General features: G+C 60.6%; 50 protein-coding genes and 1 tRNA gene (2 of these 51 cut by a window edge). 22 read left to right on the forward strand and 29 right to left on the reverse strand.

The window, feature by feature from the left end:
- From HF257_RS28075 to HF257_RS28085, 3 genes are all read left to right on the forward strand, one after another.
- Positions 1-1,107, forward strand: partial view of a GGDEF domain-containing protein gene (locus HF257_RS28075; RefSeq protein ID WP_185709255.1) — the 3' portion only. It extends 183 nt beyond the left edge of the window; only the last 1,107 of its 1,290 coding nucleotides appear in the window; the start codon falls outside the window, past its left edge; its stop codon occupies positions 1,105-1,107.
- Between the two features lie 90 nt (positions 1,108-1,197).
- Entirely contained in the window at positions 1,198-2,967 is a 1,770-nt protein-coding gene (locus HF257_RS28080) for an acyl-CoA dehydrogenase C-terminal domain-containing protein (protein WP_185709256.1), read from the forward strand.
- A 123-nt stretch (positions 2,968-3,090) separates the two neighbouring features.
- Complete coding sequence (locus HF257_RS28085) at positions 3,091-4,869, forward strand: acyl-CoA dehydrogenase C-terminal domain-containing protein (RefSeq protein WP_185709257.1); 1,779 nt, start codon at positions 3,091-3,093, stop codon at positions 4,867-4,869.
- A gap of 226 nt (positions 4,870-5,095) precedes the next feature.
- On the opposite strand, the gene HF257_RS28090 is transcribed toward HF257_RS28085, so the two are convergent.
- The gene (locus HF257_RS28090; RefSeq protein ID WP_185709258.1) at positions 5,096-5,995 is read right to left on the reverse strand and encodes a LysR family transcriptional regulator; all 900 of its coding nucleotides are present in this window, start codon (positions 5,993-5,995) and stop codon (positions 5,096-5,098) included.
- A gap of 209 nt (positions 5,996-6,204) precedes the next feature.
- On the opposite strand from HF257_RS28090, the gene HF257_RS28095 reads away from it, so the two are divergent.
- Both HF257_RS28095 and HF257_RS28100 read left to right on the forward strand, forming a co-directional pair.
- On the forward strand, positions 6,205-7,473 hold the full coding sequence (locus HF257_RS28095) for an aspartate aminotransferase family protein (RefSeq protein WP_185709259.1): 1,269 nt from the start codon (positions 6,205-6,207) through the stop codon (positions 7,471-7,473).
- Positions 7,474-7,655: 182 nt separating this feature from the next.
- A complete protein-coding gene (locus HF257_RS28100) occupies positions 7,656-7,814 on the forward strand; it encodes a YqaE/Pmp3 family membrane protein (protein WP_007904205.1) in 159 nt (52 codons plus the stop codon).
- A 5-nt stretch (positions 7,815-7,819) separates the two neighbouring features.
- Here the strand turns inward: HF257_RS28100 and pqqE are convergent, their stop codons facing one another.
- From pqqE to HF257_RS28150, 10 genes are all read right to left on the reverse strand, one after another.
- A complete protein-coding gene (pqqE, locus tag HF257_RS28105) occupies positions 7,820-8,950 on the reverse strand; it encodes a pyrroloquinoline quinone biosynthesis protein PqqE (protein WP_185709260.1) in 1,131 nt (376 codons plus the stop codon).
- On the reverse strand, positions 8,943-9,218 hold the full coding sequence (gene pqqD, locus HF257_RS28110; protein ID WP_003194772.1) for a pyrroloquinoline quinone biosynthesis peptide chaperone PqqD: 276 nt from the start codon (positions 9,216-9,218) through the stop codon (positions 8,943-8,945). The genes pqqE and pqqD overlap by 8 nt, the downstream gene beginning before the upstream one ends.
- Positions 9,215-9,967 carry a pyrroloquinoline-quinone synthase PqqC gene (pqqC, locus tag HF257_RS28115; RefSeq protein ID WP_185709261.1) on the reverse strand — a complete coding sequence of 251 codons (753 nt, stop codon included), beginning with the start codon at positions 9,965-9,967 and terminating at the stop codon, positions 9,215-9,217. Before pqqC ends, pqqD begins: the two co-directional genes overlap by 4 nt.
- A gap of 11 nt (positions 9,968-9,978) precedes the next feature.
- Positions 9,979-10,890, reverse strand: a complete 912-nt coding sequence (gene pqqB, locus HF257_RS28120; protein WP_185709262.1) for a pyrroloquinoline quinone biosynthesis protein PqqB — start codon at positions 10,888-10,890, stop codon at positions 9,979-9,981.
- Between the two features lie 71 nt (positions 10,891-10,961).
- Positions 10,962-11,036 carry a pyrroloquinoline quinone precursor peptide PqqA gene (gene pqqA / locus HF257_RS28125; protein ID WP_003194766.1) on the reverse strand — a complete coding sequence of 25 codons (75 nt, stop codon included), beginning with the start codon at positions 11,034-11,036 and terminating at the stop codon, positions 10,962-10,964.
- A gap of 159 nt (positions 11,037-11,195) precedes the next feature.
- On the reverse strand, positions 11,196-13,550 hold the full coding sequence (gene pqqF, locus HF257_RS28130; protein ID WP_185709263.1) for a pyrroloquinoline quinone biosynthesis protein PqqF: 2,355 nt from the start codon (positions 13,548-13,550) through the stop codon (positions 11,196-11,198).
- Between the two features lie 48 nt (positions 13,551-13,598).
- Complete coding sequence (locus tag HF257_RS28135) at positions 13,599-14,393, reverse strand: carbon-nitrogen hydrolase family protein (RefSeq protein WP_185709264.1); 795 nt, start codon at positions 14,391-14,393, stop codon at positions 13,599-13,601.
- A 10-nt stretch (positions 14,394-14,403) separates the two neighbouring features.
- The gene (locus HF257_RS28140) at positions 14,404-16,095 is read right to left on the reverse strand and encodes a flavin monoamine oxidase family protein (RefSeq protein ID WP_185709265.1); all 1,692 of its coding nucleotides are present in this window, start codon (positions 16,093-16,095) and stop codon (positions 14,404-14,406) included.
- A 146-nt stretch (positions 16,096-16,241) separates the two neighbouring features.
- Complete coding sequence (locus HF257_RS28145) at positions 16,242-16,688, reverse strand: Lrp/AsnC family transcriptional regulator (protein WP_185709266.1); 447 nt, start codon at positions 16,686-16,688, stop codon at positions 16,242-16,244.
- Between the two features lie 35 nt (positions 16,689-16,723).
- The gene (locus HF257_RS28150; RefSeq protein ID WP_185709267.1) at positions 16,724-17,593 is read right to left on the reverse strand and encodes a LysR family transcriptional regulator; all 870 of its coding nucleotides are present in this window, start codon (positions 17,591-17,593) and stop codon (positions 16,724-16,726) included.
- A 112-nt stretch (positions 17,594-17,705) separates the two neighbouring features.
- Between HF257_RS28150 and HF257_RS28155 the strand changes: the two genes are divergently transcribed.
- Positions 17,706-18,131: a VOC family protein gene (locus HF257_RS28155; protein WP_185709268.1), complete on the forward strand. Its 426-nt coding sequence runs from the start codon at positions 17,706-17,708 to the stop codon at positions 18,129-18,131.
- Positions 18,132-18,176: 45 nt separating this feature from the next.
- Here the strand turns inward: HF257_RS28155 and HF257_RS28160 are convergent.
- The 5 genes from HF257_RS28160 to rpsU all read right to left on the reverse strand — a co-directional run bounded on the left by HF257_RS28160 (position 18,177) and on the right by rpsU (position 26,695).
- Positions 18,177-18,253, reverse strand: a tRNA-Ile gene (locus tag HF257_RS28160).
- Between the two features lie 15 nt (positions 18,254-18,268).
- A complete protein-coding gene (locus tag HF257_RS28165) occupies positions 18,269-22,012 on the reverse strand; it encodes an EAL domain-containing protein (protein WP_185709269.1) in 3,744 nt (1,247 codons plus the stop codon).
- Between the two features lie 135 nt (positions 22,013-22,147).
- Positions 22,148-23,998, reverse strand: a complete 1,851-nt coding sequence (gene rpoD / locus HF257_RS28170) for an RNA polymerase sigma factor RpoD (RefSeq protein ID WP_185709270.1) — start codon at positions 23,996-23,998, stop codon at positions 22,148-22,150.
- Between the two features lie 67 nt (positions 23,999-24,065).
- Positions 24,066-26,036: a DNA primase gene (dnaG, locus tag HF257_RS28175; RefSeq protein WP_185709271.1), complete on the reverse strand. Its 1,971-nt coding sequence runs from the start codon at positions 26,034-26,036 to the stop codon at positions 24,066-24,068.
- A gap of 443 nt (positions 26,037-26,479) precedes the next feature.
- Positions 26,480-26,695, reverse strand: a complete 216-nt coding sequence (gene rpsU, locus HF257_RS28180; protein ID WP_002551877.1) for a 30S ribosomal protein S21 — start codon at positions 26,693-26,695, stop codon at positions 26,480-26,482.
- Positions 26,696-26,897: 202 nt separating this feature from the next.
- On the opposite strand from rpsU, the gene tsaD reads away from it, so the two are divergent.
- The gene (gene tsaD / locus HF257_RS28185) at positions 26,898-27,923 is read left to right on the forward strand and encodes a tRNA (adenosine(37)-N6)-threonylcarbamoyltransferase complex transferase subunit TsaD (protein WP_185709272.1); all 1,026 of its coding nucleotides are present in this window, start codon (positions 26,898-26,900) and stop codon (positions 27,921-27,923) included.
- Positions 27,924-27,956: 33 nt separating this feature from the next.
- On the opposite strand, the gene plsY is transcribed toward tsaD, so the two are convergent.
- Complete coding sequence (gene plsY / locus HF257_RS28190) at positions 27,957-28,526, reverse strand: glycerol-3-phosphate 1-O-acyltransferase PlsY (protein ID WP_185709273.1); 570 nt, start codon at positions 28,524-28,526, stop codon at positions 27,957-27,959.
- 74 nt (positions 28,527-28,600) lie between these two features.
- Here plsY and folB point away from each other — a divergent pair, with 74 nt between their 5' ends.
- Both folB and folK read left to right on the forward strand, forming a co-directional pair.
- A complete protein-coding gene (gene folB, locus HF257_RS28195; protein WP_015886183.1) occupies positions 28,601-28,954 on the forward strand; it encodes a dihydroneopterin aldolase in 354 nt (117 codons plus the stop codon).
- Entirely contained in the window at positions 28,945-29,463 is a 519-nt protein-coding gene (folK, locus tag HF257_RS28200) for a 2-amino-4-hydroxy-6-hydroxymethyldihydropteridine diphosphokinase (protein ID WP_185709274.1), read from the forward strand. The genes folB and folK overlap by 10 nt, the downstream gene beginning before the upstream one ends.
- Here the strand turns inward: folK and HF257_RS28205 are convergent.
- From HF257_RS28205 to HF257_RS28255, 11 genes are all read right to left on the reverse strand, one after another.
- Entirely contained in the window at positions 29,458-30,687 is a 1,230-nt protein-coding gene (locus tag HF257_RS28205) for a multifunctional CCA addition/repair protein (RefSeq protein ID WP_185709275.1), read from the reverse strand. The two genes, folK and HF257_RS28205, sit on opposite strands and share 6 nt — an antisense overlap.
- A gap of 63 nt (positions 30,688-30,750) precedes the next feature.
- Complete coding sequence (locus HF257_RS28210) at positions 30,751-32,316, reverse strand: SpoVR family protein (RefSeq protein WP_185709276.1); 1,566 nt, start codon at positions 32,314-32,316, stop codon at positions 30,751-30,753.
- A complete protein-coding gene (locus HF257_RS28215; protein WP_185712130.1) occupies positions 32,313-33,584 on the reverse strand; it encodes a YeaH/YhbH family protein in 1,272 nt (423 codons plus the stop codon). Before HF257_RS28215 ends, HF257_RS28210 begins: the two co-directional genes overlap by 4 nt.
- Positions 33,585-33,698: 114 nt before the next feature.
- Complete coding sequence (locus HF257_RS28220) at positions 33,699-35,621, reverse strand: PrkA family serine protein kinase (RefSeq protein WP_105698153.1); 1,923 nt, start codon at positions 35,619-35,621, stop codon at positions 33,699-33,701.
- Positions 35,622-35,905: 284 nt separating this feature from the next.
- A complete protein-coding gene (gene glpE, locus HF257_RS28225) occupies positions 35,906-36,235 on the reverse strand; it encodes a thiosulfate sulfurtransferase GlpE (RefSeq protein ID WP_185709277.1) in 330 nt (109 codons plus the stop codon).
- 8 nt (positions 36,236-36,243) lie between these two features.
- Positions 36,244-37,092, reverse strand: coding sequence for a symmetrical bis(5'-nucleosyl)-tetraphosphatase (locus HF257_RS28230; RefSeq protein WP_185709278.1), 849 nt, complete (start codon positions 37,090-37,092; stop codon positions 36,244-36,246).
- On the reverse strand, positions 37,092-37,472 hold the full coding sequence (apaG, locus tag HF257_RS28235) for a Co2+/Mg2+ efflux protein ApaG (RefSeq protein ID WP_010206973.1): 381 nt from the start codon (positions 37,470-37,472) through the stop codon (positions 37,092-37,094). Before apaG ends, HF257_RS28230 begins: the two co-directional genes overlap by 1 nt.
- A gap of 95 nt (positions 37,473-37,567) precedes the next feature.
- A complete protein-coding gene (gene rsmA, locus HF257_RS28240; protein ID WP_185709279.1) occupies positions 37,568-38,380 on the reverse strand; it encodes a 16S rRNA (adenine(1518)-N(6)/adenine(1519)-N(6))-dimethyltransferase RsmA in 813 nt (270 codons plus the stop codon).
- Positions 38,377-39,366, reverse strand: a complete 990-nt coding sequence (gene pdxA, locus HF257_RS28245) for a 4-hydroxythreonine-4-phosphate dehydrogenase PdxA (protein WP_185709280.1) — start codon at positions 39,364-39,366, stop codon at positions 38,377-38,379. Before pdxA ends, rsmA begins: the two co-directional genes overlap by 4 nt.
- Complete coding sequence (locus HF257_RS28250) at positions 39,363-40,697, reverse strand: peptidylprolyl isomerase (RefSeq protein ID WP_185709308.1); 1,335 nt, start codon at positions 40,695-40,697, stop codon at positions 39,363-39,365. The genes pdxA and HF257_RS28250 overlap by 4 nt, the downstream gene beginning before the upstream one ends.
- On the reverse strand, positions 40,678-43,488 hold the full coding sequence (locus HF257_RS28255) for an LPS-assembly protein LptD (protein ID WP_185709281.1): 2,811 nt from the start codon (positions 43,486-43,488) through the stop codon (positions 40,678-40,680). Before HF257_RS28255 ends, HF257_RS28250 begins: the two co-directional genes overlap by 20 nt.
- A gap of 130 nt (positions 43,489-43,618) precedes the next feature.
- Between HF257_RS28255 and HF257_RS28260 the strand changes: the two genes are divergently transcribed.
- The 3 genes from HF257_RS28260 to HF257_RS28270 are packed head-to-tail and all read left to right on the forward strand — an operon-like array spanning position 43,619 to position 46,084.
- A complete protein-coding gene (locus HF257_RS28260) occupies positions 43,619-44,644 on the forward strand; it encodes an aminoglycoside phosphotransferase family protein (protein ID WP_185709282.1) in 1,026 nt (341 codons plus the stop codon).
- Positions 44,641-45,315, forward strand: a complete 675-nt coding sequence (murU, locus tag HF257_RS28265; protein ID WP_185709283.1) for an N-acetylmuramate alpha-1-phosphate uridylyltransferase MurU — start codon at positions 44,641-44,643, stop codon at positions 45,313-45,315. The genes HF257_RS28260 and murU overlap by 4 nt, the downstream gene beginning before the upstream one ends.
- A 1-nt stretch (position 45,316) precedes the next feature.
- Complete coding sequence (locus HF257_RS28270; protein ID WP_185709284.1) at positions 45,317-46,084, forward strand: TerB family tellurite resistance protein; 768 nt, start codon at positions 45,317-45,319, stop codon at positions 46,082-46,084.
- A 161-nt stretch (positions 46,085-46,245) separates the two neighbouring features.
- On the opposite strand, the gene HF257_RS28275 is transcribed toward HF257_RS28270, so the two are convergent.
- On the reverse strand, positions 46,246-47,223 hold the full coding sequence (locus HF257_RS28275) for an alpha/beta hydrolase family protein (RefSeq protein ID WP_185709285.1): 978 nt from the start codon (positions 47,221-47,223) through the stop codon (positions 46,246-46,248).
- A 77-nt stretch (positions 47,224-47,300) separates the two neighbouring features.
- Between HF257_RS28275 and HF257_RS28280 the strand changes: the two genes are divergently transcribed.
- The 10 genes from HF257_RS28280 to trpE form a co-directional block, all read left to right on the forward strand.
- Positions 47,301-49,295 carry a PAS domain-containing sensor histidine kinase gene (locus HF257_RS28280; RefSeq protein ID WP_185709286.1) on the forward strand — a complete coding sequence of 665 codons (1,995 nt, stop codon included), beginning with the start codon at positions 47,301-47,303 and terminating at the stop codon, positions 49,293-49,295.
- An 18-nt stretch (positions 49,296-49,313) separates the two neighbouring features.
- Complete coding sequence (locus tag HF257_RS28285; RefSeq protein WP_185709287.1) at positions 49,314-49,943, forward strand: response regulator; 630 nt, start codon at positions 49,314-49,316, stop codon at positions 49,941-49,943.
- 214 nt (positions 49,944-50,157) lie between these two features.
- The gene (locus HF257_RS28290; RefSeq protein WP_135289077.1) at positions 50,158-51,270 is read left to right on the forward strand and encodes an ABC transporter ATP-binding protein; all 1,113 of its coding nucleotides are present in this window, start codon (positions 50,158-50,160) and stop codon (positions 51,268-51,270) included.
- A 43-nt stretch (positions 51,271-51,313) separates the two neighbouring features.
- On the forward strand, positions 51,314-52,354 hold the full coding sequence (locus HF257_RS28295; protein ID WP_185709288.1) for an ABC transporter substrate-binding protein: 1,041 nt from the start codon (positions 51,314-51,316) through the stop codon (positions 52,352-52,354).
- A 209-nt stretch (positions 52,355-52,563) separates the two neighbouring features.
- On the forward strand, positions 52,564-53,796 hold the full coding sequence (locus tag HF257_RS28300; RefSeq protein ID WP_185709289.1) for an ABC transporter permease: 1,233 nt from the start codon (positions 52,564-52,566) through the stop codon (positions 53,794-53,796).
- Between the two features lie 13 nt (positions 53,797-53,809).
- Positions 53,810-54,634 carry an ABC transporter permease gene (locus HF257_RS28305; protein WP_071484832.1) on the forward strand — a complete coding sequence of 275 codons (825 nt, stop codon included), beginning with the start codon at positions 53,810-53,812 and terminating at the stop codon, positions 54,632-54,634.
- Positions 54,635-54,836: 202 nt separating this feature from the next.
- On the forward strand, positions 54,837-55,985 hold the full coding sequence (locus HF257_RS28310) for an iron-containing alcohol dehydrogenase (protein ID WP_185709290.1): 1,149 nt from the start codon (positions 54,837-54,839) through the stop codon (positions 55,983-55,985).
- A gap of 84 nt (positions 55,986-56,069) precedes the next feature.
- Positions 56,070-56,744, forward strand: coding sequence for a ribulose-phosphate 3-epimerase (gene rpe / locus HF257_RS28315; protein ID WP_122487302.1), 675 nt, complete (start codon positions 56,070-56,072; stop codon positions 56,742-56,744).
- Complete coding sequence (locus HF257_RS28320; protein ID WP_185709291.1) at positions 56,741-57,559, forward strand: phosphoglycolate phosphatase; 819 nt, start codon at positions 56,741-56,743, stop codon at positions 57,557-57,559. Before rpe ends, HF257_RS28320 begins: the two co-directional genes overlap by 4 nt.
- Before the next feature lie 67 nt (positions 57,560-57,626).
- Positions 57,627-57,671: the 5' end (the start) of an anthranilate synthase component I gene (gene trpE / locus HF257_RS28325; protein ID WP_185709292.1), read on the forward strand. Its footprint extends 1,437 nt past the window's final position; 45 of the gene's 1,482 nt are visible here — the first part of the coding sequence; the start codon lies at positions 57,627-57,629; its stop codon lies off the right edge, out of view.

A 57,671-nucleotide genomic window follows, 5' to 3' on the forward strand; every position in this document is an offset into this window, starting at 1 on the left:
GAACTGTTCCTGATGATCACTGTGTACATCGCCTATTTCCTGCTCGACACGCAAACCGACTATTACCGCGACAACGGCCGAGTGCGCGAAGACGCGGCGGTAGTGTTCCACCTGTGCTGCTTGCTGCTGCCGCTGCTATTTAGCATCTACGGGATGTGGCAGGAAAAGACCCATCTGTTCCGTGACTTCGTCGCACGTTGCGCGGTGTTGTTTGCGGTAGGAAGCGTGGCACTGGCCCTGGAGCAAAGTTATCCCCAGGCGTTGCTGAATTGGTTGGCAGAGATCCGCTGGCCGGCGCTGCATGGCAGTTGGATGAGCCTGATCCAGTTGTCGTACCCGATGTTCCTGATCGGCTTCCTGACCCTGGCGGCGCAGTATTGGTACCAGCCACGCCCACTGCACGCGGCACAGCTGGTGGGGTTGCTGGGAATGTTCTGGATGCTGCCGCAAACCTTCATCCTGCCGTTTACCCTCAACATCATGTGCAGCCAGGTGATGCTGATGATCGCGGCCGGCGTGGCCCACGAGGCGTATCAAATGGCCTTCCGTGACGAACTGACTGGCTTGCCCGGGCGACGTGCGCTGAACGAGCGCATGCAGCGGTTGGGGCGCAACTACGTGCTGGCCATGACCGACGTGGACCACTTCAAGCGTTTCAACGACACCCATGGCCACGACGTCGGCGACCAAGTGCTGCGCCTGGTGGCAAGCAAGCTGTCCAAGGTCAACGGCGGCGGGCGCGCCTACCGCTACGGCGGCGAAGAGTTTGCGGTGGTGTTTGCCGGCAAGAGCCTGGATGAATGCATGCCGCACCTGGAGGAAATCCGCGAGATCATCGCCAATTACGACATCAAGCTACGTAACCCGGACCGCCCCCAGGACGATCATCAGGGGCGTCAGCGCCGCGCGGGCAGCGGCGCGTCGAGTGTCTCGGTGACCGTCAGCATCGGCGCGGCCGAGCGCCAAGCTGAGCAGCGAACCCCCGAAGAAGTGCTCAAGTCCGCCGACCAGGCGCTGTACGCCGCCAAGGGCGCAGGACGTAACTGCGTGATTGCGGCGGGACAAACCCGGCGTGGTGCGGTGCGTACGGAGAGTGCTGCTGGCTGAGTAATGGCGCTGTATTCAGCAGCGCTACAGTGATTGTCCACCGGCGTGCCCGGCAGTAGGTTGAAACCATCTGCTGCCGGAGACATTGCCATGCCTGACTACAAAGCTCCCCTGCGCGACATGCGCTTTCTGATCGACAACGTGTTTGATTTTCACGGCCATTACGCTGCGCTGGGCGCGACCGACGCCAGCCCGGACATGGTCAGTGCGATCCTCGAAGAAGGCGCCAAATTCTGCGAAAACGTGCTCGCACCGCTCAACCGCAGCGGTGATGAAGAAGGCTGTCACTTCGACAATGGCGTGGTGACCACACCCAAGGGCTTCAAGGAAGCCTTCGCCCAGTACGTGGAAGGTGGCTGGCACGGCGTGGCGGCCGACCCGGCCTATGGTGGCCAGGGCTTGCCACAATCACTGGGCCTGGTACTCAGCGAGATGATCGGCTCCAGCAACACTTCTTGGGGCATGTATCCAGGGCTTACCCACGGCGCCATGTCGGCGATCCACGCCCACGGCACCGCTGAGCAAAAAGACACGTTCCTGAGCAAACTCACCGCTGGCGAGTGGACCGGCACCATGTGCCTCACCGAGGCCCATTGCGGCACCGACCTGGGCCTGATCAAGACCCGTGCCGTGCCCCAGGCGGACGGCAGTTATGCGATTACTGGCAGCAAGATCTTCATCTCGGCCGGCGAGCATGACATGAGCGCCAATATCGTCCACCTGGTGCTGGCAAAGCTGCCGGATGCGCCGGCGGGCACCAAGGGCATTTCGCTGTTTATCGTGCCCAAGTTCCACGCCGATTCAGGCGAGCGCAATGCGGTGCATTGCGGTTCCATCGAACACAAGATGGGCATCAAGGCCTCCGCGACCTGCGTGCTGAATTTTGACGGCGCCAAGGGCTTTCTCATTGGTGAGGCGAACAAAGGCCTCAACTGCATGTTCACCATGATGAACCACGCGCGCCTGGGCACGGGCATGCAGGGCCTATGCAATGGCGAGGCGAGCTTCCAGGGCGCGATCAAATACGCCAACGATCGCCTGCAGATGCGCTCGCTGACCGGCGCCAAAGCCCCGGACAAAGCGGCTGACCCGATCATCGTGCACCCCGACGTGCGGCGTATGCTGCTGACCATGAAGGCCTTCAACGAGGGCAACCGCGCACTGACTTACTTCACTGCGCAGTTGCTCGACACGGCGCATTTGAGCGGCGATGCCACCCAACGCCAGGACGCCGAAGACCTGCTGGCGTTCCTCACGCCCATCTGCAAAGCCTTCATGACCGACACGGGCCTTGAGGTGACCAACCACGGCATGCAGATCTTCGGCGGCCACGGTTACATTCGTGAATGGGGCATGGAGCAACTGGCGCGCGATGCCCGCATCGCGCCGATCTATGAAGGCACCAACGGCATCCAGGCCCTCGATCTGCTGGGGCGTAAGGTCCTGGGCAGCCAGGGCAAGTTGTTGCGGGGTTTTACCAAGATTGTGCATAAGTTCTGTGCCGCGAATGCCGAGCACGCACAGCTCAAGGCCTATGTGGCGCAGCTCAATCAACTGAACCAGGAGTGGGGCGAGTTGACCACCAAAGTCGGCATGGCAGCGATGAAGAACCCCGATGAAGTGGGCGCCGCGGCTGTGGATTACTTGATGTACAGCGGTTATGTGGTGCTCGCCTACCTGTGGCTGCGCATGGCAATCGCCGCCTTGGGGCATCAGGATGCTGATTTCGCCAAGGCCAAGCTGGCCACCTGCGACTTCTACTTCAAGCGCTTGCTGCCACGTACTGCTACGCACCGGGCTGCGGTGGAAGCGGGCAGCGAATGCCTGATGAGTCTGCCTGCGGAGGCATTTGCCCTGTAATGACCTAAAAATACCAATCAGTCACAAGTGGACCCTATGTGTCTGAAAAGTTGTTCGGGTACACTCGGAGCCTGTAAAACCGACCCTTATCGAATTACTTTTCACGTTCTCACGAGGTTTGCCATGGCTGATTACAAAGCGCCGCTGCGTGATATGCGCTTCGTCCTCAATGAAGTGTTTGAGGTCGCCACGACTTGGGCCCAATTGCCGGCATTGGCAGACACCGTTGACGCCGAAACCGTAGAGGCCATCCTCGAAGAAGCCGGCAAGGTCACCGCCAAGTCCATCGCCCCGATCAGTCGCGCTGGCGATGAACAGGGCTGCCGCTGGGAAGATACTGCCGTGTTTACCCCGGAGGGTTATCCACAGGCCTATAAAACCTACGCCGAGGGTGGCTGGGTGGGTGTAGGCGGTGATCCGGTATTTGGCGGCATGGGCATGCCCAAGGCGGTCTCGGCCCAGGTCGAGGAGATGATCAACTCCTCGAGTCTGGCCTTTGGGCTGTACCCGATGCTGACATCCGGCGCGTGCGTGTCGATCAACACGCACGCCAGTGAAGAACTCAAGGCCACGTACTTGCCGAAGATGTATTCCGGTGAGTGGGCCGGCTCCATGTGCCTGACCGAGGCGCATGCCGGGACTGACCTGGGGATTATTCGGACCAAAGCCGAGCCTCAGGCGGACGGCTCCTACACGATCAGCGGCACCAAGATCTTTATCACCGGCGGTGAACACGACCTTACCGAAAACATCATCCACCTGGTGCTGGCCAAGCTGCCGGATGCACCGGCGGGTCCCAAGGGTATTTCGCTGTTCCTGGTGCCCAAGTTCATGGTCAATGCCGACGGCAGCCTGGGCGCGCGCAACCTGGTGAGCTGTGGCTCCATCGAACACAAGATGGGTATCCAGGCGTCCGCGACCTGTGTGATGAACTTCGACGGGGCCGTGGGCTACCTGGTTGGCGAGCCCAACCGTGGCCTGGCGGCGATGTTCACCATGATGAACTACGAGCGTCTGGGCGTGGGTATCCAGGGTCTGGCATCGGGTGAGCGCTCTTACCAGAATGCTATTGAATATGCGCGTGACCGTCTGCAAAGCCGCTCCCCGTTGGGTGCCCAGGCGAAGGACAAAGTCGCCGACCCGATCATCGTGCACCCGGACGTGCGCCGTATGCTGCTGACCATGAAAGCGGCCAACGAAGGCGGTCGTGCGTTCTCCACTTACGTGGCCACTCAACTGGATATCGCCAAGTTCAGCGACGATGCCGCCGCCCGTGAGCGTGCGGATAACCTGGTGGCGCTGCTGACGCCGGTGGCCAAGGCGTTCTTGAGCGACTTGGGCCTGGAAACCACTGTGCTTGGCCAGCAAGTGTTCGGCGGCCACGGTTACATTCGCGAGTGGGGCCAGGAACAACTGGTGCGTGACGTGCGCATCACCCAGATCTACGAAGGCACCAACGGCATCCAGGCGCTGGACCTGATGGGGCGCAAGATTGTTGGCAGTGGCGGTGCGTTCTACACGCTGTTTGCCGATGAGATCCGTAGTTTCATTGCAGCGTCTGGTGCTGAACTGGCCGAGTTCACCAAACCGCTGGGTGCGGCGGTGGATAACCTGGATGAACTGACTGCCTGGGTGCTGGACCGCGCCAAGACCAACCCGAATGAAATCGGCGCGGCTTCGGTGGAGTATCTGCATGCATTCGGATACATGGCCTACGCCTACATGTGGGCACGTATGGCCAAGGCGGCGTTGGGCAAAGAGGCCGAAGAAGACTTCTACGCCAGCAAGTTGGGCACCGCACGCTTCTACTTTGCGCGCCTGTTGCCACGTATTCACTCGCTGAGTGCGTCGGTAAAAGCCGGCAGCGAATCGCTGTTCTTGCTGGATGAAGCACTGTTTTGAAGGTGGGGAGGGCGTGTAAGCATTCTCTTACATGACGTGCTGCTATTCGTCCTCTATCGCCAAATTGGATCCACGGATAATCTACTTCACATGGACGTCGCGCAGGAAGCGCAAAGCAACAACACGGACACGTAGGATTCTGCCAGGACGGCGGAGTGAAATGGATGTCAGGGAAACAGTCTGCAAAGCCCCGCTTCGGCGGGGTTTTCTTTTGCCCGCGAAAAAGTCAGGCGCTGGCCAGCGGGGCATTCATCACGTCTTCCAGCAAGGTGCGCAGCAACGCCACCGTCGCCTGCTGACGCTGTACGTCGCGACACACCAGGCCTACTTTCAGCGGCACCCTCGGTTCACTCAAAGGTTTCCACAGCAGAGCCTTGCTGTTGTGCTCATCCTGGGAACGCCCTGGTAGCACCGTCGCCAGCTTGGTGTGGGGCAGGCTGTCGAGAATCCCCACCATGGTATTGAGCTCCGCCTGTACTTGCGGGCGCCGCCCCAGGTTGGACAACTGTCCTTGCCAGATCTGCCTGACTTGGAACTCCTCGCCCAGTAGCAACATTGGCAACTCCGCCGCTTGTTTCAGCGAGACTTTCTTGAATTCCCGCAGGGGATGGTCTTCTGGGATTACCACCTTCAACTCGTCTTCGTACAGCAACACCCCATGCAGCCCTGGCTGACGTGGTGGCAGGTAGCTGATACCGATATCCAGCGAGCCGTTAAGCAAGCGCCGTTCAATCTCAAGCCCCGTCAATTCATAGATCTGCACCACTAAATGCGGCTGGGCCTTGCGCACGCGCTCCAGCATTTGCGGAACAAGACTGGTGTGTACGGTTTGCAGCACGCCGATGGCCAAGGTGCGCATGGCCTGGCCCTTGAAGTTACGCAGGGCTTCGACGGCTTGCTGCATGCCATCGATCAGTGGCAGGGCATGGTTGTACAACGTATGAGCCGCCAGCGTAGGCAGCAGGCGTTTGCTGCTGCGTTCGAACAGGCTGACGTCCAGGTTCTGCTCCAGTTGGCGAATCTGCTGTGACAGTGCGGGTTGAGAGATCGATAGACGCTCTGCAGCACGGCCGACGTGGCCCTCCTCATACACCGCGACGAAATAACGCAGTTGCTTGAAATCCATAAGGTTTACTTATCGAAAAAGCTGGAAAATCGAAATGGCCGACGGCCCCCGAGACGCCTAGTCTAGCGCCTATTCGCAGGGCTTACAGGGCCGGATCGGGCAATGAACAGCGTTTATCTTGATAGCGTTTACATAGGTAAGGCAAAAAACCTCAAGGCAGCATCGGCCTGTCGCACCGACCAAGGTCCGGTTGCTATTGGAGGTGAGCTGTGAATCTGTTCAATATGCGCCGCCCGGCGCCAAGCCTGGATGACCTGATTCTGGATGAGTCACGCGACGATGCATCGAGCGATTCGCTGATGACCACAGTGGCGCGGCCCGCTCAAGTCTTCGTACGCGGCCAGGGTTCCTGGTTATGGGACAGCGACGACCGTGCCTACCTGGATTTCAGCCAGGGCAACGCTGCCAACAGCCTCGGCCACAGCCCGCAGGTGTTGATCAAAGCCTTGACCGACCAGACTCATGCGCTGATCAACCCAGGCAGCGGCCTGCATAACCGTGCCCAACTCAACCTCGCCGAGCGCCTGTGCCACCGCACCGGCAGCGACCAGGCCTACCTGCTCAACAGTGGCGCGGAAGCCGTTGAAGCGGCGATCAAGCTAGCGCGCAAATGGGGCCAACTGCATCGCGGCGGGGCCCACCGCATCATCAGCGCCAGCGCCGGTTGCCATGGCCGCAGTTTTGCGGCGATGTCTGCGTCGGCGGGCGGCCCGCAAAATCGTTTTGAACCGCAATTGCCGGGCTTCAGCCACGTGCCCTTCAATGATCTGCCAGCCCTGCACGCCGCAGTCGATGCGCAAACCGTCGCCATCCTGCTCGAGCCGATCCAGGGCGAAGCCGGCGTCATCCCGGCGACCGAGCACTACCTCAAAGGTGTGGAACGGCTGTGCCGCGAACTGGGCATCCTGCTGATCCTCGACGAAGTCCAAACCGGCATTGGCCGTTGCGGCACCTTGCTTGCCGAACAGCACTACGGCATACGCGCCGACATCATCACCCTCGGCAAAGGCCTCGGCGGCGGCGTGCCGCTGGCGGCGCTGCTGGCGCGTGGCAAAGCCTGCTGTTTTGAAGTGGGCGAGTTGGAAGGTACCCACCACGGTAATGCGCTGATGGCGTCGGCTGGGCTGGCGGTGATCGATAGCGTCCTGGAGCACGGCTTTCTTGAGCATGTGCGTGAATCGGGCCTCTACCTGGCCGAGGGCCTCGCCCGTCTGGCGTACCGCTACGACCACGGCCAACTGCGCGGCCACGGCCTGATCTGGGGGCTGACGTTGTCGGATGATTCTGCCGATGCGGTGGTAAAAGCGGCGCTGCACGAAGGCCTTATCCTCAATGCCCCGCAAACCAACTGCCTGCGCTTCACGCCGGCGCTGACGGTGAGCAAAAGCAATATCGACGAAATGCTCCTGCGCCTGGCGCGTGCCTTCTCTCGCGTGCGCACCGCACAACTGCAATGCCGCAAGGGCATTGCTGTTTAAACCTTATTTCCTGAACCGTCTCGCGGTCTACGCGGCGCCTCCGGCCTGATTCTTTTGGCTGGGGGCGTTTTTTTGCGGTGTAGTTAAAGATGGCCCTACGCCAGATCCCACTGAACCCTCACGAACGCCCAAGGTCGATTAGCTACACGGCTCACACGAGCCGATTTTTTGGAGCTGACCCCATGGATTTCATTCGTATCATCATCGCCATTCTGTTGCCGCCACTGGGTGTGTTCCTGCAAGTGGGCTTCGCCGGCGCGTTCTGGCTGAATATCCTGCTGACTCTGTGCGGCTACATCCCAGGCATCGTGCACGCGGTGTACATCATCGCCAAGCGCTAAGGCGGTCAGCCTTTTGCAATGAGCCGTGAGTTGCGCTCGTTGCGAAAGGCCAACTGCTCGATGGTCTGGGTGGCGTGTTCGGCTTCTTCCCGCGCTTGAAGGATGATGCCGTGCTGCTCGGACTTGCTGCACACCGGGTCGGCATTGCTTGCATCTCCCGTGAGCATGAAGGCCTGGCAACGGCAGCCGCCGAAATCCTTTTCTTTTTCATCGCATGAACGGCACGGCTCGGGCATCCAGTCGTAGCCGCGAAAGCGGTTGAAGCCAAACGAGTCGTACCAGATGTGCTGCATGCTGTGGTCGCGCACGTTGGGAAATTGCACCGGCATCTGTCGGGCGCCATGACAGGGCAGGGCGGTGCCGTCCGGTGTGACCGTCAGAAAGATACTGCCCCAGCCGTTCATACAGGCTTTCGGGCGCTCTTCGTAGTAGTCCGGGGTGACGAAGATCAGCTTGCACGGGTGGCCTTTGGCTTCAAGCTTGGCGCGGTATTCATTGGTGATGCGTTCTGCGCGCACCAGTTGCTCTTGGGTCGGCAATAACCCCACGCGATTGAGCTGCGCCCAGCCGTAGAACTGGCAGGTGGCGAGCTCGACGAAGTCTGCCTCCAATGCAATACACAACTCGATGATGCGGTCGATCTTGTCGATGTTGTGCCGATGAGTCACGAAGTTCAGCACCATCGGATAGCCGTGGGCTTTGACTGCGCGAGCCATTTCCAACTTTTGCGCAAAGGCTTTTTTCGAGCCGGCCAGCAGGTTGTTCACCTGTTCGTCGCTGGCCTGGAAGCTGATCTGGATGTGATCCAGGCCGGCCTTCTTGAAGTCGCTGATCTTCTGTTCGGTCAGGCCGATGCCAGAAGTGATCAGGTTGGTATAGAACCCCAGCTTGCGGGCCTCGGCGATGAGTTCGGCAAGATCCTGGCGCACCAAGGGCTCGCCGCCGGAAAAGCCCAGCTGCGCGGCGCCCATTTCCCGCGCCTCGCGAAAAACCTTGAACCACTGCTCGGTGCTTAGCTCTTTGCCCTGCTCGGCAAAATCCAACGGATTGGAGCAATAAGGGCACTGCAGCGGGCAGCGATAGGTCAGCTCGGCCAGCAGCCACAGCGGCAGACCGATAGCGGGTTTCTCAGGCAAGGGTAATCCAGTGCTCTGCACGGGCGACCTCCATGAATTGCTCGATGTCGTCACCGAGTTCAGGCACGCCGGGAAATTGTTTATCCAGCTCGGCAATGATCGCGGCCACATCGCGCTCGCCGTCGATCAAGCCACCGATCAACGCGGCACTGTCGTTGAGCTTGATCATGCCTTCGGGGTAGAGCAGCACATGGCCTTTTTGCGCGGGCTCGTACTGGTAGCGATAGCCCTGGCGCCAGGTGGGTTTCTTGCTGCGATCAAAGCTCATAGGGTGATCCCTTTATGCCACGCCCGCTGGTCGGTCACGCTGTGATACGGCGGGCGTTTCAGTTCGTAGGCCATGCTCATGGCATCCAGCATGCTCCACAAAATATCCAGTTTGAACTGGAGAATTTCCAGCATGCGCTCCTGGCCTTCGCGAGTGGTGTAGTGCTGCAGCGTGATCGCCAAACCGTGCTCTACATCGCGCCGGGCCTGGCCCAGGCGAGTACGGAAATACTCGTAGCCGGTAGGGTCGATCCACGGGTAATGCTGCGGCCAGCTGTCGAGGCGCGATTGGTGGATCTGCGGCGCGAACAGCTCGGTCAGCGAGCTGCTGGCGGCTTCCTGCCAGCTGGCGCGACGGGCGAAGTTGACGTAGGCATCCACCGCAAAACGCACGCCGGGCAGTACCAGTTCCTGGGAGCGCAGTTGGTCTGGGTCGAGGCCGACGGCCTGCCCCAGGCGCAGCCAGGCTTCGATGCCGCCGTCTTCACCCGGTGCGCCATCGTGGTCGAGCAGGCGCTGGATCCACTCGCGGCGAATTTCGCGGTCCGGGCAGTTGGCCAAGATCGCGGCATCTTTGAGTGGGATGTTCACCTGGTAGTAGAAGCGGTTGGCAACCCAGCCCTGGATCTGCTCGCGGCTGGCGCGACCTTCGTACATCGCCACGTGGTACGGGTGATGGATATGGTAGAAGGCGCCTTTGGCCCGCAGGGCGGCTTCGAATTCAGCGGTGGTCAACGGCGTGTCAGTCATTTCGATCACTCCTACAATTCAATACTCATGCCGTCGTAAGCCACTTCGACATTGCGCCGCACCAGTTCCGCTCGCTCGGGGGAGTCTTCATCGAGGATCGGGTTGGTGTTGTTGATGTGGATAAGCACCTTGCGCTGCTCGGGCAATTGCTCCAGCACTTCCAGCATGCCGCCGGGGCCATTCTGCGCCAGGTGGCCCATTTCACGACCGGTACGGGTGCCGACGCCACGGCGCTGCATTTCATCGTCGTCCCACATCGTGCCGTCCACCAGCAGGCAATCGCTGCCCGCCATGATCTCCAGCAGCGGCGCATCGACTTTGCCCAGGCCTGGGGCGTAGAACAGTTTGCCGCCGGTGCGCAGGTCTTCGACGATCAGGCCGATGTTGTCGCCGGGGTGTGGGTCGAAGCGGTGCGGCGAGTAGGGTGGTGCGGCGCTGCGCAGCGGCAGCGGGGTGAAACGCAGGTTGGGGCACGCCGGGATGGTGAAGCTTGTATCCAGCTCGATGCGGTTCCATGCCAGGCCGCCGTTCCAGTGGGTGAGCATGGTGAACAGCGGGAAACCGGTGCTGAGGTCTTCGTGGACCATGTCAGTGCACCACACCTGGTGTGGACAACCTTCACGCAGGCTCAACAGGCCGGTGGTGTGGTCGATCTGGCTGTCCATCAGGATGATCGCGCTGATGCCGGTATCGCGCAGCGCACGGCCTGGCTGCATCGGCGCAAAGCTTTGCAGTTGCGCGCGGATATCCGGCGAGGCATTGCACAGCACCCAGTTCACGCCATCGTCGGAGATTGCGATGGAAGACTGGGTACGCGCGTGGGCGCGTAGGCTGCCGTCGCGAAAACCTGCGCAGTTCACGCAGTTGCAGTTCCACTGCGGGAAACCACCGCCAGCGGCGGAACCTAGAATCTGGACAAACATGGCAGCTCCATCAAGCAACGCTCAAAACAAAAACGCCCCGGGCGTACCGAGGCGTTGTATTACCCAGCGGATCAGCGGCTGGCGAAGTACATGGTGACTTCGAAACCGATACGCAGATCAGTGTAAGCAGGTTTGGACCAGGTCATATTCTTACTCCTACCAAGGGATGGGACTTTCACTACCAAGTAATACATATAGTCCATCTCCAATCGGAGATGTTCAGCTGTGTGCGTAGGAATAATACTCAGATCTACTCAAGTTAGCGCTGTCTCGATGGAAAAAGCCTGTTGCAGGGTTGGCAATGATCAGCCCCTCGACTGCCAGGATTCATCGACGACCGGGCCGTTGGCGACGCAAACCCAGCCGCCTGTAGCGTCGTTGAGTTGCTGGGCGGCGCGCTGCATATCGTCCTGCGTGCGGGTTTGGATCAGCTGTTGAAGCTCGCCCAGATACGCCGACGAATGGCCGGCCAAGCGAGCATGCCAAAGCAGCTCGGCAGCGCTGGCGACCGGAAGCGTCTGCGGGGCGAACTGTTGTGCTAGCGCCTGGTTGCCTGCGTCAGCGTTGCGGCGGATCAGCGCTGGCAATTGCTGCATAAACGTTTGCAGGTGGCCAATGATCCCTTCCACGGACACGCTGGGGGATTGCACGCCGAATAGCAGGCCGGTTTGCCCATTGATCTGTCGGACACCACTGAACACGGCGTAGCCGATCTGCAACTCTACACGCAGGCGCTGGTAGAACGGCCCCTGTAGCAGGTGCCCGAGCAGTCGCCACGCCGCCTCATCCGCCAAGGTTTGGCTGGGCGTGGGGCAAAACAGCAGCACGGCGGCCTCCTTGGAATCGGTCGTTACCTCGTGCCAGAGGCGTTGACCGGCCAAGTCGGGAACCTGATGTTCGAGGTTCGCGGGTTGCCCGGGCAACCGGGCCGCTGCTGTCTTGATCACTGCTTCAAGCGCGGCGGGGAAACCCAGGCCCAGGCCCTGCCAGCGTGCGTTAGCCCAGGATGCCTCGCTGTCTTGGGGTGCAATCTCGGTGCAGTAAACGGGCAGCGCCCTGAGCAGTTCCCGGATGGCGATCAAAGGTATTGCAGCCGGGAACGCTGGCTGCGCTTGATTCAGGCTGTGCACCAACGCTTCCAGCACCGCTGGCATTGGCTCGTGCAGCCCGGTGATGCTCACCCGCCAATCAGGGCCGATGGTTTCGAACGACACTTCAACGCCCGCCTGGCGCGCCTGCTCGCGCAACGGTTGCAAAGCACCTTCCAGGCCGGCGGGCGCGCCGCGCCATTGCAGGTACAACGCAGCTTCATCACCGTCATTTGCCACGGCTGGGCTGAAGGCCAGCGCCGACACTTCCTTGCGCCCCCGTGAACGGTCCTGCGCAAAGGTGCGCAAGCCTCGGTGAGCGCTGGTCTGGCCGCGAATCAGGCCCGCACGTTCTTCCTTCAACGGCGGGCGCAGGAATGGGTTGTTCGGTGGTAGCTGCCAAGTGTGTTGCGAAGGCGGCAGTTGCAAGGCGTCGAGCATGGTTTTGAGGGCTGTAACGGCCGGTTCCGAGAGGTTTTCGCTGTCGTGTCGAGCCAGCGCCAGTGCGCCCAGGGTCTGTTGTTGCCTTGTCGCCAGCAGGGCGAACTCTTCTCGCAGTGAAGTCCAGTCGCTGTGTGCGAAAAAGCTCAGCCAGTCGTGCAGTAATGCCTGGATCTGTGTCGCCGCTTCGTCTTGGGTGCCGAGGGTAAAGTCGATATCCAGTACCGCTTGCCCGGCGTAGTGATACACCACGCTCGCCTGCACGGCGGTGGCCAGGTCTCGTGCTTGCAGTTCAGCCAACAGCCCGCCCGGTGCCGAGGCGTTCAGCCAGGTGCAAAGGAACGCCAAGGCCTCACGGGGCGCATTGCCGATGATGACTTGATGCAGGTGATTGCCAGCGAGGTGTTGGTAGCCCTGCGCCTGGCCTGGCATCAATGCGGGCGGCGCGTCTTGTGGGCGTAGAGGCCCCGAGGTCAGCGCCTCGCTGAACCGCTGCGCCAAGGCTTCGAGTGCTTCCAGCGGCTGCGGGCCGGCAAGGCTCAAGGTCATCTGCCCGCTCTGGTAAAACTGCTGATGAAATTCCCGCAGTGCCTGCTGAAAGGCCTCGCGCTCCACCGGCAGGCTGTCGCGGTTGCCCGCATGAAAGCCGCGCAATGGATGACCCGCCGCCAGGCCCTCCAGCAACGCGACTTGCTGCTGCGCCTTGGCATCCTGGGACCAGGCGACAAACTCTGCGTGCAGCACTTCGCGTTCGCGCAGTTGGTCGTCGAGCGTCAGGCGCGGGTGGGTCAGCATATCGGCCAGCCGCTCCAACCCATCGGCAAAGGTCGGCTCCGGTAGCTCAAAGAAGAAGTCTGTGGTGCGTTCACGGGTGCTGGCATTGACCTGGCCGCCTTGGCGTTGCACGTAGGCCATCAACCCTTCGCTCGTAGGAAACCGTTCGGTCCCGAGAAACAACAGATGCTCAAGAAAATGCGCCAATCCTGGCCAGGCCAACGGCACATCATGGCTGCCGGCAGCCACCCGTAACGCAGCCGCGCAACGTTTTAAACGCGGCGCATGTCGCAGGGAAACTCGCAGGCCATTAGCCAGGGTTAGGTGAAGGTGATGAGAGGGGGCCGGCGCAGGCATGGGCACTTCCGAAACGTAGGAAGCGCCCATGCTAACAAACCCGAGGATTCAGGGCTTGTGCAGCGCGGCGTACAGTTCGGGGCGCCGGTCTTGCAGGTAGTGGTTGGCGGCACGCGCGTCGGTGATCGATTGGCGCTCCAGCGTACCGACAATCAAGGCTTCATCCAGGCCGGCCTGGGCGATGCGTTGGCCGTTTGGTGCGGCAATGCTGCTCTGCCCGCAATACTGGATCTCGCCTTCGTGCCCGCAGTAATTGGCATAGGCCACGTAACATTGGTTTTCGAAGGCCCGCGCCCGCACGGTGACATCCGCGACAAAGTCGAACGGCACCATATTGGCCGTGGGCACCAGGATCAGCTCGGCGCCGGCCAGGGCCAGGCGGCGGGTGTTTTCCGGAAACTCCAAGTCGTAGCAGATCAGGAAACCCAGCTTCCAGCCGTTGAGCTCCACCAGCGGGAAGTCATCACCCCCGGCACTGAACATTGAATGGTCAAGATCGCCAAACAGGTGAGTCTTGCGGTAGTTGCACAGGCGCTGGCCGTGGGCGTCGATCAACTGAATCGCGTTGTAGATCTGACCATCGTCGGCCCGCTCCGGGTAGCCATACACAATCGCCAGGCCAGCGCTTTTCGCCAGTTCGGCGATGGCCTGCGCGGATGGACCATCCTGCGCCTCGGCCAACGCGCCAACGGCCTCGGCACCGATGTTGTAGCCGCTGAGGAACATCTCTGGCAGCACCAGTACATCGGCATCGGACGCCTCATGCGCCAACTGATGCAGGCGCTTGAGGTTGCCGGCCACGTCCAGCGGCAGCGGCGGGCATTGGTACAAGGCGACACGCATGGTCAACTCCTTACTCGGCCAGGGCGATCGGGCCGATCTCATCGAACACATCGCCGGGGCCTGGGTTCTCAGGGTGAGTGCTGCCACCGAAGTGAGTCATGATGCCCCACACCGCATTCAGTGAGGTCTGCACGGCGCCTTCTACCCAGGCAGGGGTCCAGGATACGTCGTCACCTGCGATAAAAATCCCACGCTGTTCAGCGGGCATGTCCTTCTGCATGAAGTGCGCATACATACGCTGGTTGTAGCGATAGTGGCCCGGCAGTGCGCCTTTGAAAGCACCGAGGAAATGCGGGTCGGCTTCCCACGATACGGTGATCGGGTCGCCGATGATGCGCGCCTTGATGTCGACTTTCGGGTAGATCTTCTTCAAGGCATCCAGCGCCAGCTTCACGCGCTTGTCGATGGGCTGCGGGAGCATTTTCAGCGCGTCACTCATCCACGAGTAAGACAGGCAAATTACCCCCGGCTTGTCGTCACCGTTGTCGAACAGGTACGTGCCACGAGTCAGGCGGTCGGTGAGGGTCATGCTCATCAGGTCGCGACCGGTTTCCGGGTCTTTGTCCTTCCAGAACGGACGGTCGACCATCACGAAGGTTTTCGACGACTGCATGTAGCGCGTGCGGTCCAGGGCCATCCACATCTTTTGCGAGAACAGGGTTTCATCGCATTCGATCTGGGTGGTCAGCAGCCAGCTTTGGCAGGTAGTCAGCACGGCGGCGTATTCACGTGTATCGCCGTAGTTGTCGGTGACCGCAAAGCGACCATCGGCGGCGTGGGCAATGCGCTTTACACCGGCCCGTGGTGCACCGCGGTGCAGCGAGCTGAGGCTGGTGCCCGCCGGCCAGTGGGCGCAGCGCTCCGGCACATGGCGCCAGATGCCCATGGGAACCTGCGCCACGCCGCCGACCACGAGGTGTTGGTGGTCGTCGCAGTTGGTCATCACCACACGGAAGATTTCCAGCATGGAATTGGGGAAGTCCGAGTCCCAGCCGCCGGTGCCGAAACCTACTTGGCCGAACACTTCGCGGTGCAGGAACGACAACTTGGCGAACGCCTTGGACGTGGCGACGAAGTCATAGAAGGTGCGGTCGTCCCACAGCGGCACGAGCTTGTTCCACAGTTCCTTGAGGCGCGGTACGTCGCGGTCGCGAATGGCTTGCTGGATATCGCCGAACTGCGAGCCGGCCTCCAGGGCGTCGGCCCAGGCGTCCGCGACTTCCTGGAACAGCACCGGCAGGTCGGAAAGCTTTTGCGCGTAGTGGGTCTGGCCTTCGAGGTCGATCACCGTGCTGCCCGAGGCCGGAGTCAGCGGGTTGGGAAAGGGTTTGGTTTCCAGGCCGAGCTTGTCCACGTAGTGATAGAACGCGGTGGACGACACCGGAAAACGCATGCCGCCCAGCTCGGCGATGATGCCTTCGGCGCCTTCAAATGCCTGCGAGCGCAGGCGGCCGCCCATTTTCGAGGCTTCGTACACTACCGGCTTGAGGCCCAGCTTCATCAGCTCATAGGCGGCCACCAGGCCTGCGATGCCGGCACCGACAATCGCCACTTCGGCGCCATGGTTGGCGGTAGGAATACTGCCCAGACCTGCCGGGTGTTCGATCCAGTCATCAAAGGCAAACGGGAAGTCCGGGCCAAAGATGGTGATGGGTTTTTTACCGTCTGCAGGGTGGCGATTGTTTTTCTTGGATGGGTTCATGGCTGACCTGGCTGGCAACTCGGCGGGGCACGACCCGCTGAGTATAGGAAAAGATGGCAGCCAGTTTAGGGAGCGTAGCGTTCGTTAATAAGACGCAAAGTGTCGTCGGATTGAATTGTTTTTGGTCAAAGTGACGAAGTGGGTGGTCAGACTGGCTGACCGCGATCCAATTTGCTGCTGAGGATGATCGACGTGGTGGTTTTTTCTACGCCGTCGACGCTGCCGATCTGGTCCAGCAGTTGATCAAGCTGCTCTGGCGAATCAGTACGCAGCCAGGCTACATAATCGAACTCGCCGCTGACCGCGCACAATTGCTGGACCTGCGCCATGGCGCTCAGCCTGCGCAGCACTTCTTTGCCTGAGCGCGCTTGCACGGTGATGCCCACATAAGCCTGCAAGCCGCCGTCGACGACCCGTTGGCCCAGGCGCACACCGTATCCGGTAATCACTTGGGTTTTTTCCAGGCGTGCCAGGCGCGACGTCACCGTGGTGCGTGCGATACCGAGCTGCCGGGCAAGCATGGCCACGCTTTCACGGGCGTTGATCTGCAGGGCGGCGATCAGTTGGCGATCGATTTCATCTAGGACGGGCAAGGGAAGCTCCGGATCGGGCGGCAATGGGCGGCATGTTACAGGCTTGCATCGGCCAGCAGGCAGCGGGCGAACAACTGCGGCACCGGCAAATGGCGTTGGCTGTAGCGGCTGAGCAGGATGATCTCGCGGTAAAACGTCTGGCTGCCCAGTGGGATGATTCGTACTTTGGGCGAGCGCTCCAGCCACAGGCCGGCCCGAGGAATCAGCGACACGCCCAGGCCACACTCGACCATCCTGACGATAGCTTCCAGTTCGTCGAGCTCCAGCGCTACCTGCACCTCGAGCTTCTGTTCGCGCAAGAAGCGACTGACCAACCGTCCGCCAAACGAGGCGCGGTCATAGCGCACATGGGGCTGGGTGCTGAGCAAGTGCAACGGGTCATCACCCGCCAGGGAGTCCGGCACGATCAGCACAAATGGCTCCCTGCGCACCTCCTGCACATGCAACTCCTTGGGCAGCTCAAAAGGCGGGCGAATGATGATCGCCGAGTCCAGCTCGCCGGCGTCCACCTGGCTCAACAACTCAAGGGACACGCCCGGCACCAGCTTGCACTCCAACGCCGGTGCGGCTTGGCGCAGGCGTACCAGCGCCTGGGGGAGCAGGCCGGTCTGGGCGGTGCCAATGGCACCCACCTTCAATTCGCCGCGGTACTCATTGGCATCCACCGGCACCGCCATGCGGTTGAAGGTCTCCACGATCTCCTTGGCCATCGGCAATGCACGCACACCGGCAGCATTCAACATGGCCTGGCGTCCGGTGCGGTCGAACAACGGCACACCGAGCGCCTGTTCCAGCTGGCGAATCTGCGCACTCACCGCAGACTGCGTCAGCCCGATGTGCATGCCCGCTGCCGCAAACGTGCCATGGCGGGTTACGGCGATAAAGGTCTTCAATTCGCGGAGCATGGACGTCTCGACTGATCGAAATAATTTGAGCTCGGCGCAAAAACTATCGTCTTTTCATCGAATCAGGCAAGGCTAAACTCAATGCACTTAATGCCCTTAGAGGTTAGACCTGATGACACTTGCGCCTTTTCACCTCGCCATTCCGGTATACGACCTGGCCGCTGCGCGGCACTTCTATGGGGAAGTATTCGGACTGGAGGAAGGTCGTTCCAGCGACCATTGGGTCGACTTCAACTTCTTCGGCCACCAGTTGGTGATTCACGAACACCCGAAAACCGCGTCCCAGGAATCGGCGCATACCAACGCAGTCGACGGCCACGACGTGCCCGTACCGCATTTTGGTGTGGTGCTGGGCTGGGACGATTGGCAGGCCCTGGCGGAACGCCTGCAAGCGCGAGAAACGAAGTTTGTGCTGGAGCCGCACATTCGCTTCAAGGGGCAGGTGGGGGAGCAGGCGACGTTGTTTCTGTTTGACCCGTGCGGCAATGCGCTGGAGTTCAAGGCGTTCAGGGATATTGGGCAGTTGTTTGCGAAGTGAGGCTGCCAGACACACAAAAGCCGCGCAATGCGCGGCTTTCTTGTTTGGTGGGCCCACACGGACTTGAACCGTGGACCAAAGGATTATGAGTCCTCTGCTCTGACCAACTGAGCTATAGGCCCTTAACAGGTCGCGGATTATAGCGATGGTTTCTCTGCTGTGCTATCCGAAAAATCCTCAAGGCTCATACGAAGGAAGGTAGCGGCAAAGAGTTCAGGCGGCAGGGGCAGGCTGACGATGTAGCCTTGCATCTGTTCGCAGCCCTCCGCCGCGAGGAAGGCTTGCTGCGCGGGGTTCTCTACGCCTTCGGCAATGATGGTGAATTGCATGCTGTGGCCCAGGGCGATGATGGCGCGCACGATGGCGGCGTCGTGGGGGTCGTCGGGCAGGCCGCGGACGAAGGATTGGTCGATCTTCAGGAAGTCCAGCGGCAAGCGCTTGAGGTAACTGAGGGACGAATAGCCGGTGCCGAAATCGTCAATGGCCAGTTGTACGCCCAGCCGCTTGAGCTGGTGCAGGACCTCCAGCGCCTCCTCGGCCTGGCTCATGATGAAGTTCTCGGTGATCTCCAGTTGCAGGCAACCGGGCTCCAGGTGGTAGTCGTGCAACAACTGTTCGATGCGCGACAGCAGGTTGGGATGGCGCAGTTGCGCGCCCGCGAGGTTGACCGAGAGAGTGCCGAAATCATCAAAGGCGCCTTGCCAGGCGTGCATTTGTCGGCAGGCCTGTTCCAGTACCCAATCGCCAATCTGCAGGATCATGCCGTTCTCTTCGGCCAGGGCGATGAAGTGTTCGGGGGGCACGTCGCCAAAGGTCGGATGACGCCAGCGGATCAACGCTTCGGCGCCGATCAGTTCCTGTGTGGTCAGGCTCATCTTGGGCTGGTAGTACAGGCTGAGCTCGTCGCGTTCGATAGCGCGGCGCAGTTCATGTTCCAGGGCCACGCGCTCGTTGGCCTGGGCGGTGAGGTCGCGGGTGTAGCTTTCGACCCGGTTGCGGCCCTTGGCCTTGGAGCGGTACATCGCCGCGTCGGCGTTTTTGACCAGCGTGGCGACGTCGGTGCCGTCCTGCGGATACAGACTGGTGCCAATGCTGGCGCTGATAAAGAACTCATGTTCACCGGCCTGGAACGGCGGCGTGAAGCAGGCCAACAGTTTGTTCGCCAGGTGCGCAGCGTCGTTGGCATGTTGCAGGCCGGGTAGCAGGATGATGAATTCGTCGCCGCCCAGGCGCGCCACCGTGTCGATGTCCCGCAGTTGCTCCTTGAGGCGCACGGCAATGTCCTTGAGCAGCAAGTCGCCAATCGGGTGGCCGAGGCTGTCGTTGATGTGCTTGAAGCGGTCGAGGTCGAGAAACAGCACGGCGCCCTGTTTGCCGGTTTCCTGTTGGCCGTTGAGTGCGGCTTGCAGCCGGCTTTCGAACAGCGTGCGGTTGGGCAGGCCGGTCAACGGGTCGTGGTGCGCTTGATAGTCCAGCCGGGCCTGGGCCAGCTTGAGGCTGGAAATGTCGGCAAACACGGCGACGAAGTGCGTGATCAGTCGCTCGCGGTTGCGCACCGCGCTGATAGTCAGCCAACTGGGGTACAGCTCGCCGTTCTTGCGACGGTTGGAGATTTCTCCCTGCCAATGCCCCTGGGCCGTCAACTGATGCCACATGGCGGCGTAAAAGGCGCTGTCGTGCAGACCCGAGGCGAGCAGGCGCGGCGTTTGGCCAAGGGCCTCGGCTTCGCTGTAGCCGGTGATCTCGCTGAAGGCGCGGTTAACGGCACTGATGTTTTGCCGGGTGTCGGTGATCAGTACACCTTCGGCAGTGCTCTCGAACACGGTGGCGGCCTGTTGCAGTTTTTCCTGCATGAGTTGCCGTTCGGTGATGTCACGGGCGATGGTGAGCATGCAGTCTTCATCGCCAATCGGCAGCGGGCGACTGGACAGTTCGCACAGGCGAATCATGCCGTCGGCACGACGAATATGGCAGATGAAGTCACGGACAAAGCCATCACGCTGCATCAGTTCCAGCATGTGCTTGCGTTCGTTGAGGTCGACCCATATGCCCAGATCCAGGGTTGATTGGTCGAGGGATGTCGCGCTGGTGAAGCCGGTAATGCGGCTAAAGCCATCATTCACTTCAATCAACAGGCCATCACGCTGGCGGCTGAGCAGCAGCCCGTCAGGGGACGCATGGAAGGCCTTGGCGAATTTTTCTTCTGAGGTTTGCAGCAGCTGCTGGGTTTCCTTGAGCTGGGTGATGTCGCGCACCACGACTACCAAGGCTTCAGTGGTGTCGAGTTGGAACGGCTCGGCGGAGATCAGGCCAGTAAAAGCCTGGCCATTGCTGCGCAGGAATGGCATCTCCAGATTGCGAATGCTGGTGGTCTGCACCCGTTGCAACAGATCGGGGCCGACGCCTTGAACGCCCCAGATATTCAGCTCGGTGGCGGTTTTCCCAACCACGTCTGCGGCGGTGAGCCCGATCTGGTCTTCGAAGGCTTTGTTCACTTCCAGCAGGCAACCATCCGACAGCCGGGCGATGACCAGAATGTCCGGGCATTGTTGGAACACCGAGGCAAACTTCTGCTCGGACAGTTGCAATGCTTCTTCCGTGCGCTTTGCCTCGCTGATGTCGATCATCAGGCCGCGCAGCACGGGTTCATGGCCATGTTCGATCAGGCTGACGATGTCCCGTACCCACAGGCAGCGGCCGTCGGCCGTGATCACCCGGTAGTCGACGCTGTGGTCTCGATTGGCGCGGGTCTCGCGAAAGCAATAGGCTTCGGTGCGCGTGAGGTCGGCGGGGTGGATAATGTTGCGCCAGAACCCTGGAATCAACCAATGGGCGCGGGGATACCCCAGCAGTTCCTCGGCATGGGGTGATACGTAGCTGTAGGTGAAGTCGGTGACGTTGGCCTCCCAGGCAATCGCGGACAGGCTCTCCACCAGGCCGCGATAGTGGTATTCGCTGCTGCGCAGTTCCTGTTCCAGCGCGACCCTGCGGGAAATTTCCGAGCTGAGGCGGCGATTGATCCGGATCACGATGGCTAACACGGTACTCAGCAGCAGTACCGCAGGCAAGCCGTAGGTCAGCAGGTCGGTCCAGAACGCGCGGTGGTCGGTGAAGCTGCCTACCCAGTGTTGCTGGATGGCGTCTGTTTCTTCTGGGCTCAGGTCGGCCAGGACTTTATCCAGGATGCCCACCAGCATTTTGTTGTCGCGGGGCACGCCCATCGCCAATTGGTAGCGGTAGGGCGTTTCGCCACTCACATATAAACCATCGAGTTTGAGTTGGCGCAGGCTCCACACGCTGGATGCCAGGTCGCCGACCACGGCATCGACTTCGTCGGTGGCCAGTGCTTGCAGCGTCGAGCTGACATTCGGCATGGCCACCAAGTTGAGGTCGGGGTGGTGGGTTCGCAGTAATTCATGGGGTGCGTAATTTTCGACCACGGCAATTTTCAGCCCGTAGAGGTCCTTGAGGTTGTGCGGCTTGGCGCCACCCTCATGGGCAAGGATCACGATGGGGAAGTCCAGGTAGGGTCGTGTGAACGCCATATAGCTCTGGCGCTCAGGTGTGGACATGATGCCCGGCAGCAGGTCGAGCTGGTTGTTCCTGGCCTGCTCGAGCACGGCGCTCCAGCTGGCTGGCTCAATCAGTTTGATTTGAACGCCCAGGCGTTCCTGGATCAGTCGCACATAGTCAGCGGCCAGGCCCTGGTAGTGGCCTTTTTCATCACGGTATTCGAAGGGTGGCCACGAGGCGTCCACCCCCAGTTTCAGCTCCTGATGGTCCGCCAGCCAGCCACGCTCATCGTCGGTAAGAGTCAACGCGCCAGCCGTTGCGGTCCAGGTCAGCAGCGACAGCAGTAACACGGTCGGCAATCTGGGCATAACGGTCTCGTTATGGCACGGGGAATGTTTCGAGTGTAGACGGGCATTGCGGGGGAGGGGTGTTGCGCAGCGGTTAACCGATAGAAAGGAACCGATAGAAAGCAAAACCCCCGGCCTGGGCCGGGGGTTCTGTTATCACTCGTCGAGGAAGGAGCGCAGATGCTCGCTTCGCGTCGGGTGGCGCAACTTGCGCAGTGCCTTGGCTTCGATCTGACGGATCCGCTCACGGGTCACGTCAAACTGCTTACCGACTTCCTCGAGGGTGTGGTCGGTATTCATGTCGATGCCGAAACGCATGCGCAGTACCTTGGCTTCACGGGCAGTGAGGCCGGACAGTACGTCGCGAGTCGCTTCCTTGAGGCTCTCAACGGTAGCAACATCGATTGGCGACTGCATGGTCGAGTCTTCGATGAAGTCACCCAGATGGGAGTCTTCGTCATCACCGATCGGGGTTTCCATGGAGATCGGCTCTTTAGCGATCTTCAATACCTTGCGGATTTTATCCTCAGGCATTTCCATGCGTTCACCCAGCTCTTCCGGGGTCGGTTCGCGACCCATTTCCTGCAACATCTGCCGGGAAATACGGTTGAGCTTGTTGATCGTCTCGATCATGTGCACCGGAATACGGATGGTGCGGGCCTGGTCGGCGATCGAGCGAGTGATCGCCTGACGGATCCACCAGGTGGCATAAGTCGAGAACTTGTAGCCGCGACGGTATTCGAACTTGTCCACAGCCTTCATCAAGCCGATGTTGCCTTCCTGGATCAGGTCGAGGAATTGCAGGCCACGGTTGGTGTACTTCTTGGCGATGGAGATCACCAGACGCAAGTTCGCTTCAACCATCTCTTTCTTCGCGCGGCGGGCCTTGGCCTCACCGATCGACATGCGACGGTTGATGTCCTTGATCTCGGCAATCGTCAGACCGGTTTCGGTCTCAAGTGCAGTCAACTTCTGCTGGCAACGGATGATATCCGGCTGCAGGCGGCCAATGGCTTCGGCGTATTTCGCCTTGCCTTTGGCCAGGGCATCGGACCAGCTCTCGTCAACTTCGTTGCCCGGGAACTGGCGCAGGAAGTCGGCACGCGGCATGCGCGCATCACGGACACAGAGCTGCATGATTGCACGCTCTTGTGCACGCAGACGCTCAAGGGCGCTACGAACGCGTTCAACCAGGCCTTCGAATTGCTTCGGTACCAGCTTGATCGGCATGAACAGCTCAGCCAGGGCCAGCAGCTCGGCAATTGCCTGCTTGTTGGCGCGACCGTGCTTCTTCAATGCTTTGCGGGTGATTTCCATTTGATCGGAAACCGCACCGAAACGCTGGGCAGCGATGATCGGGTCTGGACCGCTTTCGACTTCTTCTTCGTCATCGCTGCTGGCTTCAGCATCGTCGTCGTCGGAGTCATCGTCCGCTTTCGCGGCTTTGGCATCGACAGGCGGCGGTACTTCGGCAGCAGGCGGCGCGATGCCATCGTCCGGGTCGATATAACCGCTCAGGACGTCGGACAGGCGGCCACCTTCGGTGGTGACGCGAGTGTACTCGGAGAGAATGTGGTCAACCGTGCCAGGGAAGTGCGCGATTGCGCCCATCACTTCACGGATACCCTCTTCAATACGCTTGGCGATTTCGATTTCGCCTTCGCGTGTCAGCAACTCGACGGTGCCCATTTCACGCATATACATGCGCACAGGGTCAGTCGTGCGACCGATGTCGGTCTCCACCGCTGCCAGCGCGGCAGCGGCTTCTTCAGCGGCTGCCTCGTCGGTATCGGCGTCGGCCAACATAAGGGCGTCCGCATCCGGAGCACTCTCGTGTACGGGGATCCCCATGTCATTAATCATGCGGATGATGTCTTCCACCTGCTCTGGATCTGAAATATCCTCAGGCAGGTGGTCGTTGACCTCTGCGTAAGTCAGATACTTCTGCTCACGACCAAGGGTGATCAACTCTTTGATACGAGACTGCTGTTGCGCTTTTCCGGACATAACACCCTATCCACTGAAGGTCTTGGCGGGCAAAAAACAAGCCGAGGATTATACCCGAGCTATGACCTCACACGCCAGCTGAGGTCGGGTTTGATGCGGAAACATTCTGTTTTAAGAGGTCGCGCATCTGTTTTGCTATCTGAATTTGCTCTTCAGCCGATAATCCCGGCTGCCTTGCTCTCTTGATGAGTTCATCGAGGGTCTGCGTGTGCTGACCCGCGGATAACCTAGTAATGGTGTCTAAAAACTGTTGTTCAAGGTTATCGCCGTCAATTAGCCACTCCTTTTCCGCGAGCGCTCTCAACAGTCGGCCTTGTTCGGTGCCATGCCAACGAGCCATCAACTGAATAGAGTTTAGCTTAGGATTTTTCTGCACGGCTTCGATCAGTGCGATCAGCACCTGGGCATAGGTGTTGCTCTCATTGGCAAAATGATCGGCACTTTCTACCCTGCTCGCCAATTGCGGATGGTGGATCAAGGTGCGTAACGCAATAAGTGTCGGAGCTTCTACGGCAACCGGAGTCCGGGGGGCATAGTTTTCGTCGCGGTCACCGCGCTTGCCGTTCTTGCTCCAGGGTTTCTTGTCCCATTTTTTGCCGCCGGCGCCGGGTTTTTTCGGTGTCCACTCCTGCTGGGGCGCGTAGGCCTCCTGCGGTTGGTGGAAGTCGGAGTAGTCCGGCATCGCGTCGTAATCCATGCCCGGGTCGTAGGCTGGTGGTGCATCCTGTGGTGCGCTGTGCACCAGTTGGCTGACGGCTTCGCCGCTCAGGCCAGTGATTTCCAGCAAGCGCTGACGCATCAAGGTGCGCAGGTTAGCGCCCGGTACTTTGTCGATCAGCGGCGCTGCGAGGGTGGCCATGTGGGCCTTGCCTTCGAGTGAGCGCGGGTCGGCTTCTTCGGTCAGTTGCTGGAAGAAATAGTCCGCCAGCGGCTGCGCGTGTTGGTTGATGCGTGCGCGGAAGGCGTCTGTGCCTTCGGATCGCACAAGGGTGTCCGGGTCTTCACCTTCGGGCAAGAACAGGAAGCGTGCGCGGCGCCCGTCCTGCAGGCTCGACAGCGTGGCTTCAAGCGCGCGCCAGGCGGCGTTGCGGCCGGCCTGGTCGCCGTCGAAACAGAACAGCACGCTGGGTACTACGCGAAACAGGCGCTTCAAGTGTTCTTCGCTGGTGGCGGTGCCCAGGGTGGCCACGGCGTTACGCAGGCCTTGCTGGGCCAGGGCGATCACGTCCATATACCCTTCAACCACGATGATCTCATCGAGGTTGCGGTTGTTCTTGCGCGCCTCAAACAGCCCGTAGAGCTCCTGACCTTTGTGGAACACCGGGGTTTCCGGGGAGTTCAGGTACTTGGGCTTGTCATCCCCCAGCACTCGGCCACCGAAGGCGATGATGCGGCCACGGCTGTCGCGGATCGGGAACATCACGCGGTCGCGGAAGCGGTCGTAGCGCTTGCCGGTCTCGGCGTTTTCCACCAACAGGCCGGCATCGATCATGGCCTTTTGCTGAAGGGTGTCGCTGCTCAGGTGCTTGTACAGGTTGTCCCAGCCGGGCGGCGCGAAACCGAGGCCGAAATCACGGGCGATTTCGCCGGTGAGGCCGCGGCCCTTAAGGTAGTCGACGGCGGCTTTGCGTTGCGGATGACTTTTAAGCGCCTGACGGTAAAAGTCGGCAGCGGCCGTCAGCAACGGGTACAGCGGCGAATCGGTGGGCTGTCGCGGTTTGTGGGGGCGGCCACTTTCTTCGCGGGGGATTTCCATGCCGGCGGCTTTCGCCAGGTCCTCGACAGCCTGGGGGAAGTCCAGGTTGTCGTGGTCCATCAGGAAGCCGAGGGCGTTGCCGCCCGCGCCACAGCCGAAGCAGTAGTAGAACTGCTTGTCGGGGCTGACGCTGAACGACGGGGTTTTCTCTTTGTGGAACGGGCAGCAGGCCGTGTAGTTCTTGCCGGCTTTTTTCAGTTGCACGCGCGAGCTGACAACGTCGACGATGTCGGTGCGGTTCAGAAGGTCGTCAATAAAACTTTGGGGAATCAGCCCGGCCATGGCGTTCTCGTCATCACTGCGTGTAAATGAGGGCCCGTGAAGTGCTCAAGCGCACGTATCGAATGGTTTGACCATCAATCGTCTGCTTGGGCTGCCAGGAAGTGTATCTGCCGAACATGCGCTGACGTTAGTTTCTATCAGTCTTCGGCGAAGAAATGTTGCCCTGGCGTCCGGTCTTGACCAAAGGTTGGTCTCGGATGCTCTAGATGGGCACAGTCGACCGGTTCGATCGCCTGGGTGAAGAATAAGTGTGCTCGTCAGTAGCCTTGTTAGGCTCGTCAGAAGAGACGTGCACCGCTGGCAGAAGAGCCAGTCCTGACGTGTGAAGCAGTGTCTCGGTCGCGTGTGCGGCGTCAACAGTGAAGCATCAAGCGATATCCGCAAATGCCATTAGCCCGGCTGAGGGCCGGGCTTGGCAGAAGCTTGCTACGAACGTCTGTGTATTAGTACAGACGAACGGCGCGGCGCTGTTCGCGCTGAACTTTCTTGGCGTGACGCTTAACAGCGGCTGCTGCTTTGCGCTTACGCTCAGAAGTTGGCTTCTCGTAAAATTCGCGGCTACGAACTTCAGCCAGTACACCGGCTTTTTCGCAGGAGCGCTTGAAACGACGCAGAGCTACGTCGAAGGGTTCGTTCTCTTTAACTTTGACGGCTGGCATCCAGAGCTACCTTCTTTCATTACCGGGATCAACGTTCTCGTCGCAAACAATTCGCGGCTGAGGTCGTCGGTTTTTAAGGGTTGCGGATGTTAACCCCTCATTGACCGGAATGCAAAGCCTCTGATCGAAAACCGCTAGTCGGGAGGGGGAGTGGCGACTATTATGCGCGCCTTCGAATTTAGCCTCTACAAGGCGCAAACCCATGCTAGTACTGGGACTTGAAACCTCCTGCGACGAAACCGGTGTCGCACTTTACGACAGTGAACGCGGGCTCTTGGCCGACGCGCTGTTCAGTCAGATCGACCTGCACCGCGCCTATGGTGGCGTGGTGCCGGAGCTGGCCAGCCGTGATCACGTCAAACGCATGTTGCCCCTGATTCGCCAGGTGTTGGATGAGGCCGGCTGCGTGCCGACCGAGATCGATGCGATTGCCTATACCGCTGGCCCCGGATTGGTCGGAGCCCTGCTGGTTGGGGCCTCTTGCGCTCAGGCGCTGGCCTTTGCCTGGGGAATTCCGGCCCTCGGTGTGCACCACATGGAAGGTCATTTGTTGGCGCCCATGTTGGAAAAAACACCGCCACAGTTCCCGTTCGTCGCTTTGTTGGTTTCCGGCGGCCATACGCAGTTGGTTCAGGTGGATGGCATCGGTCAATACACGCTGTTGGGCGAGTCCCTGGATGACGCTGCCGGCGAAGCCTTCGACAAGACCGCGAAGATGATGGGGCTCAATTATCCAGGTGGTCCGGAAATCGCGCGCCTGGCCGAGAAAGGTGTTGCCGGTCGCTATACCTTCCCGCGCCCGATGTGCGATCGCCCGGGCCTGATGTTCAGCTTCAGCGGCCTTAAAACCTCCGCGTTGAACACCTGGCAGCAGAGCGTCAGCGCCGGGGACGACAGTGAGCAAGCCCGTTGCGACATCGCACTGGCGTTCCAGCAGGCCGTGGTGGAGACTTTGACCATCAAGTGCAAGCGTGCCCTGAAACAGGCCGGCATGAAGCGCCTGGTGATCGCTGGCGGCGTCAGCGCCAACAAGGCCTTGCGAGCTTCGCTGGAAAAAATGCTCGGCGACATGAAGGGCGATGTGTTCTACGCGCGCCCAGAGTTCTGCACCGATAACGGCGCGATGATCGCCTACGCCGGCTGCCAACGCCTGCAGGCCGGGCAGCATGAAAGCCTGGCGATCAGCGTGCAGGCCCGCTGGCCGATGGAGCAGTTGTCGCCGTTGTAAGGACGCAGCGTGAGCCGGGTTCATCGAGCGTATTTAAAAATGCCGTTCGCGCCCGGCAAACAGGTCGCGTAAATTGCCGCGGTGGCGCCAGACGATCAGCAGCGTCAACACGCTCATCGGCAACAGCGCCGCCGGTTCCTGCCAGGCCAGTAGCGGCAGGGTAAGCGGAGTGGCGATCAACGCGGCGAGCGAGCTGGTGCGGGTCAGGTAGAACGTCAGCAGCCAGGCGAGCACAGCCAGCAGCGCAGCCGGTGGGTAGATCCCCAGCAGCATGCCGGCTGCCGTGGCGACACCCTTGCCACCGCGAAAGCGGAAGTACAGCGGGAACAAATGGCCGAGGACGGCACACACGCCGACCCAGGCCTGTTGTTGCAGGGTGAGGCCGGCGAGGCTGGCGATCAGCACGGGCAACAGGCCCTTGCACACGTCGCCCAGTAACGTCAGCACGGCAAGCTTCTTGCCGGCCAGGCGCAACATATTGGTGGCGCCGGCATTGCGTGAGCCACTCATTCGCGGGTCGGGATTTCCCGTCAGGCGGCTGAGCAAGATGGCGAAGGACAGCGAGCCGAGCAGGTAGGCGAGAATCGCCAGTGACCAAAACATGCTAACTATTCCGGGCGAGGACGCCCTGATTCTAACGGGGCATCGCGCCCTTGTCGTGCTGCGGAGAAGAGTGCTTGGACAGAGTGTTTATCGAAGGCCTGGAAGTCGACACCGTGATCGGGGCCTACGACTGGGAGCGCGGAATCCGCCAATGCCTGCGCCTGGACCTGAGTTTCGCCTGGGATAACCGCCCGGCCGCCGCCGGTGACGATCTCACCCTGGCGCTGGATTACGCCAGTGTGTCTGCGCGTATCCAGGCCTTTGCCGAGCAATCCCAGTACCAGTTGGTGGAAACCTTTGCCGAACGCCTGGCCGAAGTGTTGATGAGCGAGTTCCAGATCCCTTGGCTGCACCTCAAGTTGACCAAGCCAGGCGCCGTTCCGGCTGCCAAGGGCGTGGGCGTGGAGATCGAGCGCGGATGTCGCTAACTCAGGTTTACCTTGGCCTCGGTAGCAATATCGAGCGCGAGTCACACCTGCGTGCCGGCCTTGACGCGCTGGCGAGCTTCTTGACGGAGATTCGCTGTTCGGCTGTGTTCGAAAGCCAGCCGGTGGGGATCAAGAGCGGGCCGTTTTTCAATCTGGTGGTTTCGGCCTATACCGATCTGCCGTTGATGGAGCTGGATCGCCGGTTGAAGTTTATCGAGGCCGACAACGGTCGTTATGCACCGGACCGCAAGGGCCTGCCGTTGGATATCGACGTGCTGCTGTATGGCGAGTTGGTGGGTAACTTCGATGGGCTGATCCTGCCGCGCGCAGAGATCCTGAAAAACGCGTTTGTATTGTGGCCGCTGTCTTTGATGGCGCCGCAGCGAGTGCATCCCGAGGCGGGCAAGACCCTGGCCGAACTATGGCGCGATGCGCAGATCGACCAGGTGCTGGCGCCTGTCGGGTTTGAATGGCAGGGCCAGCAACTAACGCCGAGCACACTCCTATAGGGTGTGCTGCTCCTTGTAGGCCTTAAGTGCATTGAGCCGTTCGCGCTTGAGTGCTTCGCCCAACTGCGGGCCCTTGAATCCTTTCTCCAGCAGTGGCGCCACCGCAACTTCGCGTGCGACCCGCGCTGCGCCACGCAAATAATCTGCCTGTGGATAACTTCGCTGCTCGAAACCCTTGCGGCCGCGAGCGTCCATTTCGCAGGAGACCACAAACTCTTCAAAGCGCTGCGGCCGGCGGTACACGTCGAAACTGTGCAGCAGCTCCAGCAATGTCGAGGCTTTCAACTCCAGGGCACGATGGCCGTGCGTGTGATACTGGCAAACCAGCAGCGCCAACTCCTGGCAATCCCTGGGAGCCTTGAAGCGTTCGTTGACCGCCTTGACCAGCTTCAAGCCCGTATGTTCGTGAGCAATATGCTGCGGCAACTTATCCACAGGTGTCAGGCCCTTGCCCAGGTCATGCAGCAGGCAGGCCCAGCGTACGGTCAGTGGTTGTTTATGCAGGGCAGTCTGTTCCAGCACGCTGAGGGTGTGCACGCCGGTGTCTATTTCCGGGTGATGGACCTCGGGTTGCGGCACGCCAAACAGTGCATCGACTTCGGGCATCAGGGTTTTCAAGGCTGCGCAGTCGCGTAGCACCTGGATAAACACCTGTGGCTGATCTTCCATCAGTGCGCGGGAAATTTCTTTCCAACTGCGTTCTGGCGTCAGCGCCTCAAGTTCGCCGGATTCGCTGAGTTGGCGCATCAGTTCCAGCGTATCCGGCGCGACCGTAAACCCGAGATGGGCGTAGCGCGCAGCAAAGCGAGCAACGCGCAACACTCGCAGGGGATCTTCGGCAAACGCGGGGGAAACGTGGCGCAAAATGCGCGCTTCCAAATCCTGCCGGCCGTGGTACGGATCGGTGAGGTTGCCGTCATCATCTTCCGCCATCGCGTTGATGGTCAGGTCACGACGAATCAGGTCTTCTTCCAGTGTCACTTCTGGGCTGGCGTGGAACACAAAGCCGCCGTAACCCCGGCCACTCTTGCGTTCGGTGCGGGCCAGTGCGTATTCATCGCCGTTTTTTGGGTCCAGGAACACCGGGAAGTCAGCGCCGACCGGCTTGTAGCCCTTGGCGAGCATCTCTTCAGCCGTCGCGCCAACGACAACGCGGTCGATATCGGTGACCTTGATGCCCAACAAGCGGTCACGTACGGCGCCGCCGACTTTGTAGATTTTCATGAAAAAGCCTCCATTAGCGGCACAGGATACCGCCTGTGCCTGACCAATGGAGGCTTTGCTGTTTCAGAGATGAACGACAGCCAGGTCCAGGCGGCCGTAATCGTTGTCGCCGTGATCGCTGCGCGGTGGCACGTGATGGGTTTTCATCACTTGGTCCCCCTGCAGGGTCTCCAGGTGGATATCGAACCCCCACAGCCGATGCAGATGCTTGAGCACCTCTTCGGTGGATTCGCCCAGTGGTTTACGGTCGTGCTGCTGGTGACGCAGGGTCAGCGAGCGATCACCACGCACATCGATGCTGTAGATCTGCACGTTGGGCTCGCGATTGCCCAGGTTGTATTGCGCGGCCAGGGTTTCACGAATGGTGCGATAGCCCGGCTCGTCGTGGATAGCCGGTACCACGAGGTCGTCCTTGAGGTCATCGTCGAGGATGCTGAACAGCTTGAGGTCGCGAATCACCTGGGGCGACAGGTACTGCAGGATGAAGCTCTCATCCTTGAAGCTGCTCATGGCGAACTTGATCGTAGACAGCCAATCACTGCCGGCGATTTCCGGGAACCAACGGCGGTCTTCTTCGGTGGGGTGTTCGCACATGCGCCGGATATCGCGGTACATGGCAAAGCCCAGTGCGTAGGGGTTGATGCCGCTGTAATACGGGCTGTCGAAGCCGGGCTGGTACACCACGCTGGTGTGGGAAGTCAGGAACTCCATCATGAAGCCGTCGGTGACCAGGCCCTCGTCGTACAGGTCGTTCATCAGGGTGTAGTGCCAGAACGTTGCCCAGCCTTCGTTCATCACCTGGGTCTGGCGCTGTGGGTAAAAATACTGAGCGATCTTGCGCACGATGCGCACGATTTCCCGTTGCCAAGGCTCTAGCAACGGCGCGTGTTTTTCCAGGAAGTACAGGATGTTTTCCTGAGGTTCGGCGGGGAAGCGCGCATTGTCCTTGTCGCTGTTTTTGCCGGTCTTTTTAGGAATGGTGCGCCACAGGTCGTTGATCTGCTTCTGCAAATGCTCCTCGCGCTCCTTCTGGCGCAGGCGCTCTTCCTCGGCAGAAATCGGGTAGGGGCGTTTGTAGCGGTCTACGCCGTAGTTCATCAGCGCATGGCAGGAGTCGAGCAGGTCTTCCACCGCATCGATGCCGTGGCGCTCCTCGCACTGCATGATGTACTGCTTGGCGAACACCAGGTAATCGATGATTGAGCTGGCGTCGGTCCAAGTGCGAAACAGGTAGTTGCCTTTGAAGAAGCTGTTATGCCCATAGCAGGCATGGGCCACCACCAGGGCCTGCATGCAGATGGTGTTTTCTTCCATCAGGTAGGCGATGCAGGGGTCCGAGTTGATCACGATCTCGTAGGCCAGACCCATTTGGCCCCGGCTGTAGGATTTCTCGGTGCTGAGGAAGTGCTTGCCGTAGGACCAATGGTGATAGCCCAGGGGCATGCCCACCGAAGCGTAGGCATCCATCATCTGTTCGGCGGTAATGACTTCGATCTGGTTGGGGTAGGTGTCCAGGGCGTAACCCGCCGCGATGCGGCTGATTTCCCGGTCATAGGCCTGGATCAGTTCAAAGGTCCACTCGGACCCCGTGGAAATGGGTTGGCGTTTTTGCTCTTTTTTGGCGGTCATGTCACTAACCTGCGCTGGAAGAGTTCACGGAAGACCGGGTAGATATCGCCGGCCGAGACCAGTTGCTGCTGGGCGAATGTGTCGGCAAAGGCTTCGCCGATGCGCTCGTATTCGAACCACAGGGCCTGGTGCTCACGGGGGGTGATCTCAACGTAAGTGTAGTACTGCACGAACGGCATGATCTGGTTGATAAGGATGTCGCGGCAGATGGGCGAGTCGTCATTCCAGTTGTCACCGTCCGAGGCTTGGGCGGCGTAGATGTTCCACTCGTTGGCAGGGTAGCGCTCTGCCATGATCTCCTGCATCAGCTTCAAGGCGCTGGAAACGATGGTGCCGCCGGTTTCCCGCGAATAGAAGAATTCTTCTTCGTCGACTTCCCGGGCGCTGGTGTGGTGGCGGATGAATACGACGTCGATCTTGTCGTAGTTCCGCTTCAGGAACAGGTACAGCAGGATAAAGAGGCGCTTGGCGATGTCCTTGGTGGCTTGGGTCATGGAGCCTGACACGTCCATCAGGCAGAACATCACGGCCTTGGAACTGGGGTTGGGTTGTTTGACCAGCAGGTTGTATTTCAGGTCGAAGGTGTCGAGGAACGGCACGCGGTGAATACGTGCGCTGAGTTTCTCGATTTCTGCTTCGATTTCCTGGATATCGCCGAAGTTATCGGGCTCTTCGCGCTTCAAGCGCGCCAACTCTTCTTTGGCTACCTTCAATTTGGCGCGGCTGCTACCCGACAGGGCGATCCGCCGCGCATGGGCTGAACGCAGGGTGCGGATGATATTGATGCGAGACGGGTTGCCCTCGTTGCTGATCCCCGCACGTACAGTCTTGAAGGTGTCGGTACCGGTGAGGTTGCGCTTGACCAGGTTGGGCAGTTCCAGGTCTTCGAACATGAATTCGAGAAACTCTTCCTGAGTGATCTGGAACACGAACTCGTCCATGCCCTCGCCGGAATTACCCGCCTTGCCCGGGCCTTTGCCGCCGCCACCGCCTTGGGGGCGCTGGATATGTTCGCCGGTGGTGAATTCTTTATTGCCGGGGTGCACGACCGTCTGTTTGCCGCCCCGACCGTGGTGCAGCACGGGTTCGTCGATGTCCCGTCCGGGAATGCTGATTTGCTCGCCGTGCTCCATGTCTGTAATGGAACGGCGGCTCACGGCCTCTTCTACGGCCTTTTTGATGTGGTCACGGTAACGCCGCAGGAAACGCTGGCGGTTTACCGTGCTCTTGTTCTTGCCATTGAGGCGTCGGTCGATCACATAGCTCATAGGGGAGCCCTCCGGGCAGCTTCACGTTACAAGCTTCAAACTGCGAGCTGGAAGCTTAAAGACAGGCGGTCAGTTGCCAGGCCCTAGGCCTGGCACTGCACGCGCGTCGCTGCCTTACTGCGATTTGCGAACCCGCAGGTACCACTCGGATAGCAGGCGTACCTGTTTGTCGGTGTAGCCACGCTCGACCATTCGTGTAACGAAGTCGTTGTGTTTTTGTTGATCCTCCTTGCTGGCCTTGGCATTGAAGCTGATGACCGGTAGCAGGTCCTCGGTGTTGGAGAACATTTTCTTCTCGATAACCACCCGCAGCTTCTCGTAGCTGAGCCAGGTAGGGTTCTTGCCGTTGTTGTTGGCGCGGGCGCGCAGCACGAAGTTGACGATTTCGTTGCGGAAATCCTTCGGATTGCTGATACCGGCCGGTTTCTCGATTTTCTCCAGTTCCTCGTTGAGGGCAACGCGGTTGAGGATCTCGCCGGTTTCCGGGTCGCGGTATTCCTGGTCCTGGATCCAGAAGTCTGCGTAGAGCACGTAGCGATCGAAGATGTTCTGGCCGTACTCGCTGTAGGACTCCAGGTACGCGGTCTGGATTTCCTTGCCGATAAACTCGATGTAACGCGGCGCCAGGTATTCTTTGAGGAAGCGCAGGTAGCGCTCGCGGGTTTCAGCCTGGAATTGTTCCTGTTCGATCTGCTGTTCCAGCACATAGAGCAGGTGTACGGGGTTGGCGGCGATTTCGTGAGGGTCAAAGTTGAAGACTTTGGACAGGATCTTGAACGCGAAGCGCGTCGACAGCCCGTTCATGCCTTCGTCAACGCCTGCGCTGTCGCGGTATTCCTGGATCGATTTGGCCTTGGGATCGGTGTCCTTGAGGTTTTCGCCGTCGTACACGCGCATCTTGGAGTAGATGTTCGAGTTTTCCGGCTCCTTGAGGCGCGACAGTACGGTGAACTGGGCGAGCATCTTCAGGGTATCGGGTGCGCAATGGGCCTTGGCCAGGGAGCTGTTGAACAGCAGCTTGTCGTAGATCTTGATTTCATCGCTGACCCGCAGGCAATACGGCACCTTGACGATGTAGATCCGGTCGATGAAGGCTTCGTTGTTCTTGTTGTTGCGGAAGGTGTGCCATTCCGATTCGTTGGAGTGGGCCAGCAGGATCCCGGTGAACGGAATCGCGCCCAGGCCTTCGGTACTGTTGTAGTTACCTTCCTGGGTCGCAGTCAGCAGTGGGTGCAGCACCTTGATCGGTGCCTTGAACATCTCCACGAACTCCATCAGGCCCTGGTTGGCCCGGCACAGCGCGCCTGAGTAGCTGTAGGCGTCGGCGTCGTTTTGTGGAAATTCTTCCAGCTTGCGGATATCGACCTTGCCCACCAGCGCAGAGATGTCCTGGTTGTTCTCGTCCCCCGGTTCGGTCTTGGCCACGCCGATCTGGTTAAGGATCGACGGGTAGAGTTTCACCACGCGGAATTGGCTGATATCACCGCCGAACTCGGCCAGGCGTTTGGTGGCCCAGGGCGACATGATGGTGTTGAGGTAGCGGCGTGGGATGCCGAAGTCTTCTTCGAGGATCGCGCCATCTTCGGTGGCGTTGAACAAGCCCAAGGGCGACTCGAAGACCGGTGAGCCCTTGATCGCGTAGAAGGGCACTTTCTCGATCAGTTGTTTGAGTTTTTCGGCCAGGGACGATTTACCACCGCCGACAGGGCCGAGCAGGTAGAGGATTTGTTTCTTCTCTTCCAGGCCTTGGGCGGCATGGCGGAAGTAGGAGACGATCTGGTCGATGCATTCTTCCATTCCGTGGAAGTCTTCAAAGGCCGGGTAACGGCGGATCACCTTGTTGGAAAATATTCGCGACAGTCGCGAATTGTTCGAGGTGTCTACCAGTTCCGGCTCGCCGATTGCCAGTAGCAAACGTTCGGCGGCAGACGCGTAGGTACTGCGGTCCTTTTTGCACAGCTCAAGATACTCCTGCAGCGTGAGTTCTTCCTGCTGTGTGGACTCGAAGCGTTGTTGGAAGTGGCTAAAAATACTCATGACGTCGTCACCTCGCTCGATACGTGGAGCCGACGCCGGATCAATCAGTCGATGCTGGCAGCCATGGCGATCGCCAATGGCTGTTTTCCCCCCAGAACACCCTGAAACGCTACCGATGACCCGCACGCCGGTGTACCGGCTCTCCCCTGATTCGGATGGCCTGCGCTTAAGGATAGTTCGGAATCCGGGAGGTCAAGGTGCGATGCGTAATTAGTTTGACTGCGCCGTTCGTCAGAAACGGCGCGAGCCCAAGCGTCACGCGGGGTAGCGGGGTGTGAAAAAAATTATTGCGAATCGCCGGAGGCAATTTCTGCAGGATAGGTCGTACGCCACAGCTCAAAGCCACCGTCCAGGCTATAGACGTCAGAAAAACCTTGGCTGATCAGGTAGGCCGCCGCGCTCTGGCTTGAGTTGCCGTGATAGCACGCGACAATTACCGGCGCGTCGAGGTCGGCGGCACGGATGAAGTCGGCGATATTGTGGTTGTCCAAATGCTGGGCGCCACGGATGTGGGCGGCTGCATAAGTGGGCTGATCACGGATATCGACCACCACGGCACCTTGCTCGCGCAGGGCTTGGGCTTGTTCGGGAGGGATACGTTTGAATTCGCTCATGGGGGCTCCTAGGGCTTGGCGGCCGGCAGCGTAACGGAAAGGGGGGATTCGCACTGGCAGCTATGTCGCTCGCCGGTGTCGATGTTCATCAAGGTCATGGCGCCACCCCACACGCAACCGGTGTCGAGGGCGAACACGCCGGGTTCGTCGCACTTGCCTTCAAGGGCCGCCCAGTGACCGAAGATGATCTTCGTGTCACGGGTCTTGCGGTCCTTGTGAGCGAACCACGGCTTGTAGCCGGGCGGGGCCGTGTCGACACCCTCTTTGCTCTTGAGGTCCAGCTTGCCTTCGGCGGTGCAGAAGCGCATGCGCGTGAAGTAGTTGGTGATCACGCGCAGGCGCGTGACGCCACTGAGGTCGTTGTCCCACTTCACCGGTTCGTTGCCGTACATGCCGTCGAGGTAAGTGGTGTACAGGCTGTCGTCGGCCAATACGTTTTCGACTTCGGCGGCGCACTTGAGGGCTTTTTTCAGTGTCCACTGGGGCGGGATGCCGGCATGGACCAAGGCCGTGTCGCGGCTTTCGTCGTAATGCATGATCTTTTGTCGGCGCAGCCAGTCGAGCAATTGCGCACGGTCCGGCGCTTCGAGGATCTCGCGCAGGGTATCGCCTTTTTTCAGGCGCTCGACGTTATTGGCGGCAGCCAGCAGGTGCAGGTCGTGGTTGCCCAGCACGCACACCAGGGAATCACGCAGGCTATATAAGTAGCGCAGGGTCGCCAGGGACTCAGGGCCGCGGTTGACCAAGTCACCGACTAACCACAAGCGATCGTTCGCCGGGTCAAAGGCTACTCGTTCAAGCAGGCACTTGAGGGGTTCCAGGCAGCCTTGCAGGTCACCGACCGCATAGGTCGCCATCAGTGCAGGGCTCCGGGCACGGCAAGGCGGAAGGGCGCGATGATCGCGTCGAACAACTGGCCGTCGGTGGCTTTCATCTGATACGAGCCTTGCATGGTGCCGACTTTGGAGGTCATCACCGTGCCGCTGCTGTAGGTGTGGCTTGCACCGCTGTCGATCAGCGGCTGTTGGCCAACCACACCCGCACCGCGTACTTCCTCGACCTGGCCGTCGCCATCAGTGATCACCCAATGGCGGGACAGCAGCTTGGCCGGCACCAGCCCGTTGTTTTTCACCGTGATGGTGTAGGCAAAGGCGAAGCGATTTTGCTCGGGTTGTGATTGGTCCGCCAGGAAGCGGGTGACGACGCTGACGTCGATCTGGTAGCGAGGATCGGACATGCAAGAGGCCTTAAAAGCGGAGGACAGCAGATGCGGGTCAGTCTAGGCCATGAGGAGGGCACTAGGCCAGACATGTGTCTGGCCAGGCTTGGGTGTCAGTCGGCGGTTGGCGCGGGCTGGATAGCCAGTTGGTCGGCCAGGCGTACGAACGCGGCAAGGTCCAGTTGCTCGGGGCGCAGGCTGCCGTCGACGCCAGCGGCTTCGATTTCGGCATTGCTCAGCAGGGCCTTGAGCGTGTTGCGCAAGGTCTTGCGGCGCTGGTTGAAGGCTTCGCGTACGACGCGCTCCAGCAGGCGGTGGTCCTTTGCCGGGTGCGGCAACACGGCGTGAGGCACCAGGCGCACGATGGCCGAGTCGACCTTCGGCGGCGGGTTGAACGCGCCAGGGCCCACGTTGAACAGGTGCTCTACGCGGCAGTGGTACTGGACCATGATCGACAGGCGACCCCAATCACCGCCACCAGGCCCTGCGGCCAGACGCTCCACCACTTCTTTTTGCAGCATGAAGTGCATGTCGCGGATGATCCCGGCGTTGTTCAGCAGGTGGAAGATCAGCGGCGTGGAGATGTTGTATGGCAGGTTGCCCACTACGCGCAGGCTGTTAGGCGCGGCGTTGAGGGTGTTGAAATCGAACTTCAGTGCGTCGCCCTGATGCAGGTTGAAGTTGGGCTTGCCGGCGAACTGCTGGTTGAGGATCGGGATCAGGTCCTTGTCCAACTCCACCACGTCCAGTTGGCCGCCGCTGGCCAGCAGGCCTTGGGTCAGTGCGCCCTGGCCTGGGCCGATTTCCAGCAGACGGTCTTCCGGCTTGGCATGGATGGAGCGCAGGATGCGGTCGATCACGCCAGCGTCGTGCAGGAAGTTTTGCCCGAAACGCTTGCGCGCCCGGTGTTGGTAATGCTCGGTCATATACGGGTCTCGGCCATCTGATAGGCGGTTTCCAGGGCCACGTGCAGGCTGCCGGTATCGATCTTGCCGCTGCCCGCCAGGTCCAGGGCGGTGCCATGGTCGACGGAAGTACGGATGATCGGCAGGCCCAGTGTCACGTTGACTGCGGCGCCGAAGCCTTTGTATTTGAGCACCGGCAGCCCCTGGTCGTGGTACATCGCCAGCACTGCGTCGCAATGCTCCAGATATTTGGGGGTAAACAGAGTGTCCGCAGGCAGTGGGCCACGCAGGTCCATGCCTTCTTGGCGCAGACGCTCCAGGGTTGGTTCGATGATGTCGATTTCTTCATGGCCCAGGTGGCCGCCTTCACCAGCGTGCGGGTTGAGCCCGCAGACCAGGATGCGCGGTTGGGCGATGCCGAATTTCTGTTGCAGGTCGGCGTGCAGAATGCGCGTTACGCGCTCCAGGCGCTCGACAGTAATGGCGTCGGCAATGTCACGCAACGGCAGGTGCGTCGTCACCAGGGCGACGCGCAGGCCGCGTGTGGCCAACATCATCACGACTTGTTCGGTATGGGTCAGTTCGGCGAGGAATTCGGTGTGCCCGGAAAAGGCAATGCCGGATTCGTTGATCACGCCTTTGTGGACGGGCGCGGTGATCATGCCGGCGAAGTCGCCGTCGATGCACCCTTGCCCTGCGCGCGTCAGGGTTTCCAGGACGAACGCCGCATTGGCCTTGTCCAGTTTCCCGGCAACGACTTTGGCGTTCAGTGGGGTATCCCACACATACAGGCTGTCAGCAGGTGCCGGCAGGTCAGGCCAATTGCCCGGCGATACCTCCAGCACATTGACAGCCACGCCCAACTGCGCGGCCCGCTCGAGGAGCAGGTCGCGGCTGGTAATGGCAATCAGGGGGTGTGGCTGAGGTTGCGAGGCGAGCAGCAGGCACAGGTCTGGACCTATGCCGGCCGGCTCGCCGGGTGTTACCGCGAAACGCTGGGGTTTCACTGGGCTGCCTGGTTGGTGCCTGTTTGCTCGGCGCCTGGCAGTTTGTTCTCTACATAGGCTTCGTCACGGATCTGACGCAGCCAGGTTTGCAGCTCTTCATCGTATTTGCGGTTACGCAGTACGTTGAGTGCTTGTTGCTCGCGGGCCTGTGCGGTGTTGTCGGTGGCGCGACGGCCAAGGACTTCCAGTACATGCCAGCCGTATTGAGTCTTGAACGGCTTGGACAGAACGCCTTGCGGGGTCTTGGCCATGACGTCCTGGAACTCCGGCACCAACGCTTTCGGGTCGATCCAGTTCAGGTCGCCGCCGTTGAGAGCAGAACCCGGGTCTTCCGAAAAGCTCTTGGCCAAGGTGGCAAAGTCTTCACCGCTTTCGATGCGGTCATAGATCTTCTGGGCCAGTTCCTTGGTTTGGGCTTCGGTGCGGATTTCGCTTGGTTTGACGAGGATATGACGAACATGAACCTCGTCTTTCAACGACGTCTCGCCACCGCGTTTATCCAACAGCTTGAGGATAATGAAGCCGCCCGGCGTACGTGCTGGCTGGGTGATGCCACCCACTTCCATCGCGCTCAGCTCACGGTCGAACGGAGGTGGCAATTGAGCGGCTTTACGCCAGCCCATGTCGCCGCCTTCAAGGGCGTTGTCGCTGCCGGACACGGCGATCGCCGTTTGGGCAAAGTCAGCACCCGCCTTGAGGCGATCATAGACAGCCTGGGTTTTCGCTGCGGCTGCATTGAGCTGCTCGGAAGTGGCGCTGTCGGGTGTTGCGATCAGGATATTGGCCAGGTGCAGCTCTTCGGAAAGCTGCATCTTGCCCAGGTCCGAGGCCAGGAAGTTCTTCACTTCCTGCTCCGACACTTGAACGCGCTCGGCTACACGGCGCTGACGTACACGGCTGATGATCATTTCACGGCGGATCTGGTCACGGGCGTCCTCATAGGACAAACCGTCGTGGGCCAGGGCTGCACGGAACTGGTCAATGGTCATGTTGTTGCGCTGGGCAATGGTGCCCACGGCCTGGTTCAGTTCTTCGTCCGAAATGCGGATGCCGGAACGATCGCCAATCTGCAGTTGCAGGTTTTCGACGATCAGACGCTCCAGCACCTGTTGGTCCAGGACGCTGGTCGGTGGCACGCCACCGCCACGCTTGGCGATGGTTTGCTGAACTTCCTTGACGCGTTGGTCCAGTTGGCTTTGCATGATCACGTCGTTATCGACGATGGCCACTACCTTATCCAGTTCTTGAACCGCAGCGTGCGCCGATGCGGTACCCAGGAACAGTGCGCCCAGCACTAGCGGGCGCAGACACTCAGAAAGCTTTGTCTTCACGTTCACGATAACCTTCAATGCCTTTGTCGAGGAAGCTCTCTACCTTGGCGCCGGTCAGGCCGCCCAGTCCCTTGAGGACGATCTGGAGGAAGAGCCCGTGGTCACCCTTTTCGTTAAGCGGGGCGATCTGGCTGTATTCGTCGTTGGAAACCCAGTAACGGTTGATGACGCGCAGTTTCCAGCAGCAGTTGTCGTACTCGAAACCACCGAAGGCTTCCAGGGTACGGTTGCGGGCATAGTCGTACTGCCAGCGGGTGATCAGGTTCCACTGTGGGACGATCGGCCACATCATCGAGAAGTCGTGTTGCTGGATTTTGTAGTAATCCTTCACGAAGTTCTCTTCGCCTGGCGTGCCGTAGTCACCGCCGAACTGCCATTTGCCGGTCAGCTGGTTGTACACGACCTGGTCGTTACGATAGCGGTAGCCAACGTTGATGATCTTGTTCGGGTTGTCTTCCGGCTGGTAGTGGAGCATCGCGCTGCCGGAACGAGGGCTGTGTTCCTCGGTGTCCCAGTTGTAGTCGGCAGTGGCGCGCCAGTCGCGGTTGAAGCGGAACTCGTAGTCCAGGGCGACGGGCGACACATCGGACTGCGCATCGGCACGGTCGGACGCCAAGATACCCGGCAGTTGGACTTCACGATCCTTGAAGTACACGGCCTGGCCCACGGAAACGCGCTGACGCTCGAAACCGTTTTCTTCGATCCAGCGGCTGGTCACGCCCAGGGACAGCTTGTTCTCGTCGCCGATACGGTCGGAACCGCTGAAGCGGTTGTCGCGGAACAACGACGCGTAGCTGAACGAGTACTCGCTGGTGTCGAACACCGGAATGTCGCTCTGGTCTTTGTTCGGCACGTACAGGTAGAACGCGCGAGGCTCGAGGGTCTGACGGTAGTCCTTGCCGAACCAGTTGGTGTCGCGGTCGAAGTACAGGCCGCTGTCGATGCTGGCAACCGGGACTGCACGGTCTTGGGAGCTTTTGAACGTGCCACCGGCATAAGGGTTGGCCGGCGTTGCTGCATTTTGAGCGGCAATAATGTCGTTTTTGCCAATGCTGTCGAGGTCAAGGTCGTACTTGGTGTAGACGTACTTGAGCTTCGGCGTCACGAAGCCGTAGGTCCAGTTCATCGGGTATTCGACAGCTGGTGCCACGTTCAAGCGTGTGCCGTTTGCACGGGTCAGGCCGGTAACGTAGGTATCCAGGCGAGGCGACACCAGGCCGTTCTCGTCGGTAAAGGTGCCGTTCTCCAGGTTCCGCTCAAAGCGCACGGCTTCGGTTTCGTAGCTGAAGTTCAAGCCGCCCGGATGGTAAGGCAGGGTACCGTTGAAGGTGATCTGCGGCAGGCGGTCATACGGGGTGATCTGCGAAATCGTCGCCAGTTGGTAGGCCTGCAGGTTCAGACGTGCCTGGAACGAGTCGCCACGATAAGTCACGGAACCCTGTTGGTTCACGTAGTCACGGCTCTCGACGCCTTCCTGGTAGGACTTGAGGTCCTGGAAGTAGTACGGATCGCTGATCGTGGTGTAGTCGACCTGGGTCAGTACACGTGAATCCAACCCGCCCTTGTGCTGCCAGTTGAGCATGTAGCGGGTTTTTTCGTAGTCGGTCTGCAGCTTGCGTTCGTCGTTGTCGTCGTTCAGGTACGCGCCGCCGAACTGGCCTTCGCTGGACTTGGTGAGGTAGCGGAATTCGCCTTCCATCATCATGCCGCGCTTGGTCATGTATTGCGGGTACAACGTGGCGTCGTAGTTTGGCGCCAGGTTGAAGTAGTACGGCGTAACCAGGGTAAAGCCGGTCTCGCTGCCGGAGCTGAAGCTCGGTGGCAGGAAGCCGGATTGACGACGGTCGTCGATCGGGAAATAGATGTAGGGGGTGTACAGGATCGGAATGTTCTTGATCCGCAACGTCGCGTTGGTGGCCGTACCGAAACCGGTGGCCGGGTTCAACGTGATGTTGTTGCCCTTGAGCTGCCAGGCGTTGCTGTCCGGCTCGCAGGTGGTGTACGTACCGTCCTTGAGACGGATGATCGCGTTTTCGGCACGCTTGGCGTAAAGCGCGTTACCGCGGATACGCGATTTGTGCAGCACGTACTCGGCGTTGTCGATCTGCGCCGCGCCGGTGTCCAGTTGGACCTGGGCGTGGTCGCCGACGATCAGGGCGCCGTTGTCGCGCAGGCGCACATTGCCGTCCAGCTCGCCGCGGCTTTCGGCCTGGTACAGGCTGGCTTCCTGGGCTTCAAGCTGCATGCTGCCTTGGCGCATGACAACGTCACCGGCCAGGGTTGCGACTTGTGATTCTTGCTCGTAACGAGAGGCCTTGGCACCGATGAAGGTCGGCGCATCGCTCTTGTTCGTCTTGTCGTTCATGCCAGGACGCGTCGGCTCGATGTACGCGCCGCCGCAGTAAGGACCGGTTTCTGCCAGTTGGGCAGCGGTCAGCTTGTCGCGGGGGACCCAGTCCAAGTGGCTATAGTCGGCACTGCGCGAACGCATGCCACGGCCCTTGGTCTCGGTGACCAATGCGGTCTTCGGCCCGGCGTCGGCTTTGCCGTCAGCATCGGTTTGCGCCGTGCTGTTGCCTGAGCTTACGGCGGCGCCGTCATGCACAGGACGCGGTGGCAACGGGGCTGCGGCGGTTTTTGGCGCGCAATCCCAGGCACCCGAAGCAGAGACTGAGCAGTCATACTGTTCCGCGGCGACCACGAATGAGGTGGCGAAAGGTTGCATGGCCAGCAGACTGCCGGTTACCAGCAACGGGAATTTTCTACGAAACGCGGGGGATTTCAATGCCATCTTATTAGTCCGGGCTTCCTGCGTGCCATCTGCCCGCGGTGTGGGCCGCACGCCTCTCGATGGTCTGAAAAAGATGCGTGATAATAAAGCATGACCCGCTTGACGGCTAGCGCCGTCGGAGACCCTTGTAATGCCCGAGCAAGATCTACGTTTACAACAGCTGGAAGTCTGGCTGGATGAGCAGTTGCCGATCCTTTTCAATGCTCAAGGCTGGGGGGGCGTACCCCCGGCCACATTGACCGCGGCCAGCAGCGACGCGAGTTTCAGGCGCTATTTCCGTTGGGAAGGAGGGGGCCGCACTTTCGTGGTAATGGACGCTCCACCCCCCCAGGAAAACTGCAAACCTTTCGTCGATATCGCTCATTTGCTGGCGAAGTCGGGCATAAAAGTTCCAAAAATTTATGCAGAAGATTTGCCGCGCGGCTTTCTTTTGCTCAATGACCTGGGCAGAAAAACCTATCTTGACGTGATTGACGGTGAAAACGCCGATCAATTGTTTGCCGATGCCATCGACGCCTTGCTGGCTTTCCAGCAGTTACCGATGGATGCGCCACTGCCCAGTTACGACGTTGCCTTGCTGCGCCGTGAGCTGGAACTGTTTCCAGAGTGGTACGTGCGCCGGCATTTGGGTATCGAGTTTGATACTCGCCAGCAAGCGCTCTGGCAGCGAGCCAGCGACCTGCTGATCGACAGTGCCCTGGCGCAGCCGAAGGTACTGGTGCACCGCGACTACATGCCGCGCAACTTGATGATCAGTGAGCCGAACCCCGGCGTGCTGGATTTCCAGGACGCGGTCTACGGCCCGGTGACCTATGACATTACCTGCCTGTTCAAGGACGCCTTCCTCAGTTGGCCCCAAGCTCGCGTTCGGGAATGGCAACGAGGCTATTGGGAGCGTGCGGGCCAGGCTGGCATTCCGGTGCAGGCAGATTTTGACGACTTCCTGCAGGCCAGCGACCTGATGGGTGTGCAGCGTCACCTCAAGGTTATCGGCATCTTCGCGCGCATCTGTCACCGTGACGGCAAGCCCCGTTACCTGGCTGACGTGCCGCGCTTCTTTGCTTATATAGAGGCGGTACTGGCCGAGCGCCCGGAGTTGAGTGAACTGGCCGAGTTGCTCGGCAGTCTGCGCCAACCTTCCGAGGTGACGCTATGAAGGCCATGATCCTGGCCGCCGGCAAAGGCGAGCGGATGCTTCCGCTCACCTTGCACACGCCCAAGCCTTTGGTGCAGGCCGGCGGCAAGCGTCTGATCGAATATCACTTGGAGGCGCTGGCCAAGGCGGGCTTCACCGATATCGTGATCAACCACGCCTGGCTCGGTCAGCAGATCGAAAGTTACCTGGGGGACGGTGCGCAGTTCGGTTTGCGTATTCGTTACTCCCCGGAAGGCGAGCCGCTGGAAACCGGCGGTGGGATTTTCCAGGCATTGCCGTTGCTGGGGGACGAGCCGTTCCTGGTGGTCAATGGCGATATCTGGACCGACTACGACTTCACTCAGCTCAAGCAACCGCTGCAAGGCCTGGCTCACCTGGTGATGGTCGATAACCCGGCGCATCACCCTTCTGGCGGTGATTTCTACCTTGATCAGGGTTTGCTTCATGATGCAGCGGCCGGTGCCGATAACCTGACCTTCAGTGGCATTTCCGTGCTCGACCCCAAACTATTCGAGGGGTGCAGCGCGGGTGCATTCAAGCTGGCGCCGCTGCTGCGGGCGGCGATGGCCAAGGGTTTGGTAACGGGGGAACACATGGCGGGACGCTGGATTGATGTCGGCACGCTGGAGCGCTTGGCGCAAGTCGAAACCCTGCTGACTGCGGGGCAGTAGCATGCTGTGGCCAGGGACGCTGATCGGCGCCGGGGCTGGCTTTGCCATTGCCAGTATTCCGGGGGCCATGCTGGGCGCGTTATTGGGGCAGGCGCTGGACCGTCGCCTGCAATTGCACAATTGGGCGCAGTTGCGCGAGCGCCTCGGTGGGCGCCCGGCGTTGCGCAATGACGAATTGTTGTTCGTGCTGTTGGGACGTCTGGCCAAGAGCAATGGCCGTGTGGCGGACGGGCATATCCAGCAGGCGCGGCAGGAAATGCGTTCGTTGGACATGACCGAGTCCGCCCAGCGCCGTGCGATTGCCGCCTTCAACCGCGGCAAGTCCGGCTCTGACCGGGTGCGCAGTTATTTGCGTGTGCTCAAGGCCCAACCCCATGCGGCAGAGGGTGTGTTGCGTGCGTGCTGGCGGATGGTCTGGGCCGACGGCAAGGCGAGCGACGCCGAGCGCGACCTGATCGAGCAGTGGGGCAAGTGGTTGGGTTGGACGCCGCAGCAACTGCAGGCGCTGGCCGCTGACTTTACGCCTGAGCGCAAGCCGCTGATCAATCGAGGGGCTAGCTATCAAGAGGCGTTGCGCTTGCTCGGCGTGACAGCCACCACCGAACCGTCAGCGATCAAAGGGGCCTATCGCCGTCTGCTCAGCCGTCACCATCCAGACAAGGTTGCCGGCAGTGGTGCCAGCCCTGCGCAAGTGCGTGAGGCCACCGAGCGTACGCGCGAGCTGCACAGTGCCTATGCGTTGATTCGCGAGCGTCGGGATTTTCGCTGACACTCTTTGGGTGACAACCCAATCGAATGTGGGAGCGGCGGTGCGACGATTCGACTTGCTCGCGAATGCGGTGTATCAGTCAGCACATCTGATACTGACACACTGCATTCGCGAGCAAGCCCGCTCCCACATTTAACTCTCTGCGTTCCTGAAGGATGTGATCAGTCCGCGCTGGCGTCTTGCGGGCTCAACCACCCACGAACCCTTCGATACAACTGCTCCTGCTCGGCAGCACTGTTGCCGGGCAAGGTCTTCAATGACACCTGTTTATACCCATCATTCTTCGCCCGCTTGGCAGCCTGGGCACGGGCCTGGGCGTTTTTGCGTGCCTGGGCGTTGTCTTGATAGAAGACATCGGCGGTCGGCAACTTCAAGCCAGGTGCCAGTTGCTGGATGTCCGGTTGGCGCCCGGCAGGTGTTTGCGCAGCGACAATGACCAGCCTCTGCACTTGGGACGGCTGTTTCTCGCTCAAATACCGCGCCGCCCACCAAGCCCCCGTGCCATGCCCCACCAGCACCACGCTGCGCGCGCTCTGGGTCTGGGCGAAGGCTACGGCGGCATCGATGCGCGCGAAAATGCGTGAGGCGTCGGTCTTGTCCTGCTCGTCCGCGCCCGGCACCACTGCCGGGTCGGTACCTTCAGCCTCGGCGCTGGCGGCTTGTTCGATCGGTTTGTCGGCAGTGCTCGCGTCCTTGCTGCTGGTGTCGACGGTGGCCTTGGGCGCTTCCATCACGCGCGGTGGCAGGGTGTCCACGCTCACATCCGGCAGCGACAGGCTAAGAGTGCCCCAATGGGCGTCCGGTAATTTGCGGCGCAACGGGCCGATTGCTTGCGGCCAGTCAGCATTCTCGCCGCTGCCCGGTACGATAATCACCACGCCTTCGGGCTCGGCGCTGTTGGCTGGTTTCCACAGGGCGAGGAATGAATCGCTGCCGGCCTGCAGTTGCTGCTGTTCCTGCTGCGGGATCTTGCGTTCCAGGGCGCTGGCTTCTTGCTGACTGCGCTCGGGCAGGGGCTGGCGTTCGACGGGTTTTTCGGCAGCCGGCGCTGGGGCTTCTGCGGCCTGCACAGAAAAGGCGCTGGTAAATAGCAGCGACAGGCACAATGCTGGCAGTGCCGAGCGGTGAATAAAGGGCATCGTTAATTCCCGGCCAGAAAAGGTTCCAGCAGCCTAATGGGTTGGTCAGTATTTGTCAGTGATGTGAGACGTGGATCATGGGTTTTCGCTGTCTGCTGGTTATCGGCTGTTTATGGTTTGCCTTGATCGCGAATGCCGCGACGGTACCTGCCGTGCCTCAAGCACAGCTGAACCCGCAGCAACGCGAATGGCTGGCACAGCACCCGGAGTTACGGGTGGGCCTGGTATTGCAGGCACCCTTCGCCCAATACGACCGGCGTTTGCAGCGCCTGTTCGGGGCCAATGTGGAGCTGATGCAGTGGCTGGCCAAGGCGCTGAACATCGAGCTGACCTGGCGCAACTTCCCCAGCCAGGAACAGCTGGACGCCGCCCTGCGCGACGGCGAGATAGACATGGCCCCCGGCCTGCAACAAACCCCGGCTGGCTTGCGTTTGTGGTTATTCACCGACCCGTATATGCGCGTGCCCCAACACATCGTCGGCATCCGTGACGGCGGCGGTGCGGTGGAGTTGGAAAAACTCGACGACCAATCCCGCGTTGCCGTGCGCATGCCCAGCGCCGTCGCCGACTACCTGCGCGGCACCTACCCGAGCCTCAATCTGCAAGGCGTGCCCATGGAGCGCCAGGCCCTGCAATTATTGGTGAGCCAGCAGGCGCGGTATGCCGTGGTGGATGAGGCGCAGTTGAGCCGCTTGTCTAGCGAAGCGGAATTCGCCGGGCTGGCGGTGGTGGGGGATATTGGCTTGCCGCAATTGCTGCGGGTGGCTACGCGCCGGGATTGGCCGGAGCTGGCCGGCATCATGGAAAGTGCCCTGCGCGCGATTCCCGCACGTGACCTGGACCAGTTGCACAACCGCTGGCTGCAACCCAAATACCCTCGGCTGACCGAATCGCCGGGCCTGTGGCAAAACCTCTGTGTCCTGCTGAGCCTGTTCCTGCTTGCCAGTTTGGCCGTGGTGTTCTGGCAGCGCCGCCAGCAGCGGGCGCTGGAGCATGGCCTGCTCGCCGCCCGCGAAGAAAGCGCGGCCCGTGCCGCCGGTGCCGAAGCACTGCGGCTGACGCAGTTTTCCATCGATCAAAGCACCGTGGGCATCCTGTGGGTCAACTGGGACAGCCATGTGCGCTACGCCAACCGCGCCGCCGAAACCATGTTGGGCTATGGCCCCGACGCGCTGATCGAGCGGCCGTTGATCGACCTCGACCCTACCCTGAACATGGACCGCTGGCTCAACCTGTGGAAGCGCGCCCGCGCCAGTGAAGACGGTCCGCAGAACTTTGCCACCGATTGCCTGCGCGCCGACGGCAGTGTCCTGCCCGCCGATGTGTCCCTGAGCTTCCTGCGCTTTGCCGACGGCGAATACCTGGTGGTCTACCTCACGGACGTCACCGAGCGGCGCCGTTATGTCGCTGCGCTGCTGCAAAGTGAGGCGCAACTGCGCGAGTTGTCCGCCCACCTGGAAACCGTGCGCGAAGAAGAAAAGGCGCGTATCGCCCGCGAAGTGCACGACGAACTCGGGCAGATGCTCACCGTGCTCAAGCTGGAAACCTCCATGTGCGAGCTGGCGTATTCACAGCTGGACCCTGGGCTCAATGAACGCTTGAACAGCATGAAGCGCCTGATCGCCCAGCTGTTCCAACTGGTACGCGACGTGGCCACCGCACTGCGCCCGCCGATTCTCGATGCCGGTATCGCCTCCGCCATCGAGTGGCAAGCGCGGCGCTTTGAAGCGCGTACGCAAATTCCCTGCCTGGTGCAGGTTCCGGATAACCTGCCGGCCCTGAGCGACGCCAAGGCCATCGGCTTGTTTCGTATCCTGCAGGAAGCGCTGACCAACGTGATGCGCCATGCCCAGGCGCATACTGTCGAGCTGACCCTGACGGTGGAAGACACGAATTTGCGGCTGACCATCAGCGACGATGGCGTCGGTTTTGTCCAAGCCCAAGGCCGCGCCGTGTCGTTCGGGCTGGTGGGCATGCGCGAGCGGGTGCTGATCATGGGCGGGAAGCTAAGCCTGCAAAGCGAACTGGGGGAGGGCACCACCCTGAGCGTCACGGTGCCGTTGGATGCATAACACCAAGAGGAAGTCCCTGTGATCCGTGTACTGGTAGCCGAAGACCACACCATCGTTCGCGAAGGCATCAAGCAACTGATCGGCCTGGCCAAGGACCTGCAGGTGGTCGGCGAAGCGAGCAACGGCGAGCAACTGCTGGAGACGTTGCGCCATGTGCCCTGCGAGGTGGTGTTGCTGGATATCTCGATGCCTGGCGTCAACGGCCTGGAAGCCATCGCGCGGATTCGTGCACTGAGCAATCCGCCGGCGATCCTGGTGCTGTCGATGCACGACGAGGCGCAAATGGCCGCGCGCGCCTTGAAGGTCGGTGCCGCCGGTTACGCCACCAAGGACAGCGACCCGGCACTGCTGCTCACCGCAATTCGCAAGGTCGCGGCGGGCGGGCGTTATATCGACCCGGACCTGGCCGACCGCATGGTCTTCGAAGTGGGCCTGACCGATGCGCGACCGTTGCACTCATTGCTGTCGGAGCGTGAGTTTTCGGTGTTCGAGCGTCTGGCCCAAGGCGCCAACGTCAATGACATTGCCCAGCAACTGGCCCTGAGCAGCAAAACCATCAGCACCCACAAGGCGCGCTTGATGCAGAAGCTCAACATCACCTCCCTGGCGGACCTGGTGAAGTACGCCATGGAACACAAGTTGCTGTGACGACATACCTGTTTGCGACACCTTGCGAGCCATGCTGAACCGATTCCCGGCGCAGGGCGCCGTGACACTGTCCCATCCCCGCCATCCGTGTAGGGCGATCCCTACCCCAAACCTTCCATCCGGCTGATGCAATTCTCTCCCGGCCCCCGATTTCCGGGGGCTCGCGCCTGGACTACGCTTGTGCCACAGCAGTCCAAAATACAAAGGTGCGGGTATGAGCGAGGTGGATTCAAATGATGTACTGGTCAGCTTTCGTGGCGTGCAAAAGAGCTACGACGGCGAGAACCTGATCGTCAAAGACCTCAACCTGGAGATTCGCAAGGGCGAGTTCCTGACCCTGCTCGGGCCTTCCGGTTCGGGCAAGACCACCAGCCTGATGATGCTCGCCGGCTTTGAAACGCCGACTGCCGGCGAAATCCAGCTGGCCGGGCGCTCCATCAACAACGTGCCGCCGCACAAGCGCGATATCGGCATGGTGTTCCAGAACTACGCATTGTTCCCCCACATGACCGTCGCCGAAAACCTGGCGTTCCCGCTGTCGGTGCGCGGTTTGAGCAAGACCGACATCAGCGAGCGGGTCAAACGCGTGCTGAACATGGTCCAGCTCGACGCCTTCGCCCAGCGCTACCCGGCGCAACTGTCCGGCGGCCAGCAACAGCGTGTGGCCTTGGCCCGCGCACTGGTGTTCGAACCGCAGTTGGTATTGATGGACGAACCCCTCGGCGCCCTCGACAAGCAGCTGCGCGAACACATGCAGATGGAGATCAAGCACCTGCACCAGCGCCTCGGCGTGACGGTGGTGTACGTGACCCACGACCAGGGCGAAGCGCTGACCATGTCTGACCGGGTGGCGGTGTTCCATCAGGGCGAGATCCAGCAGATCGCTGCACCACGCACCCTGTACGAAGAACCGAAGAACACCTTCGTCGCCAACTTCATTGGCGAGAACAACCGCCTCAATGGCCGCCTGCACAGCCACACCGGCGACCGTTGCGTGGTGGAGCTGGCGCGGGGCGAGAAGGTCGAGGCGCTGGCGGTGAACGTCGGCCAGGTCGGTGGCCCGGTGACCCTGTCGGTGCGCCCGGAGCGCGTCAGCCTCAACGGTTCCAGCGAAAGTTGCGTCAACCGTTTCTCCGGGCGGGTGGCGGAATTCATCTACCTGGGCGACCACGTGCGGGTGCGCCTGGAAGTCTGCGGCAAGACCGATTTTTTTGTGAAACAACCGATTGCCGAGCTGGACCCAGCGCTGGCGGTTGGCGACGTGGTACCGATTGGCTGGCAAGTCGAGCACGTTCGCGCACTCGACCCACTTCTAGAGGCGAATTGATCGCCCCATGGCTTCACCAACCCTGCACGTGGAGAGAACAACAATGTTGAGATCCCTGAAATTTTCCGCCCTGGCCTTGGGCCTGATCGGCGCAACCCAGGCCATGGCCGGCCCGGACCTGACGGTCGTGTCCTTTGGTGGCGCGAACAAGGCGGCACAGGTCAAGGCCTTCTATGCCCCGTGGGAAAGCGCGGGCAACGGCAAGATTGTCGCTGGCGAGTACAACGGTGAAATGGCCAAGGTCAAAGCCATGGTCGACACCAAAAGCGTGTCCTGGGACCTGGTGGAAGTGGAATCGCCGGAGCTGTCCCGTGGCTGCGACGAAGACATGTTCGAACCCCTGGACCCGAAACTGTTCGGCAACACCGCCGACTACGTGAAGGGCGCCATCCAGCCATGCGGCGTGGGTTTCTTCGTGTGGTCCACCGTATTGGCCTACAACGCCGACAAGCTGACCAGCGCGCCAACCAGCTGGGCGGATTTCTGGGACACCAAGAAATTCCCGGGCAAGCGCGGCCTGCGTAAAGGCGCCAAGTACACCCTGGAATTTGCACTGATGGCCGACGGCGTCGCGCCGAAGGACGTCTACAAGGTGCTGGCCGGCAAAGATGGCCAGGACCGCGCGTTCAAGAAGCTCGACGAACTCAAGCCGTCGATCCAGTGGTGGGAAGCCGGCGCACAACCGCCGCAGTACCTCGCCTCGGGTGACGTGGTGATGAGCTCTGCGTACAACGGCCGCATCGCCGCCGTGCAGAAAGAAAGCAACCTGAAAGTGGTGTGGAACGGCGGCATCTACGACTTTGACGCATGGGCCATCCCTAAAGGCCTGGCCAAGGACCGTGCCGAGGCCGCGAAGAAATTCATTGCCTTCTCTGTACAGCCGCAACAGCAGAAGACCTACTCGGAAAACATCGCCTACGGCCCGGCCAATACCCAAGCCGTACCGTTGCTGGCCAAGGACATCCTCAAGGACATGCCGACCACGCCGGAAAACATCGCCAACCAGGTGCAGATCGACGTGAGCTTCTGGGCGGATAACGGCGAGCAGTTGGAGCAACGCTTCAACTCGTGGGCTGCCAAGTAATCAGCAACACCGCTAGACCCATGTGGAGCGGGCTTGTGTGGGAGCGGCGGTGCGACGATTCGACTTGCTCGCGAAAGCAGTGTGTCAGTCGCTGCATGTGTTAACTGGCACACCGCATTCGCGAGCAAGTCGAATCGTCGCACCGCCGCTCCCACATGAGATCTGCTGTGTTGGGCAGATTTCATTCATTTTCATACTCGGAGTTTGCCATGGACATCGCCATTCCTGGCCCCACCCTCAAGCAGCGCCTGGCGCGTGCCGAGCGGGTCAACCGCTGGAAGGCCCAGGCCTTGATTGCGCCGCTGGTGCTGTTTTTGCTGCTGGTGTTCCTGGTGCCCATCGTTGCGCTGCTGTTCAAGAGCGTCGGCAACCCGGAGGTCGTGGGCGGTTTGCCACGTACCGTGGTGGCGGTGACGGCCTGGGATGGGCGCGGCTTGCCGGGCGAGCCGGTGTACCAGGCCCTCAGCGAGGACTTGGGTGAAGCCCGCAAAAACCAGACGCTGGGCGATCTGTCCAAACGCTTGAACATGGAGTTGGCTGGCTATCGCAGCCTGCTGACCAAAACCGCGCGGGCGCTGCCGTTTACCGAAGCGCCTGCCTCTTATAAAGAAGCGTTGGAGAACCTCGACGAACGCTGGGGTGACCCCGCGTACTGGCAGGCGATCCGGCGCAATACCAGCAGCCTGACGCCGTTCTATCTGCTGGCCGCCGTCGATCACCGTATTGACGACCTCGGCGAAGTGGCCCCGGCCACGCCGGACCAGGCGATCTACCTGGACATCTTCGCCCGTACCTTTTGGATGGGCCTGGTGATCACGTTTGTCTGCCTGCTGTTGGCTTATCCGTTGGCGTACCTGTTGGCCAACCTGCCGGCGCGCAAGAGCAACTTGCTGATGATTTTGGTGTTGCTGCCGTTCTGGACTTCGATCCTGGTGCGGGTGGCGGCGTGGATCGTGTTGCTGCAATCCGGTGGGCTGATCAACAGCGCACTGATGGGCATGGGTTTGATCGATAAGCCGCTGGAGTTGGTGTTCAACCGCACCGGGGTCTACATCTCCATGGTGCACATCCTGCTGCCGTTCATGATCCTGCCGATCTACAGCGTGATGAAAGGCATCTCGCCTACCTACATGCGTGCGGCGATTTCCTTGGGCTGCCACCCGTTCACCAGCTTCTGGCGTGTGTACTTCCCGCAGACCTATGCCGGTGTCGGCGCCGGTTGCCTGTTGGTGTTCATCCTGGCGATTGGTTACTACATCACCCCGGCTCTGCTGGGCAGCCCGAACGATCAGATGGTCAGCTACTTCGTAGCGTTCTACACCAACACCAGCATCAACTGGGGCATGGCCACGGCATTGGGCGGCTTGCTGCTGCTGGCAACTGTGGTGCTGTACCTGATCTACAACCGGCTGGTGGGCGCCAGCCGCCTGCGCCTGAGCTAAGGAGACCGTTGCGATGCTGAGCCCTTATATGTCACCCATTGAGCGGGTGTGGTTCTACAGCTTGCGGATCCTCTGCGGCTTGATCCTGTTGTTCCTGATTCTGCCGGTGCTGGTGATCATCCCGCTGTCGTTCAACAGCGGCAGTTTCCTGGTGTACCCGTTGCAAGGTTTTTCGCTGCACTGGTACCAGGATTTCTTCGGCTCGGCCGAATGGATGCGAGCCCTGAAGAACAGCATCATCGTCGCCCCGGCAGCCACAGTGCTTGCGATGGTGTTCGGCACCCTGGCAGCCATTGGCCTGACCCGTGGCAATTTCCCCGGCAAGGCGTTGGTGATGGCGCTGGTGATATCGCCGATGGTGGTGCCGGTGGTGATTATCGGCGTGGCCAGTTACCTGTTTTTTGCGCCGCTGGGCCTGGGTAACAGCTTCTTCTCGCTGATCGTGGTGCATGCGGTACTGGGTGTACCGTTCGTGATCATCACCGTGTCGGCCACCTTGCAGGGCTTCAATCACAACCTGGTGCGGGCGGCGGCGAGCCTGGGCGCATCGCCACTAACCGCGTTTCGCCGGGTGACGTTGCCGTTGATTGCGCCGGGGGTGATTTCCGGGGCGCTGTTTGCGTTTGCCACGTCGTTTGATGAAGTGGTGGTGACACTGTTTCTGGCCGGTCCTGAGCAAGCGACGTTGCCGCGGCAGATGTTCAGCGGTATCCGCGAAAACCTTAGCCCAACCATTGCTGCCGCCGCGACCTTGCTGATTGCCTTCTCGGTACTGCTGTTGCTGACATTGGAATGGCTGCGCGGCCGTAGCGAAAAACTGCGTACCGCCCAGGTCTAAACCCAAGCGGAGATCAAAATGTGGGAGCGGGCTTGCTCGCGAAAGCGGTGGATCAGTTGAAGGTCTGTTGACTGACACGCCGCTTTCGCGAGCAAGCCCGCTCCCACATTGGTTTTGTGTTCATTCAGTTGCTGAATAGCTGACAACACGCCGTAGGAAGCTACTCTAGTGCCAGCCCATTTCCGAATAAGAGGCCGCGCACATGAGTACTTCCTCATTCAAGATCGCCCACAAATTGCTCACCGGCCCCGGGGCCATCGAACAGCTCGCCGCCGAGCTCACCCGCCTGGATGTGGATAACCCGCTGATCGTCACCGATGCCGCGCTGGTCAAGTCCGGCACCGTGGCACTCGCGCTTGAGCACCTGGGCGAGCGCACTTACGAAATTTTCGACCGCGTATTGCCCGACCCGGAAATCGCCATCGTCGAAGATTGCATGCGTGTCTACCGCGAGGGCGGGCACGACGGCCTGATCGGCGTGGGCGGTGGCAGTGCCATCGACATCGCCAAAAGCGTGGCGGCTTACGCCGGTTACCACGGCGCGCTGGCGGATTTGTTTGGTGTGGACCAGGTGCCACGCAAGGGCCCGCCGCTGATCGCCATCCCCACCACGGCGGGCACGGGCTCGGAAGTGACCAACGTGGCGATTCTCTCTGACAAGGTCGCGCAGCTGAAAAAGGGCATCGTCAGCGATTACCTGCTGCCGGATGTGGCGCTGATCAGCCCACAAATGACCCTGACGTGTCCGCGCAGTGTCACCGCCGCCAGTGGCGTGGATGCGCTGGTGCATGCCATTGAGTCCTACCTGTCGCTGAATGCCTCGCCGATCACTGACGCCTTGGCCATTGGTGCAATCAAGCTGATCGCCAATGCGCTGCCCAAGGCCTACGCCAACCCGACCAACCTGCAGGCCCGTGACGACATGGCCACGGCGAGCCTGATGGCCGGCATGGCCTTTGGTAATGCCGGGGTAGGAGCGGTGCATGCGTTGGCGTACCCGTTGGGCGGGCGCTTCAATATTGCCCATGGGGTAAGCAATGCGTTGCTGCTGCCCTATGTGATGCATTGGAACAAACTGGCCTGTGTCGAGCGCATGCAGGAGATTGCCCAAGCCATGGGGGTCAATACAGCGGGATTAAGTGCCGTTGACGCCGCCGACCGGGCCGTGGAGGCGATGACGCGACTGTGTGCCGCAGTGGAGATCCCGGCAGGCCTGCGCAGCTTTGGGGTTCCCGAGGACGCGATCCCGGCAATGGCCACGGAAGCTGCGGGCATTGAGCGCCTGATGCGCAACAACCCGCGCAAGCTCAGTGCAGCCGATATCGAGAAAATCTACCGGGCCGCGTACTAGCCATTGAGCCAGGTCACGGTGCGCGCGGCAAAGCATGCGGTATACAATGCGCGCCATCGTGATTTAGCTCAAAAAAGGTGCGTCATGCAGCCCTTCGTCATTGCTCCATCGATTCTCTCCGCCGACTTCGCCCGCCTGGGTGAAGAAGTGGACAAGGTGTTGGCCGCCGGTGCCGACTTTGTGCACTTCGATGTCATGGACAACCACTACGTGCCCAACCTGACCATCGGCCCGATGGTGTGCGCGGCATTGCGCAAGTACGGCATCACGGCGCCGATCGACGCGCACCTGATGGTCAGCCCGGTGGACCGTATCATCGGCGACTTCATCGAAGCCGGCGCGACCTACATCACCTTCCACCCGGAAGCCACGCTGCACGTGGACCGCACCCTGCAACTGATCCGCGAAGGCGGTTGCAAGGCGGGCCTGGTGTTCAACCCGGCGACCCCGCTGGACGTGCTCAAGTACGTGATGGACAAGGTCGACATGGTGCTGCTGATGAGCGTCAACCCAGGCTTCGGCGGGCAGAAGTTCATTCCCGGCACCCTCGACAAGCTGCGCGAAGCCCGTGCGCTGATCGATGCGTCTGGCCGTGATATCCGCCTGGAGATCGACGGTGGGGTCAACGTCAACAACATCCGTGAAATCGCCGCCGCTGGCGCCGACACCTTTGTGGCAGGCTCCGCCATTTTCAACGCGCCGAACTACCAGGACGTCATCGACAAGATGCGCGCCGAGCTGGCGCTGGCACGTCCATGAGTGGCTTTGAGCAGCTGTTCCCCGGCAAATTGCCACGGCTGGTGATGTTCGATCTGGACGGTACCTTGATCGATTCGGTGCCAGACCTGGCGGCGGCGGTGGACGAGATGCTGCTCAAGCTGGGGCGCAAGCCTGCGGGGATCGAGTCGGTGCGCATGTGGGTGGGGAACGGCGTGCAGATGCTGGTGCGCCGGGCCTTGGCGGACAACATCGATGCCGAGGGTGTCGATGAGGTCGAGGCCGAGCACGCCCTGGAGCTGTTCAACGCCGCCTATGAAGACGGCCACGATCTGACCGTGGTTTACCCCGGCGTGCGCGACACCCTCAAATGGCTGAGCAAGCAGGGCGTGGAAATGGCCCTGATCACCAACAAGCCGGAACGCTTTGTCGCGCCGTTGTTGGACCAGATGAAAATTGGCCGGTATTTCCGCTGGATCATCGGCGGCGATACCTTGCCGCAGAAGAAACCCGACCCGGCGGCGCTGTTTTTTGTGATGAAAATGGCCAATATCCCGGCTTCGCAGTCGCTGTTTGTCGGCGATTCGCGCAGTGATGTGCTGGCGGCAAAGGCCGCTGGCGTGCAGTGCGTAGCGCTTAGTTATGGTTATAACCATGGCCGACCCATCGCCGAAGAGTCGCCGTCGCTGGTCATTGATGACCTGCGACTGTTAATCCCCGGTTGCTTGGGAGCGGGCGCTGAGATAACGTTGCCCGACACCGATCCGTCCCCTTCTGGAAATTCCATCGTGGTGGTCACTCGCAAACTCTGGATGAAAGTCATCAAGGCCCTGGCCCGCTGGCGTTGGCGCGCCTGACTGATCCTGGCCGCGCTGCGGCACGTTTGCATACCTGACTGTTAGACCCTCAAGCCACGAGGCACACATGATCCGCGAAGAATTCCTGCGTTTGGCCGCTGCCGGCTATAAC

Source organism: Pseudomonas cremoris (assembly GCF_014230465.1).

What these genes read in the sequence shown, in the direction of transcription:
- HF257_RS28080 (WP_185709256.1), top strand. Translation starts at nt 1,198, where the DNA reads ATGCCTGACTACAAAGCTCCCCTGCGCGACATGCGCTTTCTGATCGAC.
- HF257_RS28085 (WP_185709257.1), top strand. Translation starts at nt 3,091, where the DNA reads ATGGCTGATTACAAAGCGCCGCTGCGTGATATGCGCTTCGTCCTCAAT.
- HF257_RS28090 (WP_185709258.1), bottom strand. Translation starts at nt 5,995, where the DNA reads ATGGATTTCAAGCAACTGCGTTATTTCGTCGCGGTGTATGAGGAGGGC.
- HF257_RS28100 (WP_007904205.1), top strand. Translation starts at nt 7,656, where the DNA reads ATGGATTTCATTCGTATCATCATCGCCATTCTGTTGCCGCCACTGGGT.
- pqqD (WP_003194772.1), bottom strand. Translation starts at nt 9,218, where the DNA reads ATGAGCTTTGATCGCAGCAAGAAACCCACCTGGCGCCAGGGCTATCGC.
- pqqC (WP_185709261.1), bottom strand. Translation starts at nt 9,967, where the DNA reads ATGACTGACACGCCGTTGACCACCGCTGAATTCGAAGCCGCCCTGCGG.
- pqqB (WP_185709262.1), bottom strand. Translation starts at nt 10,890, where the DNA reads ATGTTTGTCCAGATTCTAGGTTCCGCCGCTGGCGGTGGTTTCCCGCAG.
- pqqF (WP_185709263.1), bottom strand. Translation starts at nt 13,550, where the DNA reads ATGCCTGCGCCGGCCCCCTCTCATCACCTTCACCTAACCCTGGCTAAT.
- HF257_RS28135 (WP_185709264.1), bottom strand. Translation starts at nt 14,393, where the DNA reads ATGCGTGTCGCCTTGTACCAATGCCCGCCGCTGCCGCTGGACGTGGCC.
- HF257_RS28140 (WP_185709265.1), bottom strand. Translation starts at nt 16,095, where the DNA reads ATGAACCCATCCAAGAAAAACAATCGCCACCCTGCAGACGGTAAAAAA.
- HF257_RS28150 (WP_185709267.1), bottom strand. Translation starts at nt 17,593, where the DNA reads ATGCTCCGCGAATTGAAGACCTTTATCGCCGTAACCCGCCATGGCACG.
- HF257_RS28155 (WP_185709268.1), top strand. Translation starts at nt 17,706, where the DNA reads ATGACACTTGCGCCTTTTCACCTCGCCATTCCGGTATACGACCTGGCC.
- HF257_RS28165 (WP_185709269.1), bottom strand. Translation starts at nt 22,012, where the DNA reads ATGCCCAGATTGCCGACCGTGTTACTGCTGTCGCTGCTGACCTGGACC.
- rpoD (WP_185709270.1), bottom strand. Translation starts at nt 23,998, where the DNA reads ATGTCCGGAAAAGCGCAACAGCAGTCTCGTATCAAAGAGTTGATCACC.
- dnaG (WP_185709271.1), bottom strand. Translation starts at nt 26,036, where the DNA reads ATGGCCGGGCTGATTCCCCAAAGTTTTATTGACGACCTTCTGAACCGC.
- rpsU (WP_002551877.1), bottom strand. Translation starts at nt 26,695, where the DNA reads ATGCCAGCCGTCAAAGTTAAAGAGAACGAACCCTTCGACGTAGCTCTG.
- tsaD (WP_185709272.1), top strand. Translation starts at nt 26,898, where the DNA reads ATGCTAGTACTGGGACTTGAAACCTCCTGCGACGAAACCGGTGTCGCA.
- plsY (WP_185709273.1), bottom strand. Translation starts at nt 28,526, where the DNA reads ATGTTTTGGTCACTGGCGATTCTCGCCTACCTGCTCGGCTCGCTGTCC.
- folK (WP_185709274.1), top strand. Translation starts at nt 28,945, where the DNA reads ATGTCGCTAACTCAGGTTTACCTTGGCCTCGGTAGCAATATCGAGCGC.
- HF257_RS28205 (WP_185709275.1), bottom strand. Translation starts at nt 30,687, where the DNA reads ATGAAAATCTACAAAGTCGGCGGCGCCGTACGTGACCGCTTGTTGGGC.
- HF257_RS28210 (WP_185709276.1), bottom strand. Translation starts at nt 32,316, where the DNA reads ATGACCGCCAAAAAAGAGCAAAAACGCCAACCCATTTCCACGGGGTCC.
- HF257_RS28215 (WP_185712130.1), bottom strand. Translation starts at nt 33,584, where the DNA reads ATGAGCTATGTGATCGACCGACGCCTCAATGGCAAGAACAAGAGCACG.
- HF257_RS28220 (WP_105698153.1), bottom strand. Translation starts at nt 35,621, where the DNA reads ATGAGTATTTTTAGCCACTTCCAACAACGCTTCGAGTCCACACAGCAG.
- glpE (WP_185709277.1), bottom strand. Translation starts at nt 36,235, where the DNA reads ATGAGCGAATTCAAACGTATCCCTCCCGAACAAGCCCAAGCCCTGCGC.
- HF257_RS28230 (WP_185709278.1), bottom strand. Translation starts at nt 37,092, where the DNA reads ATGGCGACCTATGCGGTCGGTGACCTGCAAGGCTGCCTGGAACCCCTC.
- apaG (WP_010206973.1), bottom strand. Translation starts at nt 37,472, where the DNA reads ATGTCCGATCCTCGCTACCAGATCGACGTCAGCGTCGTCACCCGCTTC.
- rsmA (WP_185709279.1), bottom strand. Translation starts at nt 38,380, where the DNA reads ATGACCGAGCATTACCAACACCGGGCGCGCAAGCGTTTCGGGCAAAAC.
- HF257_RS28255 (WP_185709281.1), bottom strand. Translation starts at nt 43,488, where the DNA reads ATGGCATTGAAATCCCCCGCGTTTCGTAGAAAATTCCCGTTGCTGGTA.
- HF257_RS28260 (WP_185709282.1), top strand. Translation starts at nt 43,619, where the DNA reads ATGCCCGAGCAAGATCTACGTTTACAACAGCTGGAAGTCTGGCTGGAT.
- murU (WP_185709283.1), top strand. Translation starts at nt 44,641, where the DNA reads ATGAAGGCCATGATCCTGGCCGCCGGCAAAGGCGAGCGGATGCTTCCG.
- HF257_RS28270 (WP_185709284.1), top strand. Translation starts at nt 45,317, where the DNA reads ATGCTGTGGCCAGGGACGCTGATCGGCGCCGGGGCTGGCTTTGCCATT.
- HF257_RS28275 (WP_185709285.1), bottom strand. Translation starts at nt 47,223, where the DNA reads ATGCCCTTTATTCACCGCTCGGCACTGCCAGCATTGTGCCTGTCGCTG.
- HF257_RS28280 (WP_185709286.1), top strand. Translation starts at nt 47,301, where the DNA reads ATGGGTTTTCGCTGTCTGCTGGTTATCGGCTGTTTATGGTTTGCCTTG.
- HF257_RS28290 (WP_135289077.1), top strand. Translation starts at nt 50,158, where the DNA reads ATGAGCGAGGTGGATTCAAATGATGTACTGGTCAGCTTTCGTGGCGTG.
- HF257_RS28295 (WP_185709288.1), top strand. Translation starts at nt 51,314, where the DNA reads ATGTTGAGATCCCTGAAATTTTCCGCCCTGGCCTTGGGCCTGATCGGC.
- HF257_RS28300 (WP_185709289.1), top strand. Translation starts at nt 52,564, where the DNA reads ATGGACATCGCCATTCCTGGCCCCACCCTCAAGCAGCGCCTGGCGCGT.
- HF257_RS28305 (WP_071484832.1), top strand. Translation starts at nt 53,810, where the DNA reads ATGCTGAGCCCTTATATGTCACCCATTGAGCGGGTGTGGTTCTACAGC.
- HF257_RS28310 (WP_185709290.1), top strand. Translation starts at nt 54,837, where the DNA reads ATGAGTACTTCCTCATTCAAGATCGCCCACAAATTGCTCACCGGCCCC.
- rpe (WP_122487302.1), top strand. Translation starts at nt 56,070, where the DNA reads ATGCAGCCCTTCGTCATTGCTCCATCGATTCTCTCCGCCGACTTCGCC.
- HF257_RS28320 (WP_185709291.1), top strand. Translation starts at nt 56,741, where the DNA reads ATGAGTGGCTTTGAGCAGCTGTTCCCCGGCAAATTGCCACGGCTGGTG.